This window comes from Flavonifractor porci (assembly GCF_037572415.1).
In the GTDB taxonomy this organism is placed as follows: Bacteria; Bacillota; Clostridia; order Oscillospirales; family Oscillospiraceae; genus Flavonifractor; species Flavonifractor porci.
Window position 1 is genome coordinate 1 of the sequence record NZ_JBBHLB010000016.1, and the last position, 55765, is coordinate 55765.

General features: G+C 57.8%; 60 protein-coding genes and 2 tRNA genes (1 of these 62 cut by a window edge). 28 read left to right on the forward strand and 34 right to left on the reverse strand.

The window, feature by feature from the left end:
- A partial coding sequence (locus WHJ28_RS12825; protein WP_340042469.1) for a radical SAM protein occupies positions 1-921 on the reverse strand: 921 nt, incomplete at its 3' end.
- 274 nt (positions 922-1195) lie between these two features.
- Between WHJ28_RS12825 and WHJ28_RS12830 the strand changes: the two genes are divergently transcribed.
- Positions 1196-3514 carry a polysaccharide pyruvyl transferase family protein gene (locus WHJ28_RS12830; RefSeq protein ID WP_340042470.1) on the forward strand — a complete coding sequence of 773 codons (2319 nt, stop codon included), beginning with the start codon at positions 1196-1198 and terminating at the stop codon, positions 3512-3514.
- Positions 3515-3626: 112 nt separating this feature from the next.
- Positions 3627-4502: a rhomboid family intramembrane serine protease gene (locus WHJ28_RS12835; protein WP_340042542.1), complete on the forward strand. Its 876-nt coding sequence runs from the start codon at positions 3627-3629 to the stop codon at positions 4500-4502.
- A 49-nt stretch (positions 4503-4551) separates the two neighbouring features.
- Here WHJ28_RS12835 and WHJ28_RS12840 read toward each other — a convergent pair whose 3' ends face one another.
- The gene (locus tag WHJ28_RS12840; RefSeq protein WP_340042471.1) at positions 4552-6897 is read right to left on the reverse strand and encodes a SpoIIE family protein phosphatase; all 2346 of its coding nucleotides are present in this window, start codon (positions 6895-6897) and stop codon (positions 4552-4554) included.
- A 186-nt stretch (positions 6898-7083) separates the two neighbouring features.
- On the opposite strand from WHJ28_RS12840, the gene WHJ28_RS12845 reads away from it, so the two are divergent.
- Positions 7084-7644 (forward strand): RNA polymerase sigma factor, encoded by a 561-nt coding sequence (locus WHJ28_RS12845; protein WP_340042472.1) that lies wholly within the window; start codon positions 7084-7086, stop codon positions 7642-7644.
- Positions 7625-8701 (forward strand): DUF4179 domain-containing protein, encoded by a 1077-nt coding sequence (locus tag WHJ28_RS12850; protein WP_340042473.1) that lies wholly within the window; start codon positions 7625-7627, stop codon positions 8699-8701. The genes WHJ28_RS12845 and WHJ28_RS12850 overlap by 20 nt, the downstream gene beginning before the upstream one ends.
- 40 nt (positions 8702-8741) lie before the next feature.
- Here the strand turns inward: WHJ28_RS12850 and WHJ28_RS12855 are convergent, their stop codons facing one another.
- Complete coding sequence (locus tag WHJ28_RS12855) at positions 8742-9812, reverse strand: alanine racemase (RefSeq protein ID WP_340042474.1); 1071 nt, start codon at positions 9810-9812, stop codon at positions 8742-8744.
- A 156-nt stretch (positions 9813-9968) separates the two neighbouring features.
- Here WHJ28_RS12855 and WHJ28_RS12860 point away from each other — a divergent pair, with 156 nt between their 5' ends.
- From WHJ28_RS12860 to WHJ28_RS12870, 3 genes are read left to right on the forward strand one after another with little or no spacing between them, the layout of a single operon-like run.
- Positions 9969-10349, forward strand: a complete 381-nt coding sequence (locus WHJ28_RS12860; protein ID WP_340042475.1) for a GntR family transcriptional regulator — start codon at positions 9969-9971, stop codon at positions 10347-10349.
- Positions 10346-11206 carry an ABC transporter ATP-binding protein gene (locus WHJ28_RS12865; protein ID WP_340042476.1) on the forward strand — a complete coding sequence of 287 codons (861 nt, stop codon included), beginning with the start codon at positions 10346-10348 and terminating at the stop codon, positions 11204-11206. Before WHJ28_RS12860 ends, WHJ28_RS12865 begins: the two co-directional genes overlap by 4 nt.
- Positions 11203-11847, forward strand: a complete 645-nt coding sequence (locus tag WHJ28_RS12870) for an ABC-2 transporter permease (RefSeq protein ID WP_340042477.1) — start codon at positions 11203-11205, stop codon at positions 11845-11847. Before WHJ28_RS12865 ends, WHJ28_RS12870 begins: the two co-directional genes overlap by 4 nt.
- A 63-nt stretch (positions 11848-11910) precedes the next feature.
- Here the strand turns inward: WHJ28_RS12870 and WHJ28_RS12875 are convergent, their stop codons facing one another.
- From WHJ28_RS12875 to mltG, 9 genes are all read right to left on the reverse strand, one after another.
- Positions 11911-12090 carry a DUF4250 domain-containing protein gene (locus WHJ28_RS12875; protein ID WP_340042478.1) on the reverse strand — a complete coding sequence of 60 codons (180 nt, stop codon included), beginning with the start codon at positions 12088-12090 and terminating at the stop codon, positions 11911-11913.
- A gap of 261 nt (positions 12091-12351) precedes the next feature.
- Positions 12352-15024: an alanine--tRNA ligase gene (alaS, locus tag WHJ28_RS12880; RefSeq protein ID WP_340042479.1), complete on the reverse strand. Its 2673-nt coding sequence runs from the start codon at positions 15022-15024 to the stop codon at positions 12352-12354.
- A gap of 316 nt (positions 15025-15340) precedes the next feature.
- Complete coding sequence (locus WHJ28_RS12885; protein WP_340042480.1) at positions 15341-15793, reverse strand: hypothetical protein; 453 nt, start codon at positions 15791-15793, stop codon at positions 15341-15343.
- 26 nt (positions 15794-15819) lie between these two features.
- On the reverse strand, positions 15820-16335 hold the full coding sequence (locus WHJ28_RS12890) for a hypothetical protein (RefSeq protein ID WP_340042481.1): 516 nt from the start codon (positions 16333-16335) through the stop codon (positions 15820-15822).
- Positions 16336-16463: 128 nt separating this feature from the next.
- Entirely contained in the window at positions 16464-17621 is a 1158-nt protein-coding gene (locus WHJ28_RS12895; protein WP_340042482.1) for an iron-containing alcohol dehydrogenase, read from the reverse strand.
- Positions 17622-17924: 303 nt separating this feature from the next.
- Positions 17925-19340 (reverse strand): hypothetical protein, encoded by a 1416-nt coding sequence (locus WHJ28_RS12900; protein WP_340042483.1) that lies wholly within the window; start codon positions 19338-19340, stop codon positions 17925-17927.
- Positions 19337-19828 (reverse strand): RNA polymerase sigma factor, encoded by a 492-nt coding sequence (locus WHJ28_RS12905; protein WP_340042484.1) that lies wholly within the window; start codon positions 19826-19828, stop codon positions 19337-19339. The genes WHJ28_RS12900 and WHJ28_RS12905 overlap by 4 nt, the downstream gene beginning before the upstream one ends.
- 86 nt (positions 19829-19914) lie before the next feature.
- Positions 19915-21129 (reverse strand): peptidase U32 family protein, encoded by a 1215-nt coding sequence (locus WHJ28_RS12910; RefSeq protein WP_340042485.1) that lies wholly within the window; start codon positions 21127-21129, stop codon positions 19915-19917.
- Complete coding sequence (gene mltG, locus WHJ28_RS12915; protein WP_340042486.1) at positions 21122-22345, reverse strand: endolytic transglycosylase MltG; 1224 nt, start codon at positions 22343-22345, stop codon at positions 21122-21124. Before mltG ends, WHJ28_RS12910 begins: the two co-directional genes overlap by 8 nt.
- A gap of 101 nt (positions 22346-22446) precedes the next feature.
- Between mltG and WHJ28_RS12920 the strand changes: the two genes are divergently transcribed.
- Positions 22447-22599, forward strand: a complete 153-nt coding sequence (locus tag WHJ28_RS12920; RefSeq protein WP_164475038.1) for a hypothetical protein — start codon at positions 22447-22449, stop codon at positions 22597-22599.
- 28 nt (positions 22600-22627) lie between these two features.
- On the opposite strand, the gene WHJ28_RS12925 is transcribed toward WHJ28_RS12920, so the two are convergent.
- The 11 genes from WHJ28_RS12925 to WHJ28_RS12975 all read right to left on the reverse strand — a co-directional run bounded on the left by WHJ28_RS12925 (position 22628) and on the right by WHJ28_RS12975 (position 31346).
- Positions 22628-23230 (reverse strand): 5-formyltetrahydrofolate cyclo-ligase, encoded by a 603-nt coding sequence (locus tag WHJ28_RS12925; RefSeq protein ID WP_340042487.1) that lies wholly within the window; start codon positions 23228-23230, stop codon positions 22628-22630.
- Entirely contained in the window at positions 23208-23753 is a 546-nt protein-coding gene (locus tag WHJ28_RS12930; protein ID WP_340042488.1) for a DJ-1 family glyoxalase III, read from the reverse strand. The genes WHJ28_RS12925 and WHJ28_RS12930 overlap by 23 nt, the downstream gene beginning before the upstream one ends.
- Before the next feature lie 11 nt (positions 23754-23764).
- Positions 23765-24436: a dTMP kinase gene (locus tag WHJ28_RS12935; protein ID WP_340042489.1), complete on the reverse strand. Its 672-nt coding sequence runs from the start codon at positions 24434-24436 to the stop codon at positions 23765-23767.
- A 1-nt stretch (position 24437) separates the two neighbouring features.
- Positions 24438-25160: a WecB/TagA/CpsF family glycosyltransferase gene (locus WHJ28_RS12940; protein ID WP_340042490.1), complete on the reverse strand. Its 723-nt coding sequence runs from the start codon at positions 25158-25160 to the stop codon at positions 24438-24440.
- A 578-nt stretch (positions 25161-25738) separates the two neighbouring features.
- Positions 25739-26323 (reverse strand): HdeD family acid-resistance protein, encoded by a 585-nt coding sequence (locus tag WHJ28_RS12945; RefSeq protein WP_340042491.1) that lies wholly within the window; start codon positions 26321-26323, stop codon positions 25739-25741.
- Positions 26324-26347: 24 nt separating this feature from the next.
- Entirely contained in the window at positions 26348-26833 is a 486-nt protein-coding gene (locus WHJ28_RS12950) for a YbaK/EbsC family protein (protein WP_340042492.1), read from the reverse strand.
- A 1-nt stretch (position 26834) separates the two neighbouring features.
- Entirely contained in the window at positions 26835-27230 is a 396-nt protein-coding gene (locus tag WHJ28_RS12955) for a thioesterase family protein (protein WP_340042493.1), read from the reverse strand.
- Between the two features lie 115 nt (positions 27231-27345).
- The gene (locus WHJ28_RS12960; protein ID WP_340042494.1) at positions 27346-28407 is read right to left on the reverse strand and encodes an ABC transporter substrate-binding protein; all 1062 of its coding nucleotides are present in this window, start codon (positions 28405-28407) and stop codon (positions 27346-27348) included.
- A gap of 74 nt (positions 28408-28481) precedes the next feature.
- Positions 28482-29342, reverse strand: coding sequence for an ABC transporter permease (locus WHJ28_RS12965; RefSeq protein ID WP_340042495.1), 861 nt, complete (start codon positions 29340-29342; stop codon positions 28482-28484).
- Entirely contained in the window at positions 29339-30187 is an 849-nt protein-coding gene (locus WHJ28_RS12970; protein WP_340042496.1) for an ABC transporter permease, read from the reverse strand. Before WHJ28_RS12970 ends, WHJ28_RS12965 begins: the two co-directional genes overlap by 4 nt.
- Complete coding sequence (locus WHJ28_RS12975) at positions 30177-31346, reverse strand: ABC transporter ATP-binding protein (protein WP_340042497.1); 1170 nt, start codon at positions 31344-31346, stop codon at positions 30177-30179. Before WHJ28_RS12975 ends, WHJ28_RS12970 begins: the two co-directional genes overlap by 11 nt.
- Between WHJ28_RS12975 and WHJ28_RS12980 the strand changes: the two genes are divergently transcribed.
- Both WHJ28_RS12980 and WHJ28_RS12985 read left to right on the forward strand, forming a co-directional pair.
- On the forward strand, positions 31339-31587 hold the full coding sequence (locus tag WHJ28_RS12980) for a hypothetical protein (RefSeq protein ID WP_340042498.1): 249 nt from the start codon (positions 31339-31341) through the stop codon (positions 31585-31587). The two genes, WHJ28_RS12975 and WHJ28_RS12980, sit on opposite strands and share 8 nt — an antisense overlap.
- A 90-nt stretch (positions 31588-31677) precedes the next feature.
- On the forward strand, positions 31678-32145 hold the full coding sequence (locus WHJ28_RS12985) for a hypothetical protein (protein ID WP_340042499.1): 468 nt from the start codon (positions 31678-31680) through the stop codon (positions 32143-32145).
- A gap of 60 nt (positions 32146-32205) precedes the next feature.
- Here WHJ28_RS12985 and WHJ28_RS12990 read toward each other — a convergent pair whose 3' ends face one another.
- Positions 32206-33165 carry an RluA family pseudouridine synthase gene (locus tag WHJ28_RS12990; protein WP_340042500.1) on the reverse strand — a complete coding sequence of 320 codons (960 nt, stop codon included), beginning with the start codon at positions 33163-33165 and terminating at the stop codon, positions 32206-32208.
- Positions 33166-33350: 185 nt separating this feature from the next.
- Between WHJ28_RS12990 and WHJ28_RS12995 the strand changes: the two genes are divergently transcribed.
- The 9 genes from WHJ28_RS12995 to WHJ28_RS13035 all read left to right on the forward strand — a co-directional run bounded on the left by WHJ28_RS12995 (position 33351) and on the right by WHJ28_RS13035 (position 39983).
- Entirely contained in the window at positions 33351-33851 is a 501-nt protein-coding gene (locus tag WHJ28_RS12995; protein WP_340042501.1) for a YceD family protein, read from the forward strand.
- A 41-nt stretch (positions 33852-33892) separates the two neighbouring features.
- On the forward strand, positions 33893-34087 hold the full coding sequence (gene rpmF, locus WHJ28_RS13000; RefSeq protein ID WP_087189152.1) for a 50S ribosomal protein L32: 195 nt from the start codon (positions 33893-33895) through the stop codon (positions 34085-34087).
- Positions 34088-34199: 112 nt separating this feature from the next.
- A complete protein-coding gene (locus WHJ28_RS13005) occupies positions 34200-35567 on the forward strand; it encodes a DUF512 domain-containing protein (RefSeq protein ID WP_340042502.1) in 1368 nt (455 codons plus the stop codon).
- A 16-nt stretch (positions 35568-35583) separates the two neighbouring features.
- On the forward strand, positions 35584-36909 hold the full coding sequence (gene der / locus WHJ28_RS13010; RefSeq protein ID WP_087189150.1) for a ribosome biogenesis GTPase Der: 1326 nt from the start codon (positions 35584-35586) through the stop codon (positions 36907-36909).
- A gap of 3 nt (positions 36910-36912) precedes the next feature.
- The gene (locus tag WHJ28_RS13015; protein ID WP_340042503.1) at positions 36913-37620 is read left to right on the forward strand and encodes a glycerol-3-phosphate acyltransferase; all 708 of its coding nucleotides are present in this window, start codon (positions 36913-36915) and stop codon (positions 37618-37620) included.
- Positions 37617-38618, forward strand: a complete 1002-nt coding sequence (locus WHJ28_RS13020) for an NAD(P)H-dependent glycerol-3-phosphate dehydrogenase (protein ID WP_340042504.1) — start codon at positions 37617-37619, stop codon at positions 38616-38618. The genes WHJ28_RS13015 and WHJ28_RS13020 overlap by 4 nt, the downstream gene beginning before the upstream one ends.
- Before the next feature lie 101 nt (positions 38619-38719).
- Positions 38720-38796 (forward strand) — tRNA-Pro (locus WHJ28_RS13025).
- Positions 38797-38922: 126 nt separating this feature from the next.
- Complete coding sequence (locus WHJ28_RS13030) at positions 38923-39855, forward strand: tyrosine-type recombinase/integrase (protein ID WP_340042505.1); 933 nt, start codon at positions 38923-38925, stop codon at positions 39853-39855.
- Positions 39856-39857: 2 nt separating this feature from the next.
- Positions 39858-39983, forward strand: a complete 126-nt coding sequence (locus WHJ28_RS13035) for a hypothetical protein (protein WP_340042506.1) — start codon at positions 39858-39860, stop codon at positions 39981-39983.
- A gap of 77 nt (positions 39984-40060) precedes the next feature.
- On the opposite strand, the gene WHJ28_RS13040 is transcribed toward WHJ28_RS13035, so the two are convergent.
- The 4 genes from WHJ28_RS13040 to WHJ28_RS13055 form a co-directional block, all read right to left on the reverse strand.
- Complete coding sequence (locus tag WHJ28_RS13040; RefSeq protein WP_340042507.1) at positions 40061-40306, reverse strand: hypothetical protein; 246 nt, start codon at positions 40304-40306, stop codon at positions 40061-40063.
- Positions 40307-40485: 179 nt separating this feature from the next.
- Entirely contained in the window at positions 40486-41313 is an 828-nt protein-coding gene (locus WHJ28_RS13045; protein ID WP_340042508.1) for a hypothetical protein, read from the reverse strand.
- A 305-nt stretch (positions 41314-41618) separates the two neighbouring features.
- Positions 41619-42845 carry a hypothetical protein gene (locus WHJ28_RS13050; RefSeq protein ID WP_340042509.1) on the reverse strand — a complete coding sequence of 409 codons (1227 nt, stop codon included), beginning with the start codon at positions 42843-42845 and terminating at the stop codon, positions 41619-41621.
- A gap of 113 nt (positions 42846-42958) precedes the next feature.
- Positions 42959-43543: a hypothetical protein gene (locus WHJ28_RS13055; RefSeq protein ID WP_340042510.1), complete on the reverse strand. Its 585-nt coding sequence runs from the start codon at positions 43541-43543 to the stop codon at positions 42959-42961.
- On the opposite strand from WHJ28_RS13055, the gene WHJ28_RS13060 reads away from it, so the two are divergent.
- The 8 genes from WHJ28_RS13060 (at position 43542) to WHJ28_RS13095 (ending at position 48417) form a co-directional block, all read left to right on the forward strand.
- Positions 43542-43739: a hypothetical protein gene (locus tag WHJ28_RS13060; RefSeq protein WP_340042511.1), complete on the forward strand. Its 198-nt coding sequence runs from the start codon at positions 43542-43544 to the stop codon at positions 43737-43739. The two genes, WHJ28_RS13055 and WHJ28_RS13060, sit on opposite strands and share 2 nt — an antisense overlap.
- A 196-nt stretch (positions 43740-43935) precedes the next feature.
- Complete coding sequence (locus WHJ28_RS13065; RefSeq protein ID WP_340042512.1) at positions 43936-44526, forward strand: SHOCT domain-containing protein; 591 nt, start codon at positions 43936-43938, stop codon at positions 44524-44526.
- Positions 44527-44741: 215 nt separating this feature from the next.
- Positions 44742-45302, forward strand: coding sequence for a recombinase family protein (locus WHJ28_RS13070; RefSeq protein ID WP_340042513.1), 561 nt, complete (start codon positions 44742-44744; stop codon positions 45300-45302).
- 145 nt (positions 45303-45447) lie between these two features.
- Positions 45448-45525, forward strand: a tRNA-Pro gene (locus tag WHJ28_RS13075).
- A gap of 141 nt (positions 45526-45666) precedes the next feature.
- Positions 45667-46212, forward strand: a complete 546-nt coding sequence (locus tag WHJ28_RS13080) for a DUF6883 domain-containing protein (RefSeq protein WP_340042514.1) — start codon at positions 45667-45669, stop codon at positions 46210-46212.
- A gap of 1 nt (position 46213) precedes the next feature.
- Complete coding sequence (locus tag WHJ28_RS13085; RefSeq protein ID WP_193537463.1) at positions 46214-46507, forward strand: hypothetical protein; 294 nt, start codon at positions 46214-46216, stop codon at positions 46505-46507.
- 257 nt (positions 46508-46764) lie between these two features.
- Positions 46765-47697, forward strand: coding sequence for a hypothetical protein (locus tag WHJ28_RS13090; RefSeq protein ID WP_340042515.1), 933 nt, complete (start codon positions 46765-46767; stop codon positions 47695-47697).
- A gap of 12 nt (positions 47698-47709) precedes the next feature.
- Positions 47710-48417: a DUF554 domain-containing protein gene (locus WHJ28_RS13095; RefSeq protein ID WP_340042516.1), complete on the forward strand. Its 708-nt coding sequence runs from the start codon at positions 47710-47712 to the stop codon at positions 48415-48417.
- 394 nt (positions 48418-48811) lie between these two features.
- On the opposite strand, the gene WHJ28_RS13100 is transcribed toward WHJ28_RS13095, so the two are convergent.
- From WHJ28_RS13100 to WHJ28_RS13120, 5 genes are all read right to left on the reverse strand, one after another.
- Positions 48812-50701: a S41 family peptidase gene (locus WHJ28_RS13100; protein WP_340042517.1), complete on the reverse strand. Its 1890-nt coding sequence runs from the start codon at positions 50699-50701 to the stop codon at positions 48812-48814.
- An 86-nt stretch (positions 50702-50787) separates the two neighbouring features.
- Positions 50788-52377, reverse strand: a complete 1590-nt coding sequence (locus WHJ28_RS13105; protein ID WP_340042518.1) for a hypothetical protein — start codon at positions 52375-52377, stop codon at positions 50788-50790.
- Positions 52370-53089 carry an ABC transporter ATP-binding protein gene (locus WHJ28_RS13110; protein WP_340042519.1) on the reverse strand — a complete coding sequence of 240 codons (720 nt, stop codon included), beginning with the start codon at positions 53087-53089 and terminating at the stop codon, positions 52370-52372. The genes WHJ28_RS13105 and WHJ28_RS13110 overlap by 8 nt, the downstream gene beginning before the upstream one ends.
- A 3-nt stretch (positions 53090-53092) precedes the next feature.
- Positions 53093-53410: a YbjQ family protein gene (locus WHJ28_RS13115; protein ID WP_340042520.1), complete on the reverse strand. Its 318-nt coding sequence runs from the start codon at positions 53408-53410 to the stop codon at positions 53093-53095.
- Positions 53391-54041, reverse strand: coding sequence for a MerR family transcriptional regulator (locus tag WHJ28_RS13120; protein ID WP_340042521.1), 651 nt, complete (start codon positions 54039-54041; stop codon positions 53391-53393). Before WHJ28_RS13120 ends, WHJ28_RS13115 begins: the two co-directional genes overlap by 20 nt.
- 122 nt (positions 54042-54163) lie before the next feature.
- Between WHJ28_RS13120 and spoVAC the strand changes: the two genes are divergently transcribed.
- Positions 54164-54607: a stage V sporulation protein AC gene (gene spoVAC / locus WHJ28_RS13125; protein WP_340042522.1), complete on the forward strand. Its 444-nt coding sequence runs from the start codon at positions 54164-54166 to the stop codon at positions 54605-54607.
- A 954-nt stretch (positions 54608-55561) separates the two neighbouring features.
- On the opposite strand, the gene pheT is transcribed toward spoVAC, so the two are convergent.
- Positions 55562-55765 carry the 3' portion of a phenylalanine--tRNA ligase subunit beta gene (gene pheT, locus WHJ28_RS13130; RefSeq protein ID WP_340042523.1) on the reverse strand. 2487 nt of this gene lie beyond the right edge of the window, so 204 of the gene's 2691 nt are visible here — the last part of the coding sequence; the start codon falls outside the window, past its right edge; the stop codon is at positions 55562-55564.

The window sequence follows — 55765 nt, forward strand, 5'->3', positions numbered from 1 at the left end:
CCCGTCCCAGAAATCAAGAGTAAGCAGGGGCTTGGTCTGGCGGAAAGCCTGGATCCGGCAGTGCAGATCCATCAGCTGTTCCTGAGAGGGGGAGCGCGGCCCACCGTAGGCGGGGCAGGTAAAGAACCAACAGAATTTGGCGCCGCTGTCAATGACGCGGTCGTAATAATCTGCGGTAGCCACCAGATCCGCGTTATCCGCCGTGCAACGACAGGCCACGCCGAAGGGCAATTTATATGCCTTCAGAAGCAGGGAGGCCCGCTGAGCGTCGGAAGGATCTACATCCACTTGAATGGCTGGGAAGAGGTTACGAACCCGCAGCAGATCCTCACACAGGGAGGAGGTAATGGAGACGGGCGGTGTAAACACGGCAAAAACGCAGTCGGTATGCTTGTTGCACAGGGCAATGATCTCCTCCTGGCGGACCAGAGGGTTGCCTCCGCTGAAAATAAACAGGTGGCAGCCTCTGGACTTGCGGGCCTCCAGCTCTTCGTCCAGACTGTCAAACTCCATGGAGGGGCGTACCCCGAAAATGGAGGCGCCGCAGCCGGTGCAGTCCATGGCGCAGGGGAAGGAGGGATCAATGATCACGGACCAGGGCGCCTCGTCCTGTCCCAGCTGTCCGGCCGCTTTTTTCGCCGGCCAATCCAGTAGATGGCCGTGAATGATGAAATTTTCAAAGATCTTCTTCAGAATGCGGTTGTCGATATCGGTATACATACTTCGGATCAACTGGTGCCAGTTGTTATCCGGATCGGTCATGACCTGGTGGAACAAGGCCTGATAGGGAGGAGGGAGCCGTTCCCCGGCATATTTGCCCAGCCACTCCATCAGCCTGGGAAGATTGGTATCAGGGTCACGATCCAGATAATCCAGGGCTTTGGAGATGCCAAATGCCTTGAGCCGGGCCGGAATGCTCATAGCTGTATACCCTCCTTTCGCCCGATAGCATGATGACGGCCGGCTTCCCCTAAAAAACGGAGGAGCGGCCTATCCACAATAATCTATAGGATATCATACAGGTTCACAGTCCGCAATACCATAGACAAAATAGAAATCCTGTCAATATTTCCGACAGAAGGAGCGGAATGTCTATGAAAATAGCGGATTTCCATTCTGACGATATACAACGGCCCATTCCTGTGGTATACTAAATAGAATCATTACGGATAGCCTGCAAACGAGGAGTGAGCCTATGCGCACCGGTCTCATCACATTCCATTTTGCTCATCACTATGGCGCACAGCTCCAGGCTCTGGCCACTATGAAGGCCATTCAGCGCCTGGGGCATGAGTGCCAGATCATTGATTACCGTCTGCCCCATACCACCCGCACCAACGGGCTGTTCAAAAAGAGCACCTCTGTGCGGGATATGGCGTCAGATGCCCATACCGCCCTCCATTACGCCGCCTTCCAGCGCCGGTTCCAGCGCTTTGAGGCCTTTGTGGCGGAGGAGATGGAGCTGTCTCCCCGGCGGTATACCGATTTCAGACAACTTCAGGACGCGCCTCCACCCTACGACGTCTATGTGTCGGGCAGCGATCAGATCTGGAATCCTTACATTTTTCAGGACAAGCAGTTTGATCCCGCTTTCCTGCTGGACTTCGTGAAGGAGGGCCGCCGCATTGCCTACGCCCCCAGCCTGGGCGTGCCTCAGCTGCCGGAGGACAAGTCAGCGGAGCTGAAGCGCTTTTTGGAGCCCTTCTCCGCACTGGCGGTCCGTGAGAAGCGGGGCCAGGTGCTGGTACGTCAGGTGGCCGGCCGGGAGGCCCGGGTGGTGCTGGACCCCACCCTGCTGCTCAACGGCGAGGACTGGGGCAAGCTGGCCGCGGCTCCCAGACACCAGGGTCCCTACATCCTGTGTTACTTTGTCTCCGATCCCGGAGAGGCGGCTCCCTATGCCCAGGCCCTGTCCAGGCAGACGGGATGGCCCATCGTCCAGCTGGCGGGAGCCCGCCGGAAAATCGACGGGGCCAAAGAGATCGTCTTTGACGCCGGCCCCCGGGAGTTCCTGGGCCTGTTCCAGCACGCCGCCGCGGTGGTGACCAACTCCTTCCACGGAGCGGCCTTCTCCCTCCAGTTCAAGAAGGATTTCTTCACCTCCATGTCCCCCAAGGAGCGGCGGGAGCCCACCTTCTCCCGCATCTACAGCCTGCTCTCCCGGCTGGGATGCGCCGACCGCATCATCGGTCTGGATACCACTGCGCCCATCGACGCCAAGATGGACTATGACAAGGTCTATGAGAAGCTGGAGGCCGCTCGGGCGGACTCCCTGGCCTATCTGAAAGCGGCGGTGGAGGGCACCGCCCTGCCGGAGGAAATGGGCGCGGCCCAGGAGCAGGCCAAGCCCAACCTTTGTAAGGCGGAGGATTGTACCGGCTGTACCGCCTGTGCCGCTGTCTGCCCGGTGGGAGCCATTGAGATGAAACCCGACCATGAGGGCTTCCTGCGGCCTGTGGTGGGGGAGAAGTGCATCCTCTGTCGCAGGTGCGAAAGCGCCTGCCCCGCCCTGACTGAGCCGGTGAAGGGCCCTGATCCCAACTGCGCCCACGGGGTTTGGAACAAAGACGACCAGGTGCGCTCGGGCAGCTCCTCCGGCGGTGTGTTCTCTCTGCTGGCCGGCCATGTGCTGGACCAGGGAGGCGTGGTATTCGGCGCCGCCTTTGACGGCTATATGACGGTGCGCCATGCCTGTGCCGCTTCCATGGAGGAAGTGGCCGCCATGCGGGGTTCCAAGTATGTTCAGAGCGATCTTGGGGAAACCTTCCATCAGGTGAAAGAACAGCTGGAGGCGGGTAAGCCGGTGCTCTTTACCGGCCTTGCCTGCCAGGTGGACGGCCTGAAGCACTACCTGGGCCGGGACTACGACAACCTGCTTACCTGTGATCTGGTGTGCAACGGTGTGCCCTCTCCGGCGGTGTTCCAGGCCTATCTGAAAAAGCTGGGCATGGAGCACGGCGCGCCGGTCACCGGGCTGCGGTTCCGGGATAAGGCCCACGGCTGGTCCCACTCCCATATGACGGTCCGTTTTGCCGACGGAGGCAGCACCACTACCCCGCTCCATCGTACCACCTTTGGCCGGGGCTTCGGGATGCAGCTCTTCCTGCGGCCGGTGTGCGCCAAGTGCCGGTATACCAGCGTCAGCCGCCCGGCGGATCTGACTCTGGGTGACTTCTGGGGCCTGGACCCCAAGCTGAAGCTGCCCACCGACCGGGAGAAGGGGGTCTCCCTGGTGCTGGTTAACAGTGCCAAAGGTCAGAAGGTCTTTGACGCACTGGCGGACAAGCTGGGCCAGGTGGAGCGGCCTCTGGCCGAGGCGGTGGCGGGCAATCCCCGTCTGGCCTATCCTCTGACTCACAATGCCAAACGCGGGGCCTTCTTCGCGGCCTTTGCCGCCATGCCCTTCGACCAGGTGGAGCAGAAGTACCTCACCCCGCCCCCGCTGCCTTACCGGGCGGCAGCCAAGGTGCTCACCCCCAAGATGAAGGAGAAAATCCGCAAGATCCTGAAATAACGGATACAATGTTTACAATTTGTTTGGGAATTTTCTCCCATGCCCTGATACACTGGGCACACATGGAAGCGGGGCGGCGGAGCCGCCCCTCGGGAGGTAATGATTTTTGAGTGTGATACAACGATGGCTGGACCGGTTCTGCTATAAGCATCCCCGGTTCGGCATCCCCAACCTGATGCTGGTGGTGGTCATCGGCAATGTTCTGGTGTGGCTGCTGGATCAGTTCAGTCAGGGCTTTTCCCTGTCCTCTGCCCTGTGTTTCGCCCCCTATTTTATTTTGCAGGGTGAGGTGTGGCGGCTGGTTACCTTTATCTTTGTGCCTACCACCAGTAACCTCTTTTTCCTGGCCATCTCCCTGTATTTCTACTACTGGATCGGCTCCATCCTGGAGCGGCAGTGGGGCGTGACCAAGTTTACGGTGTTTTATCTGCTGGGACTGGTGCTCAACATCATCGCCGGTTTCGTGCTATACGCCTTTTTCCCGGTGCCTGCGGTCACTGCCACCATGCACTACGTCAACCTGTCCATGTTCTTCTCCTTTGCCACCTTGTACGGGGAGATGCAGGTGCTGCTCTTTTTTGTGATCCCCATCAAAGTTAAGTGGCTGGCATGGCTGGACGCCGCTCTCTTTGCCTACGAGATCATTTACAATCTGGTGCAGATACCCAGGGTGGGAATGTATGCCTTGATCGGCGCCGTGATTCCTATCGTGGCCATCCTGAATTACCTGATCTTCTTCTGGGATGACCTGATGGCCAGCCTGGGCCGGGTAAAGCGGCAGACGGCCCACCGCCACTCCCGCCAGACCGTCAATTTCAAGCAGGCTGCCAAGCACGCCCAGCAAACCAAGGGTTATATCCACAAGTGTGCTGTCTGCGGCAAGACCGACACCGACTACCCCGACGAGGAGTTCCGGTACTGCTCCAAGTGCAACGGCTACTATTGCTACTGCTCGGAGCACATCCACAACCACGTCCACATCGAATAAAAAGCCCAAAGGCGGCCCCATCGGAAGTCCGATGGGGCCGCCTTTTATACTACCGCTTGTTGAGCCGGAGCACCAGGGCGGTGCGGTCGTCTGCTGTGCCAGCCTGCTGATCGCTCGCGTCGATGAGCTCCTGGGCCAGCTCCCGGGGGCTCTGACCGTCAAAGGCGGCCAGTTTGTCCCGCACCCACTGGTCCGGCTGTCCGCCGGTGACTCCGTCGCTGATGAGCAGCACGCAGTCTCCCGCCTCCAGCTTTAAGTGGGTCGCGTCGGGAGCGCCGCCTTCGCCCCCAGCCAACCCGGCAGGGAGGGCGCAGCCGGTGACCCGGCTGACGGCGGTTCCCTTTTTCACATAGCTGGGGGCCGCTCCGTATTTGTAGATGTCCCCCTCGCCGGTAAAAAGGTCCACCCGCAAAAGGTCGATGGTGGTGAAGCCGATCTCATCCTCCCCCCGGAGGGCCAGGGCGGAGCTGAGGGTCCGCAGGGCGTTTTCCGGCCGCACCCCGGCCCGCAGGAACTGCTCCAGCAGCCGCACCGCCAGAGTGCTCTCCCGCTGGGCCAGCCGTCCCGAGCCCATACCGTCGCACAGCAGTACATAAAGTGCGCCGTCATCGTGCTTGAACCAGGCTCCCGTATCTCCCGATACGATCTGTCCGTCCTTTTTCCGGGCGGCTACTCCGGCCACCGCCATCAGCGGCTCACTCTGCACCAGCACCAGCCTGTCCCGGCGGCCCTCCTCCACCAGACGGAGAGGGAAGTTCATCAGTTTGGCCAGCTTGTCTACCTGGCTGCTCTGCCGCAGGGGAGAGAGCCCAGCCCCCTCCAGCTCTACCCGTAAGTGGCCTGCTTCGTCGTAGTACACGGCCAACTCACATTCCAGGCCCTGAGCGGTGAGATATTGCCGCAGCCGCTTTTCCCGCACCGGGTCGGGAATCAGCTCGGCACTCAGCTCTGCCGCCGCCGCGCCCAGTACCTCGGCCAGCTCGCCGTACTGCCGGCAGACCGCCGCCCGGTTCTCCCGCAGACGGCTCTGGTATTGCCGCCGGTAGAGCAGACCCGCCAGCTCCTCGTTGACGGCGGTGAGGAAGTCGGCAAACTTCATGCAGCGGTTGGAGAAATAGGCGGGGAAGTCGCCACCATCGCCCCGGCCCCGCTCCAGCATGGCGGGCAGGGCGTCGTTGAGGGCATTGTAGGTGGACACATAGTCCCGCTGCCAGCAGGAGGTCTGGAGGGGACAGCGCTTGCACACCCGGTCTGCCGCCCGGTCAAAGATAGCGGCGGTATCATTGTCGTTGGGGCGGACTGTGTGGAGGGTACCCCGCATGGATTCGTACAGACTCTTGAAAGCGGCGGCGGTGTCCTCCATCCGAGCCTTTACATAGGCCATGGCCCGCTCCTGGGTGCCGTGCTTGGGCTCCCGGGCTACCAGGGCCCCAACCTGCCGCAGCAGCTTGTCCGGCAGCAGAAGAAAGACCACCGAGGCGGCAAACACCTCGTAGAGCAGGGGAATGTACAGCCCGTCTTTCCAGGTCCACAGCACCGCCAGCGCGTTGGACAGCACATAGGCCAGAGTGGCGGCCAGCTTACCCTGGCGGTGGAAGACGCCGGTCATCACCCCGGACAGAGCGTAGGCCATGGCGTAAAAGGGCATCCCGCCGGTGGACAGGTCCATGCCCAGACCTACTGCCACGCCGGCGGTGGCTCCGATGCTGACGCCCCCCTTGTAGGCCACAGCCATTACCGCTACCGCGGCGGCAAAGCGGCCCACCGACAGGTCTCCCAGCAGGGTCAGCTTGGACAGGGTGAGCAGCAGGGAACCCAACAGCAGCAGCAGGCTGATGGTCTGCCGGGCGGTCAGCCCCTCCTCCTCCCGCTTTTCGGTCCAGGGGGTGAAGGCAATGCGGTAGAAGTACACCGATGCCCCACACAGCAACAGTTCAGTGCCAAAGAAGATCAGACTCTCCGGTGTCCAGCCCTGGTCGGACAGATAGATGAAGCCGGTGACCCCGTCGATGGCGGCGGCCGCCAAAGGCATGAACCAGCTTTTCCGGTAGGCCCCCACATCAAAGAAGGCGAAGGCCACCGAAAAGACCAGCACACAGGCCGCCGCGTACCGCAGGCCCTCCACAAAGCCCTCCATGGTCAGGTAGCCAAAGCAGGCCCCCAGCAGAGCGCAGAAGCCGTCCAGGCCGGAGCCGGAGGCTCCCACCAGTCCCAGCCCAAAGGGGGCATAGCCCCCGAAGATCTCTGCCCCCGCCAGCAGGGCTCCCAGCAAAAAGCGGATGACGCACTCGGCAAAGCGCACCAGCGCCGGAGCACGGAATACCACCTTTCCCGTCTCCCGGGCCTCCTCCCGCAGCCGCGCCGCCTTGGTTTTCAGCTTCTCTTTTGTTGCCATGGTCCCTGTCTCCTTTGCTTTGGGGCGTATTTGCCCTTCCGGTATCAGAGACAGTGTAACCTATAAATTGGAAAAATATGGTCGGAACACGGCGCGGTTTTGGGTTTGGTCTGTGTTGGTTGAAACCAGATGCTCGTTTTTTGTGTTAAGATAGGTGAAAGCGCTTTCAAGTGTGGAGGTGAGCGGATGGAGGAAGGAGAAGTGATCCAGCGGATGAAGCGGGGGGACCCTGCCGCCCTGGAGGCTTTGATGGACCGGGACATGGCCTTTGCCTGCGGGGTGGCCTCCTCCATTCTGCGGGACGCCCCCAGGGATGTGGAGGAGGTGGTGTCCGATTCCTTCCTGGCCCTGTGGAATAACGCCCACAAGCTGGTGCCCGGCCGGGTGCGGGGCTATCTCAGTGCGATTGTCCGCAACAGAGCCAAAAACCGCCTGCGGGAACTGGGGAAGGAGCTGCCTCTGGAGGAGGATCTTCTAAACCTGGAGCCCTCCGGCGATCCGGGGCCTGCCGATTTTCTGGAGCAGGCGGAGCGGAAGGCCCTGGTGGCACAGCTGCTGGACTCCCTGTCCCTTCAGGACCGGGCCATCTTCCTGCGCCACTACTACTACGGCCAGACGGTGGCCGAGATCGGCGCTGCCCTGGCCGTCAACCCTTCCACCGTCAAGGTGCGCCTCCACCGGGGGCGTAAAAAGCTGAAGGAATTACTGTTGAAAAGGGGGTATCTCTGTGAAAATGCGGATCTCTGACCTGATGGATGGCTGGGAGGACCGCTCGGTGGAGCTTCCTCCCGGGCCGGAGGTGTCCCCGGAAAGGATACGGGAACGCACCATGAAGCTGCTGCATACCAAACCCAAACGCCGGCTGCTGCCCCGGCTGGCGGCCTGTGCCGCCGTGGCGGCGGCGCTTACCATTTCTGCTGTGGCCGCCTATCAAATCTGGGGCCCCGGCAATCTCTTTGATTCGTTCTTTACCCTTGAAAGCGCCCCCCTGGACGAGGGGCAGAAGGCTCTGCTGGACGAGATGGGTACTACCGATCTGTCCCCCTCCACCAGCAATGGCATTACCATTACCCCGCTGGCCTCGGTGTCTGATGCGTACAACTGCTATCTCCGCCTGCGGGTGGAGGCCCCGGAAGATACTGTCCTGCCCGATATGGGTACCCAGGAGGACCATGTGTTCCTGGATGTGGACCTGCGGGACACCGTCACCGGCCAGAGGCTGGATTGGGGGTTACAGAAGGCGCGGTTCCTGCCGGACAGCACCCCTGGGGACAATGTGTTGGAGCTGGTTTTTATCCTCTATGGCCGGCCGGGCGGTGTAGACTGGAACGACGGCGTATCCAAGACCCTGTATCTCACCGATCTGGCGCTCCGCCCCCGGAAAAGCACCTCCGGGGAGGAGCCTGTGGTTCTGGAGGGAACGTGGAGCTTCGCACTGGATCACCTCTACCAGAGCGAGATTGTGGAGGTGGACCCTGCCGGGGTCGCCCGCCTGGACACAGAGACCCGGGCGATGGTCACGCTGGAATCGCTGATCCTCTCCCCGCTGTCGGTCAGCTTCACCCTCTCCTATCCTTCGGACGCGGGTCCCTTTGTCCACTATGAATTGACACTGGTCTGCAAGGATGGCTCTGCCGTTACCATCAACGGGGCAAACGGATATGGCGATCCAGGCCCGGATGGACCAGGCGGCCTGGACTACTTTTACGGTGTCTCCGCCTTTGACATCCCCATTCCGTTGGAGAGGATCGACCATATCCAGTTCGGAGACTGCTCCATTTTCCTGCCGGACACAACTCAATAGGCAAAAAGGTCCCGGACCAGTGGTCCGGGATCTTTTATACTTATTTCACCACAATATCCACATAGGCGGAGGTGGTGGCGTCCAGCACCGCCATATAGCCGCACCGGAACTCCAGCCAGTCGCCCACCTGTACCCGTCCGCCGCAGTCCTCCACGTCCACGATCAAATGGTCGGAACTGGCCCCGATCATCTCCGCCCCCGGCAGGGTGGGGGTGAGGGCGGCCCAGGCCACGTCCTGTTTTCCGGCGGCGCAGATGGCCCGCAGTCGCACCCCACGGTCGGGGTATTCCGGGGTGTCTCCCTTGCCGTCCCGGCCCAGCTCACCGAGGGGCACCGAGGGCTTGCGCCGCAGCTCCACCACCTGGGCCTTGAACAAAAAGGCATCCTGATGATAGCCGTCCAGGAACCGGTTACCGGTGGTGTCCTCGCCGTAGAGCACCGCTTCGCCCACCCGCAGCTGGTTGATCCCGGCGGGCATGGCTCCGTCCTCCAGCAGCTTGAGGGCGCAGGTGCCTCCCGCTGACAGCACCGAGATGGAGCAGCCGAAGGCTCTGTTGAGGTAGTCCCGCAGTTCCACCAGGATAGCGGTATTGTCCACCGAGGGCAGCACGCTGCCGTAGCATCCCACGTTGGTGCCAAGGCCCACCAGCTTCACGCCGGGGCAGGCCAGGATCTGGGGGACGATCTCGTCCAGCTGCTCCCGGCCGAACACCCCCTCCCGCAGGTCCCCCACGTCGATCATCAGGATAATGGGGTGGACCTTGCCCTGCCGGAGGGCGGCCTCCGATACCGCCCGGATCACCTCGATCTGGCTCTGGAGGCTCCAGTCTGCCCAGCGTACCACATCATCCGCCTCCGGAATGGCGGGGATGCGGATGAGGAGGTACTTGAGGCCAGGGATGGCCTCCTTGGCGGCCAGGATATTCTTCATCCGGCTGTCGGCAAAGGAGGTGATGCCCCCTGCCATGGCCGCCCGGATCACCTCCGGGCGGGCGGAGAAGCCTTTGGTGGCAAAGACCAGCTCTACTCCCTTGGATACACAGAAATCATGGAGCTTTTTGGCGTTTTCGGCCACTTTTTTTGTGTTGATCTCCAGGATAGGCGCATACATGACACGTTCCTCCTTTGATGATCCTTTATCCTCATCATACCGGTTCCCGCTCTTCCTGGCAAGAAAATTTTTCCGGACCCTTGACAACTGTGTGTCTGTGTGTTATTACTGTATATGTCGAGTATATACAGTATAACAACGACGCGAGGTATACCTATGGATATCATCATCAGCAACTCCGGCGGCGTGCCCATTTATGACCAGATCACCCGGCAGATGAAGGGCCTCATCCTCCGGGGAGAACTGGCCGAGGGGGAGGCCCTTCCCTCCATGCGGCTGCTGGCCAGGGAACTGCGTATTTCTGTCATCACCACCAAACGAGCCTATGAAGAGCTGGAGCGGGACGGATTTATCACCACCGTGCCAGGGAAGGGGTGCTTTGTGGCCCCCCGGAACCTGGAGCTGGTCCGGGAGGAGACCCTCCGCCGGGCGGAGGAGCATCTTTCCCAGGCGGTGGACATCGCCAAGACCGGCGGCGTCACCCTGGCGGAGCTGACCGAGACCCTCAGCCTTCTGTATGGAGAGGAAATCGTATGAACAACGCATTGGAAGTATGCCATCTCACCAAGGACTACGGCGCCTTCAAACTGGACGACGTGTCCTTCACCGTGCCCGGCGGCACCATTATGGGCCTGATCGGGGAGAATGGGGCGGGGAAGTCCACCACCATCAAATGTATTCTGAATCTGATCCACCGGGACGGCGGGGAGATCTCCGTCTTTGGGCTGGATAACCTCCGGGACGAGCGGACGGTGAAATCCCAGGTGGGAGTGGTGCTGGATGAGTCCCTCTTCCACGACACCCTCAACCCGGTCCAGATCGGCAAGATCCTGTCCAAACTCTATCCCAACTGGGATGGAACGTGCTACGGGGACTATCTGCGGAAGTTTGAACTGCCGGAGAAAAAGACGGTGAAGACCTTTTCCCGGGGCATGAAAATGAAGCTGGCCATTGCCGCCGCTTTTGCCGCCAGCCCCAGGCTGCTCATTCTGGACGAGGCCACTTCCGGCCTGGACCCGGTGGTGCGGGATGAGATCCTGGATGAGTTTCTCAACTTCATTCAGGACGAGGAGCACTCTATCCTCATTTCCAGCCACATCACCAGCGACCTGGAGAAGGCGGCGGACTATATCACCTACCTCCATAAGGGCAAGGCGGTACTTACTGGCGCCAAGGATGAACTGCTGGACTCCTACGGCAAGCTGGTGTGCAGCCGCACCGATCTGGAGCGGGTAGACCGGTCCCTGCTGTCGGGCAGCCGGATGGGGCAGTTTGGGTGCGAAGCGCTGGTGAAGGACCGGCACGCCTTTACCCGGCGCTATCCGGGCCTGACGGTGGACCCCGTCACCCTGGAGGATATCATGGTCTTTACCGGAAAGGGGGATGCCCAATGACCGGGCTGATCTATAAGGACTTTGCGGCCTTGCGCAAGCAGCTTTCCACGCTGGTGATTTTTCTCTTCGTGTACGGCGGCTTCTGCATTACCGGAGTGTTTGACTTCTCCATCCTGGGCGTTCTTATCTCCGTGTTTGGACTCACCATTCCCATGTCCTCGGTGGCTCTGGACGATGCCGCCCACTGGGACCGCTATGTGATCGCTACCCCTGCCGGGCGGCGGGGCGTGGTGGCAGGGAAATATGTGTTCACCCTGTTGGTGATCGTGGTCAGTGTGGCGGTGGCGGCGGGCCTGATGGTATGCCTGTCCCTGGCAGGACTGACCGAGACAACGCTGGATGATCTGCTGCTCGTTACCTTGTCCTGCGGCGCGCTCACTCTGGTGCTGGACGCCATCATCCTGCCGTTTCTGCTTAAATATGGGGCGGAAAAGGCCAGAGTCATCAGTATGATCACGTTTGTAGCTATCTTTGGTGGGGTTATGCTGCTGGGCAGCTTATCCAAGAGCCAAATCGTTCTGCCGCCCCCGCCGGCATGGCTGCTGACCGCCCTGCCCATCCTCTGCGGGCTGCTGGCCATAGGCAGCTACCTGATCTCCTATTTCATCGCACAGGGGATCTACGCAAAAAAGGAATTTTGAGTATCGGGATAGAAAAATGGGCCCGCTGCGCTGTGCAGCGGGCCCATTTTGATTCTGTTGAAGTTACAGCCGTACAAACTGGTTCCGAGCAGGATCATACTGACAATCCAGGATGGATAGCTTCTTGGAGATTTCGTCCTTATCTGCCTGGAGATCGTCGCACAAGGCGTCCAGGGAGGGATAGAAGTCCCGCAGCTTGGTGTTAACGTAACTGAGCAGAATCATGGGATCTTGGGGAAACATAGAGAATATGCCTACTTTCTGTGTCTAAAATACTTCAAAATGGGGGCGGCTTACAGCCCCAGTTTCTCGGCCGCGAAGTCGTCCACCTTGGCGAGGGCGTCGCTCCCCACACGACTATGTCGTGCGGGGGCCCCATCTATTACATCTGCTCGGGCGGAATGAATCCGCCCGGCATCAAGGTTTTGCCTTTGGCAAAACGCTTGGGACGCCGCACTTGCGGCGGGGCTGGACGACGCCCGTGATGACAACTGGGATGGCGATTTACAGCCCCAGTTTCTCAGCCACGAAGTCGTCCACCTTGGCGAGGGCGTCGTCCAGCTTGAGGACGTCGGAGCCGCCGCCCATGGCGCTGTCGGGCTTGCCGCCGCCCTTGCCGCCGCAGCAGCAGCAAACCTGCTTCACCAGGTCGCCGGCTTTGATGCCCTTGGCCACGGCGTCCTTGCCGCACACTGCCAGGAAGGTGATTTTGTTGTCATTGACGGCGGAGAGCACAGCCACTACGTTGGGCTGCTTGTCCCGCAGCATATCGCCCATCTGGCGCAGCTTGGCGGCGTCGGCGTTGGGCAGGGTGGCGGTGAGTACCTTCAGTTCGCCCACGGTATGGCCGCCCATCAGGAAACGCTCGGTCTCACCGGCGGCCTCCTTGGCTTTGAACTTCTCCACCATATGGCGCAGCTCCCGAAGCTCGGCAATGGTCTGCTCGGCCTTTTCGCGCAGCTCGCTGGGCTTGGTCTTGAGGACCGCAGCGGCCTCAAAGATCTTCTGCTGGTTCTGGTTCATGATCTTCAGGGACTGAGCGCCGGTGGTGGCCTCAATACGGCGGACGCCGGAGGCTACGGAGAACTCGCTGGTAATGTGGAACACGCCCACCTTGGCGGTGTTGTCCAGGTGGGTGCCGCCGCAGAACTCCACGGAGTAGCCCTCGCCCATATCTACCACGCGGACGGTATCGCCGTACTTCTCACCGAACAGAGCAATGGCGCCCCGCTGCTTGGCCTCCTCAATGGGCAGCACGTCGGTGTGGATGTCGTAGCCCTCCAGCACGGCCTCGTTGACCATGGCGGATACCTGCCCCAGCTCCTCGGCAGTCATAGCGGAGAAGTGGGTGAAGTCAAAGCGCAGCCGGTCTTCCTCCACCAGGGAGCCGGCCTGATGAACGTGATCGCCCAGCACGGTGCGCAAGGCCTTGTCCAGTAGGTGGGTGGCGGAGTGGGCCCGCATAACAGCCTTGCGGCGGGACACATCGATGGAGGCGGTAACGGTATCGCCCAGCTTGAGGGTGCCCTCGGTCAGCTTGCCGGAGTGCATATACTTGCCGCCCTTGTTCTTCTGCACATCGGTGACCTGGAACTGAGCGCCGGCAGCGGTGGTGATGATGCCGTGGTCGGCCACCTGGCCGCCCATCTCGGCGTAGAAGGGAGTCTTGTCCAGCACCACAATGCCCTCCACGCCAGGCATCAGCTCCTCGGCCTGCTCGTTCTCCACCACCAGGGCCACCACCTTGGCGGCGTCAATGGAGGTGTTGGTGTAGCCCACAAACTCCGTCTCGGGCACGTCCTTGCCGAACTCCACGCCGGCCCAGCCCAGATCACCCAGAGCCTCGCGGGCCTTGCGGGCACGCTCCTTCTGCTCCTGCATCAGAGCCTTAAAGCCCTCCTGGTCCACGGTCATGCCCTGCTCCTCCACCATCTCGATGGTCAGGTCGATGGGGAAGCCATAGGTGTCGTACAGCTTGAAGGCGTCAGCGCCGGAGAACACGGTCTCGCCGCCGGCCTTGTGGCCCTCCAGCATCTCGTTGAAGATCTTCAGGCCGCCGTCGATGGTGCGGGCGAAGTTCTCCTCCTCGGTGCGGATGACCTTGGTGATATAGTCCTGTCGCTCCCGCAGTTCGGGATAGTGGCCCTCGTTCTCGTGGATAACAGTGTCGCACACTTCATACAGGAAGGGCTCGTTGACGCCCAGCAGCTTGCCGTGGCGGGCGGCCCGGCGGAGCAGGCGGCGGAGGACGTAGCCCCGGCCCTCGTTGGAGGGAAGCACGCCGTCGCAGATCATGAAGGTGGCGGAACGGATGTGGTCGGTGATGACGCGGAGAGACACGTCCTTGGCGGCGGTCTCGCCGTAGTGGGCGTGGGTGATCTCGCTCACCTTGTTGGTGATGTTCATGACGGTGTCCACGTCAAACAGGGAGGCCACGTCCTGGCACACGCAGGCCAGACGCTCCAGGCCCATGCCGGTGTCAATGTTCTTCTGCTTGAGCTCGGTGTAGTGGTTCTCGCCGTCGTTGTCGAACTGGGAGAACACCACGTTCCACACCTCAATATAGCGGTCGCAGTCGCAGCCCACGGTGCAGCCGGGCTTGCCGCAGCCCCACTGTTCGCCGCGGTCGTAGTAGATCTCGGAGCAGGGGCCGCAGGGCCCGGAGCCGTGCTCCCAGAAGTTGTCCTCCTTGCCGAACTTGAAGATGCGCTCGGCGGGGATGCCGATCTCCTCGTTCCAGATGCGGAAGGCTTCGTCGTCGGCGGGGGTGGTCTCATTGCCGGCGAACACGGAGGGATAGAGACGGTTGGGGTCCAGGCCCACCCACTCGGGGGAGGTCAGGAACTCCCAGGCCCAGTGAATAGCCTCCTTCTTGAAGTAATCGCCGAAGGAGAAGTTACCCAGCATCTCAAAGTAGGTGCCGTGGCGGGCGGTGTGACCGATGTTCTCGATGTCGCCGGTGCGGATGCACTTCTGGCAGGTGGTCACACGGTGGCGGGGGGGCTCCTGCTCGCCGGTAAAGAAGGGCTTCATGGGCGCCATGCCGCTGTTGATGAGCAGCAGGGAGGCGTCGTTCTGGGGAATGAGGGAAAAGCTGGGCAGGCGCAGGTGTCCCTTGGTCTCAAAGAAGGACAGGAACATCTCGCGCAGTTCGTTCAGACCGAACTTCTTGGGCATATGATTCAATCTCCTCTGCAAAAAAATAAGCCCCGCCCCCATGTCAGGGGCGGAGCAATGTTCACTCCACGGTACCACCCTGATCTGCGCCCAAAGGGCGCATCTCATTGCATCCGGTAACGGGGATGAATCGTCCCGGTCCTCCCGGGCCGCTCAGAAGTGGCGTGCAGGCTCGTGTCGCGGAGGGCTCTCACTCTCCCCTCTCGCTTGTCGCGGCGTGGTCTGCTTGGCTTCGTCATCGCGCTTCAACTGCCTTATTCTATCACATTTTTCGCCTTTGTCAACCGCCTTTTCGGAGAGAAACGGCGCCGAGCGGTCAGAGAAAGGATTCCAGGCAGTAGAGCCGGTTCCGTTCCGCGTCCCAGAAAAAGATGATTTCACTGTTGTCTGACTTGGCGCGATACCAGTTGGAACAGGCATCATAGTCGGGGCGGTACTCAGCCGGGACCTCAATCTCGTCCAGCCAGGTTTCGGCGGCCTGGGTGAGGCTGTCGCAGTAGATGGTTTCCCGGTCCACGCTGGCCCAGGCGAACATCTGGTCAATGAAATCCTCGTACTGATAGGAGAATACATGGTACCGGATACCGTCCCCAAGAAAACTGGGGCCGGAATCCTTTTCATAGCATGGAACGGGCCGGGCCAGAAAGGGAATGGAGATTCCCCAGTTCAGGCGAAGTATCAGGGAATAGCTGGAGAGGATCCTCCAGCCGATGGACCCGGCCACAAGGAGGAGACAGGCAACGGTCAATAGAATGTGCTTTCTTTTCATCGCGGACCTCTTTTTCGGGGGACGTATCAGTTGCGGACCGTGCGGACAGGGCGGGGCAGCAGAGAACCCAGAAAGAAGAGCAGCGGCGGCAGCAGACCGGCCAGAAACATGGAGAGGTACCAGCTGAAGCCGAAGGTGCTCCAGGCGGTAAGATCTGTGCTCTGCCCCAGAGTTGCCAGCATGAACACAAAGGAGGGGCACGCCAAAAAGTAGGTGCTTGTCAGCATCCAGAAGCCTATGCCGGAGAGAAGGGAAGGACAGACAAGCAGAAGCCACCCTCCAAAGGCCCAGCCCCAGGCCAACAGGGCGGGCCAAAGAACAGCCTTTATGCCCGCCTCCGGCGTGGGCCGGTTCCAGCCGCGGAGGGCAGCCATGATCCACCCGGCGGGAAGATAGAGGACCATCATCCACAGTGCCTGAAGCGGTGAGGAAACGGATGCAAACACTTGGGGCAACACCAACAACAGGGGAGCGCAGAGGGCGGTGATCACAAAGTGTCCCGCTGCAAATCCCCCAAACCGGGAGGCTGGTGACGGAGTCATAAGAATCGCTCCTTTCGAGGCCATCCTACCATGTGGAAAACTGAAAGTCAATATAAATTTATTGAAAAACAATAAAAGCAAGGAGCGACAAAGCCGGGCGTACCTTAAGGCACGCCCGGCGGAGATTCTTATTTGCCCTCGTAGGCCCGGCGGTAGATCTCAATAATCTGGGCCTTGGTGGCCTTGCGGGGGTTGGTGAGGCAGCAGACGTCCTTCATGGCGTTTTCCGCCATGACCTCGAAGTCCTCCGGCTTGACTCCCAGCTGCTTCAGGTCGGAGGGGATACCTACCTGGCGGCTGATGGTGCGGATGGCCTGGATGGCCTTGGCCGCGGCGTCTCCGGTGGACAGGCCGTCGATCTGTTCGCCCATGGCCTGGGCCAGATCCCGGAAGCGGTTCAGGTTGCCGATAAGGTTGAACTCCTCCACATAGGGCAGCAGGATGGCGTTGCATACGCCGTGGGGCAGGTTGTAGTAGCCGCCCAGCTGGTGGGCCATGGCGTGGACGTAGCCCAGAGAGGCGTTGTTGAAGGCAATGCCCGCCAGGTACTGGGCGTAGGCCATCTTGTCCCGGGCCTTCATGTAGTCGCCGTTGGCTACCGCCTTGGGCAGGTACTGGTAGATCATCTTGACCGCCATCAGAGCGGCGGAGTCGGTGAGTACGTTGGCGGCGGTGGACACATAGGCCTCAATGGCGTGGGTCATGGCGTCCATACCGGTGGCGGCGGTAAGGGAGGCGGGCATCCCCTTCATGAGCACCGGGTCGTTGACGGCGATCTTGGGGGTGACCCGCCAGTCCACAATGGCCATCTTCACCTTACGGGTGGTGTCGGTAATGATGCAGAAGCGGGTAATCTCAGAGGCGGTGCCGGCGGTGGTGTTGATAGCCATCAGGGGGACCACATCCTTGGTGGCCTTGTCAACGCCCTCGTAGTCGTGGATGGTGCCGCCGTTGCTGGCCACCAGGCCGATGCCCTTGGCACAGTCGTGGGAGGAGCCGCCGCCCAGGGAAATGATGGAGTCGCAGCCGTTCTGCTGGAAGAAGGCCACGCCTGCCTCCACGTTTTTGTCGGTGGGGTTGGGCTCAGCCCCGTCAAAGACCACCGACCGGATACCGGAGCCGGACAGGATCTCCTGGATGGAGGCGGCCATGCCGGACTGGGCCAGGAACTTGTCGGTGACGATCATAGCGTGGCTGACGTTCAGGCTGCTCATCAGTGCGCCGATCTCATTGACGGCTCCTTCACCGAACACATTGCGGGTGGGCAGGAAGTAGTAAGTGGACATAGCAGATTTCCTCCTTGTGCCGGGCGCCTGCGCCCAAATGATTGACGCAAGTATAATCTGCCAAACTAAAAGTGTCAATATGTTTTGGAAAGTTTATTTTCTAACAAAATATCGTTATATTTATAACGAATAAGTTAAAAATATAACGACAACATTTTGAAATGAAACTAAAAAGTTTAAAATTGAAAATGCTGGAATTTGGGAACGATTTCCGCTTTGTTGTGACAATAACAACAATCTGTTTCCGACACGAAACAGTGTAAGAAACAGGCGGCCCGCGCAGATGCGCGGGCCGCCTGCCGGTCAGAACCGGTAGAGGTAGAGATAGGTTTCGTTGTAGTCCTCCTTGCCGTGGGAGGTGATGGCTACCCGGTCCTCGTCGAACCAGCTCAGGGAGCCCTCCTGCAGGGCACCATAATTTTCCCGGTCCAACAGGGTAAATACACCTTTTTCCAGGTCCATCACGCCCAGGCTGGAGATCCCCAGTCCGTCGGCCTGGCCCTCGTAGCTGGCAAACAGAACCTTGCTGCCGGAGGTGTTGGGGATCAAGGTGACGTTCTCCTGTTGGGGCAGCGAGAAATCCTCCACAATGGCGGTCTCGCCGGTAGTCAGGTCCAGTATCGACACCGTTCCGTCCTCCGCCACATAGATTCCTTGTCTGCCGCCGAAGAAGAACTGAAAGCCGTGGGGGTTCTCCTCCCGGGACTGGTAGACCGGCAGCTGGGAGAAGGTGCGCTTCAGCTGACCGTTCTCAGGCTGCCAGGTCCAGACATCATAACATTCGCCGTCGGGGCCCGAGCAGGTCAGCAGGATCAGGGCGCCGTCCTGACCAAACCAGGCGCTGAATACCTCCAGGCCGGTGAGCTCGTCCAGGGCGGTGGTGGTTTGGGTCGTGCGGTCACAGTAGAACCAGCCCGTGCGGTCGCTGGACAGGATGGCGGCGGACAGATCGTTCGTCCACCGTATGTCAGTCAGAGGCGCGGCCTTTTCCCAGCCGGTGCCGTCCAGCAGGTCGGTGACTTCACCGGTTTCCAGGTTCAGCAGCACTGGGTACTGCCGGTAGTCCATTTGGCTGCCCTGGCTGAGACGGAGGATGACGCTGTCGGTAGAGCCGGGGATGGCGATGGCATTACAGTCGTAGTCCAGGGCATAGCCGGCGGTGCCGTCACAATGGCAGGAGATCGCCCCCTCATACTCGCACCAGTAGACGGTGTCGGTATAGGTCACGCCGTCCCAGGTGGTGGAAAATTCGGTGGTACGGGTCTCCAGGGGAACCAGCTGATCCCCTTCCGCCGCCCAGTAGTGGAGGTCCAGAAGGGTGCCGTCGTTGGCCCGTTCCGCCTGGAACAGGGTGCCGACGCCGTAGTCATAGCCCGCTCCGGCGTTGGGGAGGCGGATATACTGGGCCTCCACCAGACCGTCAATGGTGGTCTGGGTCATTTCCGGTTCCTCCGGCGCCTCGCCCACAGGGCCGGGCACCTGCTCGGTTTCCTCCAGGTGGAAGAAGGTGAGCACCGCCGCTCGCAGCTGGGGGCTCACCGCCATGGCAACCATAAATGTACAGGCGATGGCGGCCGCCGCCACAAGAACCTTGCCTGCCAGCCTGCGGGGGTGTGCCTGCCGCTTGGGGGGCAGATTCAGCTGCTCTTTGATGCGCCCCTCCAGATCGGGGGCGGGGTTCAGCTGGTCCATTGCGTTGCGATAATCCCGGGTGTTCATACGCTTCCCTCCCATCCGGTGTCCAGTTCCAGTTTCAGCAGCTCCCGGCCCCGTTTCAGCCGCATTTTGACCGCCGACTGGCTCAGCTTCAGGATCTCTGCCACCTCTGCCACCGAGTAGCCCTCATAGTAGTGGAGGTGAATAGGGCCTTTGTAGGTCTCGGGCAGAGCCAGAATGCTCTCCAGCACTGCCCGATCCGGGCCTGACTGTACAGGGCAGCTCTCGTCCAGGGCCACCGTCTGCCGTCGCCAGAAGTTTTTCAGTTGATCCCGGCACAGATTGGCGGTCACCCGCAGCAGCCAGCACTTCTCGTGCGCCCCGTCGGCAAAAGCGGGGGCCTTGTACAGCAGCTTGAGAAAGACCTCCTGAGTGACATCCTCGGCGTCCGCCGGGCGGCCCAGATAGACCATGGCCAGCCGGTAAACCGAAGTACCGTGGGCGGAATAGGCGGCTTCAAACCGGCGGATCAAAGGGTCGTTTTCTTTCATCGTACCGCCTCCTTTCACCCATATAACGACTGGGAGGGCCTTCAGGTCACAAAAAAGTCCAGGCGAATTTGCCTGGACTTTGTATATCAGGAATTTTCCCGGCAGGCCCGGAGAATGGACAGCGGGGGCACCGGACGGGGCAGCTTCATGCGGAATACCATCTGGGGGGTGCGGGGTTCGGTGAGTGAAAAGCCGTCAGCATCGGTCATTTGACCGGCGGTAAAGGGGGTAGCGGCCACATCGGGGCCCACCAGCTCCAGCTCGTCTCCCACGGCAAACTTGTTGCGCAGGGACAGAGTGGCGTTGCCCTCAGGATCGCAGGCGGTGACGATGGCCACCACCTGCCATTCCCGGACATACCGGGCGTCGCCGGTATACTGGCCCGGCTGGCCGAAGTAGAAGCCGGTGGAGTAGGGACGGTGGCTCACCTTGTCCACCTCTTCCCCCCACACCGGGTCCATGGGCTGACCGGCGGTCGCCGCGTCGATAGCGTGACGATAGGCGGCGGTGACCACGGCGGCATAGTAGGCGCTCTTGGCGCGGCCCTCGATTTTGAGAGAGTTCAGGCCCGCCTCCATCAGCTCCGGAATGTGGTCAATCATGCACATATCCCGGGAGTTCATAATAAAGGCGCCGCCCTCGTCCTCGCCGATGGGGAAGTATTCCCCGGGGCGCTTTTCCTCCATCAGAGCATACTTATAGCGGCAGGGCTGGGCGCAGGCGCCCCGGTTGGCGTCCCGGCCGGTCATATAGTTGCTCAGCAGGCAGCGGCCGGAGTAGCTGACGCACATGGCGCCGTGGACAAAGGCCTCGATCTCCAGCTCCTTGGGGGCCTTGGCCCGGATCTCCCGGATCTCATCCAGGGACAGCTCCCGGGCCAGGATCACCCGGCTGGCGCCCAGGTCGTACCAGGCCCGGGCGGCCTGATAGTTGGAGATGCTGGCCTGGGTGGAGATGTGGGCCTTGACTTTGGGGGCGTGTTTTTTCAGCAGGGAGAGCACGCCCACGTCGGCCACGATGGCGGCGTCCACCCCCAGAGACTGGAGGTACTCCAGCCACTGGGGCAGCCGGGCCACCTCGTCATTGCGGGGCATGGTGTTGCAGGTAACGTGGATGGACACGCCCTTGCTGTGGCACAGTTCCACCGCCTGGCGCATTGCTTCCTCGGTAAAATTGCCCGCGAAGGCCCGCATACCGAAATCATTGCCCGCCAGGTAGACCGCGTCCGCCCCGTAGGCCAGGGACATTTTCAGCCGTTCCATGTCCCCGGCGGGGGAGAGCAGTTCGATTTGTTTAGTCATTCTTGTACAGCTCCTGGCTTCTGAGGAAAGATTGATGCTCGCTGCTGGTGCGGAAGAAGTGGTGTACCCCATCATCGCCCAGCGCATAGTAGTAGTAATTGGTAGAGTCGGGATTGACCGCCGCCTTCAGGGCGTCCACACCGGGACAGGAGATGGCGGTGGGAGGAAGCCCCTTGTGGATATAGGTGTTATAAGGGGTATCCGCCTGGGTGTTTACTTTGGTGCCGCCGGTGGCGTACAGGATAGTGGCGTCGATGTTCAGATAGCCTGCCGTCTCGCTGGTGGGCTTGTTGAGCCGGTTGTAGATAACCGAGGAGATCTTACCCTGATCGCTGCCGTCGGTCTCCTTTTCAATCATGGAGGCAATGATGACGGCGTCGTTTACGCTCATGCCCTTGTCGGTCATGGTCTTGCGCATCTCATCGGTAAAGATCTGGTCAAAACGAAGGATCATCTTGTTGAGCACGCTCACCGGGTCCTCACCCATATAGAACTCGTAGGTGTCGGGGAAGAGGTAGCCCTCCAGCCGCTTGGGGTCGCCCAGAGGCAGCACGCCCTGGAGGAAGGAGAACTTGAAGTCATAGTTGGCCGCCGTCTCATTCAGATCCTTCACCGTGGCCACACCGGCTTTCTCCAGCATCTCAAAGATCTGAGCCTGGGTGGTGCCCTCCGGAATGGTCACCGTGGTGGTAAGCCGGTTGGCGGAACTGGAGCCCATGCTGCTGATGAGTGCCCGGTAGTCCATGTCGGTGTTCAGCTCATAGCTGCCAGGGGTGATCTTGGCACCGTCCTCTCCGGCCTTGCCCGAGACATGGGTGAAGCTGCAGAAGAGTTTGAAAACAAACTTGTATTCGATCAGGCCGCTTTCTTCCAATTTGTCGGCCACCTGACTGACGGTGTCGCCCTCTTTGATCTCTACCACAGCGGTATGGGGGGCTTTATTCAGAGCAAGGATGTCGTTGGCCCACATCCAGCTTACCCCTGCCAGCAGGACGGAAGCGCCCAGTACGCATACCACATAAATGAGAACGCCCCATGAGCCCAGACGCTTATGCTTCTTGCGAGGCCGGGGGCGGGGCTGCCCTTCCGGGGCGGAGGAGGAGCGGCCGGCCGAACGGCTGGAGGAGCGGCCGGAAGATGCCAGGCGCTTCCCGCCGTGGTTGGCATGGGAAGGGGACTCCCGGCGGCCCTCGTTGTGATAATCTTCCTGAGACATAGGTTCAACTCCTAACCAAATGAAAAACGGTGGATTGCCGGAACCAGGAGCGCCGCCCTCGCATAGAATAGGTCAGTTAAAGCAAGTGAGGTGAGACGATAATGTGTTTCGGCAATAACGGTTTTGGCGGCAACAGCTGCCTGTGGATCATCCTGATCATCATCCTGCTGTGCTGCTGCTGCGGCGGCGGGAACAGCTGCGGCAACAGCTGCGGCTGCAACAACAACTGCGGTTGCAACGACGGCTGCTGCTGAGCCGTACGTACCGCGGGGAAGCGGGGCCTCAGGCCCCGCTTTTCTCCTGCCCCGGCGCGGACGGGCCGTACAGGCCGGTTTCGGTGACCACAAGATCCACGCCCAGATCGTGGGGCAGGCGGGGAATGTCCTCCATCAACAGCCCATCCCGGCACAGCGCGGCGGTGACGCCGGAAAACCCGGCCAGCCAGCGGTCATAATACCCGCCGCCACGGCCAAGCCGACCGCCGGAGCGGTCAAAGGCCAGTCCGGGTACCAGGACCAGGTCGATCTGGTCCGGCGGGATGAGGGAACAGTCTATATCCGGCTCCAGCATCCCATAAGGATGGCGGATCAGGGTGCTGTCTGGTTGGACGAGCCGGGCCTCCATTTGGTTCCCCGGCAGGCACCTGGGCAGGCATACCCGCTTGCCCAGGCCCCACAGAGGCGGCAGCAGCCGGACGGTGTCCGGCTCGGCATCCATGCCATGGTAGAGCAGGATGGTCCGGGCGGACTCCGCCTGAGGCAGAGTCAGAAAGCGGTGAAACAGCGCTTCATCTCCGGCAGTTCGGGCCTGAGGAGACAGATTCGCCAGCCAGTCCAGCGCTTGGCGGCGCAGGCGGGCCTTCTCAGCCGTGATAGTGGACGGCATTCTTTACCTGCGTGGCGGCGGCAGAGCCCTTCAGGATCTCCACCAGCTTCAGGCCGAAGGGGAAGGCGGAACCGGCAGCCTCGCCGGTGACAATGTGGCCATCTACCACGACGGAGGAACCCTTCTGTACCACAGCAGAGCCCATCAGATCCTCCATACCGGGGTAACACACCGCGTTGCGGCGGTCCAGCATCCCCAGGTTGGCCAGAATGGTGGGCGCGGCACAGATGGCGGCAAGCCAGCAGCCGTGGTCATAGCAGCGCTGGATGAGGGCCTGGGCCCGCATATCGCCGCTGATGGCCTCCACGCCGCCCAGTCCGCCGGGGAGCATGAGCATCCGCAGCTGATCGGCCTCCAGCTGATCCAGCGTGGTGTCCGCCGTGACAGTGATCCCGTGGCTGCCGGTGACCTGGAGTCCGTCCAGGCCCACCAGGGCCACCTTGATGCCGGCCCGGCGCAGCAGGTCGGCGGGGACCAGAGCCTCGCTCTCTTCAAACCCGTTACCCAGTAAAATCGCTACCATTCAACAGCACCTCATTTTATGATTTGGGCCACCATGGCCCAGATGTCCCGGTGGATTTCTTCCGTGGAGCGCAGGCGGCCTGTCTGGTCCACGCAGGGGACCTTGTGCCAGCCCAGGCAGTCTGCCGCCCGCAGGGCGGTACGGCGGCACAGAGCCAGATAATCGGTATCTACCTCGTGAATATCGCCTTTGGTATGGGTAGCCTCTTCCCGGCTGCGCAGCAGCTCCACGGCGCGCTCCGTGGGCATATCCAGATAGATCACCTGGTCGGGGAAGGGCAGGCCCAGCTTGCTGCACTCAAAGTCGAAGAGCCAGTGGAAGAACGCCTCCCACTGATCCTCGGGCAGCTTGCTGGCCTGGTGGACGGCGTTGGAGGTGGTGTACCGGTCGGAGAGCACCAGTCCGCCGTCCCGGTAATAGTCTCCCCACACCTTCTTCCAGGATGCGTACCGATCCACCGCGTAGAAGGTGGAGGCGGCATAGGGATTCACGTCGGAGGGGTGGGAGCCAAACTCGCCGCCCAGATACATCCGCAGCAGAGCGGAAGAGGGCTCCTGATACTGGGGAAAAACCAGACGGCGGAAAGAGATATCCTCCTGCTCCAGCCGCTGACACAGCAGCTTGAACTGAGTGGACTTGCCGGAGCCGTCGGTTCCTTCAAATACGATCAGCTTTCCTGCCATATCAGCGCCTCCTGATCCGGGCTCCCATGGCATACCACAGTACCAGGGGCAGCTTGGCCATACGCCCGATGCGCTTGGGCTCTTTGATGAGCCGGTGGAGCCACTCCAGCCCCAGCTTTTGAAAGGCCTTGGGGGCCCGTTCCACCACGCCGGCAAAGACGTCCAGGGAACCGCCCAGGCCAATCATCAGGTGCGCACCGGTGGCGGGGCCGTTCTGTACCATCCAGAACTCCTGCTTGGGGGCGCCCAGGCAGACAAAGACCACGTCGGCGGCGGCGGCGCGAATCTCCTCCACCACCGGGCCATCCTCCTTGAAGTAGCCGTCGTGAGTGCCGCAGACAATGAGTCCGGGATAAGTGCTCTTCAGGTTGGCGGCGGCAAGCTCAGCCACGCCGGGCTTGGCCCCCAGCAGAAAGAGCCGCTTTCCGTTTTCCGCCATCCATGCCACCAGCCGCTGGGCAAAATCAATGCCCGGCACTTTGCTTTTCAGGGGGCGACCCAGGATCTTGGCGGAGTAGATCACGCCGATGCCGTCGGCCAGCACCAGATCGGCCCCCAGCAGGGCCTGTTTGAATTCGGGGTTTTTCCGGGCGGCCAGGAGAAATTCCGGGTTGGGAGTCACGGCATAGTGAAAGCCTTCCGCCCCCACCAGCCCGGAGCCAGTCTGTACCGCCTCATCCAACGTCAGGTCGTCGAAGCCGACGCCCAAAACATCTGTCCTCAAAATGAATTGCCTCCGATTGGATCAAGTCCATAATTTCACACCATTCTACCATAGCGGAAGAGAAAAGTCCATGCGGAAACAGGGAGAAAGGTGAGCGGAAATGATAAAGTTTCTGTGAAGAAAGCCGGAAAGACATTGCGTCAGCCGCGCTTTTTCGGCCTTTAGCTGGATGCGTTTGTGGTGACAAAAGTGGATGTATCGGCCTAGCATCCCATTGGTTTTCGAGAAGACAGCCTCCAAACGCCGGATTCCATATGCCTGCCCGGACAGCACACCTGCCGGTATGATTTTCTCGCTCTGCCCTTGGGCTGCGGGAGGATTTCGGCTTCCGCTGTCTTCTGCGCTTATGGAGAAGAAGCCCTTTTACTACATCCTTAAAACCAAAAGCATTCTGCCGATTCCTGCTGGTCTTTTCCCTCTGATAACATGACCTTGATTTCTGGCAGCAGCATTTGAACGTGCGTATAATTTTGTTTCTCCATAACAACACCCCCTGATGTAGGCTGCTTTCTACATCAGGGGGTATTTTGCTGCTGCCTGTTTTGCTGGACCCGTTCACAAACGCAGCAGGTCCTTTTTCACAGGTCGATAGGGTCCACATCCACAGGATGGGTCTTTCGATACTCCTTGGTCCACTGGGACAGCTGGAAGATGGTCCACAGATCAGAGACACCGGCGTACAGCAGTACAATGCCGATGACACGGAAGAGGGCGGCCTCGGTGAGCAGGGGGTGGAACACCACGAAGATGCCCAGACCGGCGGCCACCAGGGAGAGGATCAGGTTAATGTTCCAATGGGAGTAGTCCATCCGCTGCAGCTCCAGGGTACGCTTGACACTGAGCAGGGCGTCAATGGCGATATACAGCCCAAGGATCACTGGGATGACCCCCTGGATCAGAGGGGGATAGATGACCATGACGGCGCCCACAGCGGCGGCCACGATGCCCAGAAACAGCCCCAGAAAGGCGCCCCCCTTGCGGTCCTCGCTGCGGTAGAAGCCCACAATGGCAAAGATGCCGTAGAGCAGCAGGATGGCGCCGAAAGCATAGCAGATGATATCCATGACGATGGTGGGCCACAGGATAAGCACTACGCCCAGGATCAGATAGAGGATGGAGAGAAAGACAAAGCTGACCGTCATATTTTTCAGACGTTCTTTCATAATTAAGACCACCTTTCTCCAATGTTACAGGCCAGGGCCCTGCCAGCCCTTGCATACGTCGATCCAGCCGGCGCTGTTGGACAGCTGGGCCAGTTCATCGCAGTTGAGTTTGACCGCAGAGGCCGCGTTGCCGGCGGCGGGGTAGATGGTGTCGAACCGCTGAAGGGAGATGTCCAGATAGGTAACGGTGTTGGAATGGGGAATGGCAAAGGGACACACGCCGCCGATCTGGTGGCCGGTAAAAGTCTCCACCTGTTCCGGCGTCAGCATGGTGGCCTTGTGGTGGAACTGGGCCTTGAATTTGGCGTTGTCGATCTTGGCGTCACCGGCGCAGACAATGAGTACCGCTCCGTCCTCATGGACAAAGGAGAGGGTCTTGGCAATGCGCGCGGGTTCACAGCCTACGGCTTGGGCGGCCAGTTCCACGGTGGCGCTGGACACCTCAAATTCCCGGATACGGTCCTCATAGCCACGCTGACGCAGGTAGGCGCGGCATACTTCGATGGACATTTTACTTGCCTTCTTTCTTGGCCTGGGCCTTGGCCAGGAAGCGGTCGGCCTGGATGATGAAGCGCTGATGCTCTCCCTTGCCGATGGGGCCGGCCTCGTCAAAGGCGGCCACAGTGTAGGTGAGCTTACGGCCCTCCACAGCGGCGACCTCCGCCTCAGCCCACACTTTCATACCCACAGGAGTGGCAGCGTCGTGGCTGACGTTGAGCAGGGTGCCTACAGTGCCCTGGCCCTCCTCCAGCGCATCCTGCACCGCGTTGACGGCGGCGTTCTCCATTAGAGCGATCATAGCGGGGGTAGCGAACACGGGAACCAGGCCGCTGCCCACGGCGGCGGCTGTATTTTCAGGGGTGACCACGGTTTCGGCCCGGCCCTTCATACCTGCAGTAATAGACATAAGAGAGACTCCTTTTTTTCTGAAATCAGTTCGTGCGGGTATTATTTTACATCAATCCCCACCATAAGGCAAGCAGAAAGCCGCACATTACTGTGCGGCTTTCCGGATAAGCGATTTAGTTGGAGGAGAGCATGAGCCGGGTCCACTGGTCGTCATAGAGAGCCAGGATATCAGCGGGCAGGTTCTTGAAGCTCTCGCAGTTGGCCAGGATGGACTCGTCGGGATAGGCATAGGGATCGCCGGACACCTCGGGGTCCAGTTCCTCCCGGACGGAGAGCAGGGGAGAGGAGTACCAGATCTCCTCGCAGTTCTTCAGACCAGCCTGGGTGGAGCACATATAGTTGATGAAGAGCTCGGCGTTTTCCTTGTTCTCGGCGTTCTTGGGGATGCACATGGCGTCCACATACAGGTTGGTGCCCTCCTCAGGCAGGCAGAAGGCCAGGTCGGGGTTGATCTCCTGCATGGTCAGGAAGTCGCCGTAGTAGTAGGCGCCGATGGCGGCGGAGCCGCCCTGCATCTTCTCAAAGATCTCGTCCATGACGTAGGACTGGACCAGGGGCTTCTGCTGGATGAGCAGGTCCACGGCCTCCTTGATCTGGTCAGGGTCGGTGGTATTGTAGGAGTAGCCCAGGTACTTCAGAGCCACACCGATGGCGTCGCGGGAGTTGTTGAACATCAGGATCTGGCCGGCATAGTTCTCATCGAACATGGTGGCCCAGCTGGTGGGGGTCTCCTTTACCATGGTGGTGTTGTAAATGATGCCCAGCAGGCCCCACATATAGGGTACGCTGTACAGATTCTCCGGGTCGTAGTCCGGGTTCTTCAGGGCAGGGTCCACATCGGCAAAATTGGGAATGTTGTTGAAGTTCAAAGGCTCAAGCATATCCTCTTCGATCATACGGGAGATCATATAGTCGGAAGGGATGACCACGTCGTAGCTGGCACCGTCGTTCTTCAGCACGCCGTACATGGACTCGTTACTCTCATAGATGTCATAGTTCACCTTGATGCCGGTCTCGGCGGTGAAGTCTTCCAGAACAGACTCGTCAATATAGACGCCCCAGTTATAGACGTTGACGACGCCCTTGTCGGCGGAGCTGGAATCGCCGCCGCAACCGGCCAGCACCAGGCTGAGAGAGAGTGCGGAGGTGGTCAGAAGTGCGAGAGACTTTTTCAATTTCTTTCTTTATCCCCTTTCGGAAATCAATTTTATAACAGCCCGTTAGGGCGTGTTACCGCGGAGCGCGGACCTTACCGGCCCGGATTGAGCTTGGCTTTCCGCCGCAGGGAGGCAGTTTCCTGCCGGGCCTGCCGGATGTTGACGGTCAGCAGCAATGCAAACACACAGATAAACATAAGGGTGGACAAGGCGTTGATCTCGGGGGTCACGGGCTTTTTCACCATGGTATAGATCTCCACCGCCAGGGTGGTGACGCCGGAGCCCTTGGTAAAGTAGCTGATGACGAAATCATCGATGGACATGGTAAAGGCAATGATGAGGCCGTTGAGCACGCCGGGCATGATCTCGGGCAGGATGACCTTCCGGAAGGCGTACCATCCGGAGGCGCCCAGGTCCTGAGCCGCCTCATATACGTTGGGGTCCAGCTGCCGCAGCCGGGGCAGCACCGACAAAATCACATAAGGGGCGTTGAAGGTGATGTGGGCGATGAGCAGGGTGCCAAAGCCCATCTTCCAGCGGATTCCCAACGCCTCGCTGATGAAGCTGCTGTTAAAAACGCCGATGGCGAACACGAAGAGCAGCATCATGGACACACCGGTGATGATGTCTGCGTTGGTCAGGGGGATGTTGTTGATGGACATACACACGCTGCGGGAGCGGCGGCGCATACTGTAGAAGCCGATGGCAGCGGCGGTGCCCAAAATAGTGGCGATGAAGGCGGCCAGCACCGACAGGATAATAGTGGTTCGCAGGGCCCCCAACAGGCGGGTGTTATGGAAAAGTTCCACATACCAGTCAAGAGAGAAACCGCCCCAAACCCGGTTGCTCTTGGTGGCGTTGAAGGAAAAGACGATGAGCAGAATGATAGGGGCGTACAGGAAAACATACACCAGCAGGGTAAACACCCGGGAGGGGATCCGATGCTTTCTCACAGCACAGCCACCCCCTCTTCACCTTCGCCGAAGCGGTTCATAATAGCCATCAGTACCAGTACGATCACCATCATCACCAGAGCGATGGCAGAGCCCAGGTGAGGATTGTAGGCGTTGCCTAAAAACTGCATCTCAATGAGATCGCCCAGCAGCAGGGTCTTGCCGCCGCCCAGCAGGCGGGACAGGGCAAAGGTGGACACAGAGGGGATAAACACCATGGTCACGCCGGAGAGCACGCCGGGGAGGGACAGGGGGAAGATCACCTTCCGGAACACCATGGAGCTGCTGGCGCCCAGGTCCTGGGCCGCCTCGATAACCTTGGGGTCGATCTTCTCAATGACCGAGAAGATCGGCAGCACCATAAAGGGCAGGAAGTTGTACACCATACCCAGCACAATAGCGCCCTGGGTGTTGATCATGTGGAAGTAACTCAGGTTGGTGCCGAAAACAGCGTTCCACAGGTCGAAAAAGCCGATGGCGGACAGGAACTGATTGATCAGGCCGTTGTCGTCCAGAATAGACATCCAGGCGTAAGTCCGCAGCAGGAAGTTCATCCACATGGGCAGCATGATGAGCATCATGGCCACCTTGCGCACCATCAGCTTTTCCCGGGACAGGAAGTAGGCCAGGGGATAGCCGATGAGGATGCAGATGGCGGTAGCCACAAAAGCCAGAACAAAGGAATTGCGGAAGGCGGGGACATAGGTCCCCATGTTGCTGAAGTTATCCAGGGTGACGCTGCCGTCCTGACCGGTAAAGGCAAACACCACTACCAGGATAAGAGGTGCCACCACGAAGATGGCCATCCATACCACATAGGGCGTGGCCAGCCACTTATTCTTCATCGTCGCTGTCCTCCTCCAGCCGGTCCTCGTTGAGCTCATCGTACTCGGAGGAGTAGGAGCTATAGTCGCCGAAGGTGCCGGAGTATTGGCTCTTCTTCATGATATGGAAGCCGTCGGGGTCGATCTTCACCCCAATCTTTGCCCCCACGGGGGAGTAGTCGGTGGTCTGGATGAGCCACTTGAAGCCCCGGAAATCCACGATGATATCGTAATGGAGGCCCTTGAAGGTGACCTCGGTAACGGTGCCGGTAAGCTGGCCCTCGGATTCAGGCACAATGTCAATGTCCTCGGGGCGGATGACCACGTCCACCGCCTCGCCGGGGGCAAAGCCCTTGTCCAGGCACTTGAACTTCCGGCCGTACATCCCCACCACATAATCCTCGTGCATGATGCCGTCGATGATGTTGGACTCGCCGATGAAGTCGGCTACAAAGGCGTTCTTTGGCTCGTTGTAGATGTCCTCGGGGGTGCCGATCTGCTGGATCTTGCCCTCGTTCATTACCACGATGGTATCACTCATGGAGAGGGCCTCTTCCTGGTCGTGGGTGACGTAGACGAAGGTGATGCCCACCTGCTGCTGGATGCGCTTCAGCTCGATCTGCATATCCTTGCGCAGCTTCAGGTCCAGGGCGCCCAGAGGCTCGTCCAGCAGCAGGACCTGGGGACGGTTGACGATGGCACGGGCAATGGCTACACGCTGCTGCTGGCCGCCGGAGAGGGAGTTCACCGACCGCTTGCCGTAGCCGGCCAGGTTGACCAGGGCCAGGGCCTCCTCCACCCGCTCCTTGATCTCGGATTCCGGCACCTTGATCATCTTTTTGGGGTCCTTGGGATCGGGGACCTTATTTACCCGCAGGCCGAAGGCTACGTTCTCAAAGATGTTCATGTGGGTGAACAGGGCGTATTTCTGAAAGACGGTGTTGACCTTCCGCTTATGAGGGGGAACGTCATTAATCCTCACGCCGTCAAAATACACGTCGCCAGAGGTAGGCTTCTGAAAGCCGCCGATGATACGAAGCGTCGTGGTTTTGCCGCACCCGGAAGGACCGAGCAGCGTGAGGAACTCCTTGTCATTGATATAAAGGTTGATGTGGTCCAGAATGACGTCATCGTCAAATTTCATGAAGCAATCCGACAGGCGGATCAGTTCCTTGGACATGTATCCTCCCCCATTTCTAAACGGTAGTAAAGGGCGTACCCAAACCGGCGGTTGGGTACGCCCTTATGACGAAACAAATATATATGGAATTGCGAAAAATGTCAATAATAAAACCGCTTTTTTTTCAGGGATTTTACGGCGGAGTGCTTTGATTCAGAATGCAGCAGCGGCAAAGCCATCAGAGGGCCGTTTTACACTGCGGATGGAAGGGGCGGAGAGTTATTTTTTTGCCTTAAAATAGATTGAACGGTCTGGGGCAAACAAGTATAATAAAAGCGAAAAAACGCTTTCTCCTCTGGCTGGAGTGGCGAAGATCCGGGGGATGGTAACTATGAAAGAAGGCTATCGTGATAAAAAACGGATTATTGCCTGTTTTGCCAGTGTGATGTGCGGAATACTCATCCTGGCCGGCGTATGGTGGGGGAGTTACGCCCGGGCATTCCGGGTCTTGCTGGAGCAGCTGCCGACGGCCGACGGCTGCGAAATGCAGTTTTATGTGAGCGATGAGGATGGACACCGGGATCGGAGGACCATTGACGATCCGCAGGACCGCGCGGCGGTACTGGCCGAGGTGGAACGGTTGGACTTTTCCAGGCCCAGGCTGTCAGACGATCTGTGGGACGCGGCGGAATATTATAGCTGCTTCTGGATAGAGATCTATAGGACGTCGTACCTTCTGGAGCTTCAGATCCCATTGGACGATCCGCAGCAGGCCCTTATCCGGGCCGACGGCAAGGCGTTCCATGTGGAGGGCGGAGAGGCGTTTTTGACGGCTCTGGAAGGCTGGTTGTACGAGTAGAGAGCTGGAAACAAACAGTCTGCGGCGCCCTGACCGGGCGCCGCAGACGATTTTCTATTCTTATTTCCCAAAATATTCCGCCACAAAGTCCACGTTGTCCACCGTGAACACCTTACCTCTTAAATACTCCAGAAGTCCCGCGTCGGTGGGGAAGGTAAACTCCAGCTTGTAGGAGTACAGGGCCTGGAAGGAGCGGCCGTACTGCTTGTTGTCCCGCTCCCGGCCGTACTTGCCGTCCCCCAGCAGAGGATGACCGGCGGCGGCGAACTGGGCGCGGATCTGGTGGGTGCGTCCGGTGAGCAGTTCGCATTCCACCAGAGACAGGCTTCGGTTGACCTTTAATGTCTTATATAAGGTAGCGGCGCTCTTGCCTCCGGGCACCGGCTTGTGGAATACCTTCACCTGGGCCTTACTCTCATCCTTCAGCAGAAAGCCCTCCAGCTTGCCCTGAGGCGGGGTCATGCGCCCGTGGATGATAGCCAGGTAAAACTTGGCGATCTCCCGATCCTTGATCTTCTGGTTGAGGATACGCAGGGTCTCGGCGTTCTTGGCCGCCATGACGATGCCGCCGGTGTTCCGGTCAATGCGGTTGCACAGGGCGGGGGTGAAGGAGTGCTCATCCCTGGGGTTCCACTCCTTCTTTTGATAAAGGTAGGCCTGGATGTGGGTAATGAGGGTGTTGACCTTCTCATGCTCGTCGGCGTGGCACAGCAGGCCGGGCCGCTTGTTGAGGAGCATCAGGTTCTCATCCTCATACACGATGTCCAGCTTTGGCTTGAACACCGCCAGGAAGGCGTTGTCCTCCCGGGGCTGGTCAAAGAACTCGTCGTTGATATATAATTGCAGTAGGTCCCCCACCTGGAGCCGCACATCCCGGGCGGAGCCTTTGCCGTTGACCTTTACTCTCTTGAGGCGGATGTATTTCTGAGCCAGGGGAGCGGGGAGGAGAGGCAAGGTCTTGCCCAGCCACCGGTCCAGCCGCTGTCCGGCGTCATTTTTTCCAATGGTAAATTCCCTCATATTGACCTCCAGTACGTCAGAGACGTATCTTTTCAGCAGTCCTTATTATACTGAACAGACCGGCCCGGCGCAAGTGGGGCGGGGATTTGACCCCAAAAAAGTGGCAGAAAAAAGTTGAAAAAAAGATTTGACAACCAGGAGTATTTTCGCTATAATATTCCGCGTACCGTTATGAGGAGGGTATTATGCGCTTCAATCTGAAGGAGATACTTCACGTACCGGGCGCGTCTCTGCCCTTTGAGTCCCAGTTGGACCTGTCCGACCTGGATTTTTATGGGGAGCGGCCCTTTGCCCATCCCATTGTGATCCATGGGACGGTACGCAATATGGCGGGTGCGCTTGTGCTGGAAGGAAGCGCGGACACCACCCTGGAACTGGTGTGTGACCGCTGCCTGAAGCCCTTCCGTCAGGAGCTGCGTCTGCCCGTCAGCACGCTGCTGGCAGAGACCCTGGAGGATGAGGAGAACGACGAGATCGCGCTTCTGGAAGACGGCGCCGTGGATCTGGACGAGGTGTTCACCACGGCTTTGGTGCTGTCTATGGATTCCAAGCACGTCTGCTCGGAGGACTGCAAAGGTCTGTGCGCCACCTGCGGCGCCAACCTGAACGAGGGTCCCTGCGGATGCAGAAAAGAGATCGATCCACGTTTGGCTGCACTTGCGCAGCTGTTGGATAAAGATGAGTAAGATTTGCCCGGCCAGGGCATGAACCTAAGGAGGTGTCATAGATGGCAGTCCCTAAGAGTAAAGTGTCCAAGCAGCGCCGGAATAAGCGCCGCAGCTCCGTGTGGAAGCTGGAGACTCCCGGCGTCACCACCTGCCCCAAGTGCGGTGCGTTCCGTCTGCCCCACCGGATGTGCAAGAGCTGCATGAGCTACAATGGCCATGAGCTGGGCAAGGTGGAAACCGCTGAGGCGAAGTAAATAGCCGAAAAAGAACGAGGGGAGACAAGCCCCTCTTTCTTTTTGCCCGGAAATCGGGTAAAATGAAGTGAAATGCCCTATATATTATAGGATCTCGGGAAGGAGCGTGCCCATGAGCCTGACCAAAATCGCATCGGTGGACCCCCACAGTCCGGCCCGAAAGGCAGGGGTGCGCCCGGGGGAGACCCTGACCCACATCAACGGCCACCCCATTGTGGATGTGCTGGATTATAAGTTCTATGCCTACGATCCCAAGCTGGAGCTGACCCTGACAGAGCCGGAGGGAGGCACCCGCACGCTCCGCATCCGCAAGGCGGAGGGGGAGGATTTGGGGCTGAATTTTGAGACCTACCTCATGGACCGGGCCCGTTCCTGCGCCAATAAGTGCATCTTCTGTTTTGTGGATCAGATGCCCCCCGGAATGCGGGATACTCTCTATTTCAAGGACGACGATGCCCGGCTGTCCTTTCTGATGGGCAACTATATGACCCTCACCAACCTGTCCAAGCGGGAGATCCAGCGGATCATCGATCTGCGGATCAGCCCCATCAATATCTCAGTCCACGCCACGGACCCTGAGCTGCGCACCGCCATGCTGAAAAATCCCCGGGCGGGGGAGTGCCTGGACATCATGTCCCGGTTTGCCCAGGCGGGGATCGAGATGAACTGCCAGGTGGTGGCCTGCCCCGGCGTCAACGATGGGCCTGCGCTGGCCCGTACCATGGAGGACCTGGGCCAGCTCTATCCCGCGGTGACCAGCGTGGCGGTGGTGCCGGTAGGTGTGACCAAGTTCCGGGAGGGACTGTGCCATATTGATCCCTACACCAGGGAACAGGCTGCTGCCCTCATCGACCAGGTGGAGAGCTTCGCAGCCCGCTTTATGGAGAAAAAGGGCACCAATCTGGTGTGGTGCTCCGACGAGCTTTACCTTATTGCCGGACGGGCGCTGCCGGAGAAGGCCTATTATGAGGATATGGACCAGCTGGAAAACGGTGTGGGAATGCTGCGGCTGCTCCTCCATCAGGCCACCATAGCCCTGGAGGAGGAAGAGCCGGAACAGACGGAGCCCTTTTCCGTTGCCACCGGCCTGTCCGCCGCACCCTTTGTGCAGGAAATTGTTGACAACGCCCGGAATCAGTGTGGTAATATAAAAGGAACGGTCTATCCTATTATCAATCGTTTCTTTGGGGAGACCATCACGGTCTCCGGGCTGATCACCGGAACCGACCTGATCGAGCAGCTCAGCGGCAAGGATTTGGGCAAGCGGCTGCTCATTCCGGACAATATGCTCCGGGCAGGAGAGCGCGTGTTCCTGGATGACATGACCGTGGAGCAGGTGGAGGAGGCTCTGGGGGTAACTGTGGTCCCGGTGCCCGCCGACAGCGGCTTTGACCTGGCAGACGCCATCCTGGGCCGGGAAGTAACAGCCCAATGCCCCGTCCTCCCGCCGGAGGCGGAATACTACCGCTACAACCCGTAAAAAGGAGGGAGTTACCATGAAACCCTTAATTGCCATTGTGGGACGGCCTAACGTGGGCAAGTCCATGCTCTTTAATAAGCTGGTGGGCCAGCGGCTATCCATCGTGGAGGATACCCCCGGTGTCACCCGTGACCGGCTGTATGCCGAGGCTGAGTGGCTCAACCGGAAGTTTGACCTGGTGGATACCGGCGGTATCGAGCCGGGCACCGACAGCGAGATTTTGGCCTTCATGCGCCAGCAGGCGGAAATCGCCATTCAGAACGCTACCGTCATTATCTTCCTGTGCGACGTCAAGACCGGCCTTACCGCCTCCGACCAGGAAGTGGCCAATATGCTGCTGCGCTCCGGCAAGCCGGTGGTGCTGGCGGTAAACAAGATGGACCAGGTGGGCCACACCAACCCGGACATCTACGAATTTTATAACCTGGGCCTGGGTGATCCCATTGCCGTGTCTGCCGTTCACGGCCATGGTACCGGCGATCTGCTGGACGAGTGCTTCAAGTACTTCCCCCCGGAGGACGAGGAGGAAGAGGACGACGACGTTATTAAGGTGGCCATCATCGGCAAGCCCAACGTGGGTAAGTCCTCCCTGGTCAACCGGATTCTGGGGGAGAAGCGGGTCATCGTCAGCGACATGGCAGGCACCACCCGGGACGCGGTGGACAGCTACTTTGAGAACCAGAAGGGCAAGTACCTGCTCATCGACACAGCTGGAATGCGGAAGAAGTCCAAGGTGGACGACCCCATCGAAAAGTTCTCTGTGCTCCGGGCCACCATGGCCATTGAGCGGGCCGACGTGTGCCTGATCCTGATCGACGCCAATGAGGGCGTGACGGAGCAGGATACCAAGGTGGCTGGTCTGGCCCATGAGGCAGGGAAGGCCTGCATCATCGTGGTCAACAAGTGGGACTCCATCGAGAAGGACGACAAGACCATGGACCGGATGCGCCAGGATGTGCGCCGGGACCTGTCCTATATGACCTACGCTCCCATTGTCTTTATCTCTGCCCTGACGGGTCAGCGGGTGGACCGGCTTTTTGACCTCATCAACTATGTCAATGACCAAGCCTCCCTGCGGATTACCACCGGCATGCTCAACTCGGTGCTGGCCGACGCCACTGCCCGCGTGCAGCCCCCCACGGACAAGGGTCGCCGGCTGAAGATCTACTATATGACCCAGATCGGTATCAAGCCCCCCCATTTTGTCTGCTTCTGCAACGACGCCAAGCTGTTCCATTTCTCCTATCAGCGCTATCTGGAAAATCAGATCCGCTCTACCTTTGGCCTGGAGGGCACGCCGGTGCGGCTCACCATCCGTCAGAAGAGCGACAAGGAGGGATAAGGTATGCCCGGTATGACATGGACGGAGCTCTCTCCCTTCATGCTGTCCAACATCTGTCTGCCGCTGCTGATTTTGGCAGTGATCGCCTACTTTTGCGGCTGCTTTAACGGAGCGGTCATTGTCTCCAAGTATATCCTCCGGGATGATGTGCGCACCCACGGCAGCGGCAATGCCGGCCTGACCAACTTCTACCGCACCTTCGGCGGACCGCTGACCCTTGTGGTGATCCTCACCGATGTGATCAAGGCGATCGTTGCCATCTGGGTGGGTATCTTGATGGTCCGATGCTGGGATAACGGCTTCTGGAGTCAGGAGGCCATTGTCACAGCTTATGCCAAATACTGGTCTGCACTCTTCTGCCTGCTGGGTCATATGTTCCCTTGTATGTTCCATTTTAAGGGCGGAAAAGGCATCCTCTCCGGCGGTACCATTGCCATCATGATCGATTGGCGGATCGCACTGGTGGTATGGGGCGGGTTCATCATCCTGGCTGCCATCACCAAGTGGGTCTCTCTGGGCTCTATCTGGGCAGGAGCATCCTTCCCCTTTGCTACCCTATTCGTATATCAGGACATGGTGCTTTTTGTGATGGCTATTATCATCGGTGGCCTCATTGTATGGAAGCATCGGAGCAATCTGGGACGCATTTTGAAGGGCACCGAGTCCAAATTCAGTCTGCATCATAAATTGAACGGGGGTACTTCAAAGTGAAGATCGCGGTACTGGGAAGCGGCGGCTGGGGCACGGCCCTGGCGCTGGTTCTGCTGGAAAATGGTCATGATGTGACACTGTGGTCCTACACGGAGGAGGAATCCGCCGTACTGCGTCAGACAGGGGAGAACCCCATGCTGAAGGGTGTGGCGCTGCCCAAGGAGATGAAGCTGACCTCTGACTTGGCCTGTGTAAAGGGCAGCGGCGCGGTGGTGCTGGCCACCCCGTCCTTTGCCGTACGCACCACAGCCCGGGCCGCGGCGCCTCTGCTGGAGCCCGGTGCGGTGCTCGTATCGGTATCCAAGGGTATCGAGAAAGATACCTCTCTCACCCTCACCGACGCCATTGAGCAGGAGGTGGGCGGCGCCAATCCAATCGTGGCCCTCTCCGGCCCCTCCCACGCGGAGGAAGTGGGACGGCATATCCCTACTGTAGTGGTGTCCGCCTCCAAGGACCGCTCCGCCGCAGAGCAGGTCCAGGACCTGTTTATGAATGAACGGTTCCGTGTGTATGCCTCCGACGATGTGGTAGGCGTGGAGTTGGGCGCCGCTCTGAAGAACGTGATCGCCCTGTGCGCCGGTATCAGCGACGGTATGGGCTACGGTGACAATACCAAGGCGGCCCTAATGACCCGGGGCCTCACCGAGATCGCCCGGCTGGGGGTGGCCATGGGCGGCCGCCGGGAGACCTTTGCCGGTCTGTCCGGCGTGGGCGATTTGATCGTGACCTGTACCTCCATGCACTCCCGTAATCGCCGCTGCGGCATCCTGATCGGTAAGGGGATGCCGGCGGAGCAGGCCGTGAAGGAGATCGGAGCCGTGGTGGAGGGTTACTATGCTGCTGCCAATGCCCGTACCCTGGCCCAAAAGGTGGGTGTGGAGATGCCCATTACCGAGGCGGCCTATCAGGTGCTCTACGAGGACAAGGACCCTCGTCAGGTGATTATGGACCTGATGACCCGGGAACGGAAGCATGAACTGGAGGATAGCTGGGTGTAAAGTGCCTTTTTCAAAAAACTCAAAAAATTTGAAAAAAAGGCTTGCATTCCTCTGCGAGTTGTGGTAATATAATCAAGCCGTCTGAAACACGGCGGCGATTTCCGGGTGTGGCGAAGTTTGGTATCGCGCTTGAATGGGGTTCAAGAGGCCGCTGGTTCGAATCCAGTCACTCGGACCAAAAAACCCGCAATCCATTGAAAATCAATGGGTTGCGGGTTTTCTGTTATCTTTTTCCACACTCTTGATTGGCAGGATAACACGCTTGATTTTTCAAAGAAATTTGATGAATCAGGAGTGTTGAATCATGGCAAAAATCAAGATGAAAAACAGCGTAACTGTGGCGGACACCTTCCACGACTTTCTCATGGCAAAGAAAGCCGGGGGCCTGAGCGAAAAGACCATCGCCACCTATGGGCAGCATTTTTCTGCAATCGGCAAGCACCTTCCTACGGACACCCCAATCGACAAGCTGAAAAAGACAGACCTGGAGGCCATGATTGCCTCCATGCGGGACGCGGGCCTTGCGGCCAACTCCATCAAGAGCTACACCCGGACGCTGAAATCCTTCTTTTCCTGGTGCAACACGGAGGGAATTACCCGGCTCAACCTGCCGCTCTACAAGGCGGAGGAAACGGTGAAGGAAACCTATACCGACGAGGAATTAAAGGCCCTGCTCCGCAAGCCCAATACCAGGAAATGCGATTTCCCCGAATACCGGAATTGGGTAACGGTCAATCTCCTGCTGAATAACGGGTGCCGAGCGGCTACCATCCGCAACATCAAACTCCGTGATGTGGACTTGGAAAATCAGGTCATTTATCTGCGGCATACCAAAAACAAAAAGGCCCAGGTCATTCCCCTCTGTGAAGCCCTGTGCGGCGTTCTGCGGGAGTATTTGAAGGTTCGGGGCGGTGAGATGGATGATTACCTGTTCCCCAATGAAAACGGCACACAACTGACGGAGAACGGCTTGCGGTGCAGTATTGCCAGCTACAACAGACGGCGGGGCGTACAAAAGACCAGCATACACCTGTTCCGCCACACCTTTGCAAAGAAATACCTGGTGGACTGTGGGGGCAACGCGTTCACCCTCCAGCGGCTCCTGGGCCACTCCACCCTGGATATGACGAAACATTACTGTGCTATCTTTGACGCGGACATTACCAAAAACTTTGAAAACTTCTCTCCCCTGGCCCAGCTCAAAGGGCAGGAGGGAAAAATCAAAATGGGGGCCTGAATATGTGGGACACGGATTTACCCCTTGCCCTGATCATGGAGGAAATCCTGGAATGGGAGAAGAAGCCCGGCCAGGAGAAGGACGAGGACGAGACAGACAATACCAGCGGCAAGACCAGCGACAAGTGAAGGAGGGCGGCGGGTACTCAACCCGCCGCCCTCCTTCTGTTCCGGTATCGAGCGGGAGCGGGACATGGGGCCGCGCCTTATCTGTTCAGGCCGCGTTCTATTGCGTCTGCCGCCTCCTGGAGCGCCCGTTCAGCGGCGGGGCGTATCCGCTGGGCAAGCTGGGTATCGGACGGAAGAAAGCGGCGCAGCACCCGGCGCAGGGCCTCCTGCTGCCCCTCATACTCTGGCCCCCGGCGCTTTTGCCTGTTGTATGCGTCAGCGGCGCTGGGCGGGTTTTCTCCTGCAATAGCCGCAAGTATTTCCACCCGCTCGGCGGCGGTCATTTCCTAATCGTAGGCCGCGACAATGCGGTCAATCAGTTTTTCCGTTTCTGACATTGGGGTTCTCCTTTCGTTTCTTGTATTGGTTTCCCTTTGCGGTCTGGCACTTTGGCAACGCGCCCGGATGTTCTAAATTTACTTTACTTTTATAAACTTCCGGGCGCGTTTTCAAAGTTGCGGAATCACTTGGAAACCCTCGCATAGTGACCTTGATAGAGGCGCTTTATCAGGCCGTTCTTTACAAATGACGAGATATTCCTTTGTGTGAATCCCTGGGCCAGCAATTCCGCTGTTGTCCACTTGTCGCCCTGCAAGTCTGCAAAACGCTTTTCTGTGCGGGCCTTGCCTTTCTCCGCGTTGGCCTCCCGGTTATATGCGGCCATATCCTCCTTCAAGACACGGTTGGGGACGATTTCCACATCTCTCTCAAAGTCGATGGTAAAGGTGTATTCCTCGCTTCCCATATCTCCTGTGAAGGGGAAGGGCGTTGTCCCGTCTCTCAGGTATTGATACATCCACTTGACAATTTCCAGCCGTACCGCCTTGGGGACGGTCAGATAAAAACCGTTCTGATAGTACAGGCGGAGCATAGCTCCCTGCATGGCCTCCTTTGTGTTGAGAAAGACCGCGCTCCGCCATGCGTTGAGATAGTCAATGATGGGCGCGGCCCAGATCTCCCAATCCATCCTGATACCGGAATAGGTAGCCTGGGTTTCCTCCAGATTGGCAGAGTAACACCAGAGGCCGCGCACCCGCCCCTTGGCCTGTTTGTCCTCCACCTCCAGGGCCGCGCCGAAGGTCACCAGCTTTTCATGGCCTTGGGGCCATTTCATGCGGTTCAGCCACCGCTGGGCGGCTTCACTTTCAGAGGCGGCAACAAATGCCTCCAACTCTCGCTTGTCCTGGTCGCTCAACTCCACCAGGGGAAACCGCTGGGCCAGGATGTGGTATTGCAGCTTGGCGCGCTGATTGCCGCCCAGCCTGTAAATATCATCGGTGAGAAAATGCACCTTGTACGGGTATTTCTTGTACTCCTAAAACGCCATTTTGTAAAATGCCTCCTTTTGGTACGGCGTGCCGCCGTACCAAATCAAATTTAATTTGCGCCCTGGGCGCTCCGCTATTTCGTCCGCTCCAAAGGCGTTTTTCTCCACCATGGAGCGGGTCTGCCGGGAAACGGTCCAGGAAATCGCTATTCCCCGGAACAGGAGCGGGACGGCGGGCCTCTCACCCCCGGCCCACGGCGGAGCCTCCTGCCCCGCTCCTACGAGCGGGAGCGGGACACAGGCTGTTTTCTCCTTTTCATCCTTCACGCTTACCCTCTCCCAGTCAAAACTTCCCGCTGGAAAAAGAGGGAATCAAAGACCTCCTTGCCCTGGTCGATGGGTGCGTCCTTGTAGCCCAGGCAAGCGCCGTCCTTGTCACAAATGCGGCTGACGGTTACACAAGCACCCACCCGTTTTGCAAGGCCAATGGTTTTGTGCTGGTATGTGTCCCATTCTTCTCCCTGCTGCTCCTGGTATTGCTTGTCAAAGGCAAGGACGATTTCCTTTGCGCCCGCCTGAATCAGCATAGCGATATGGGTATCGCTTGCCCCGAAGGTGTGAGAGGCCACGGCGTAGGGATAGCCGTAGGCGTGGGCCAGCATGACGCTTTTGGCCCCTTCAAAGATGATTGCCTTGCCGCTCTCCCGGATGGCCTCCTTTGCCCGGTGCAGCCCGTAGAGGTTGCGGCTGTTGGAAAAGCTCCAGCACCGCTTTTTCTCGTCCTGGTATTTGCCCTCCTTCCAGAGCGGCATATACTTGGACTTGGGCGCGCTGTAAATGGCTGTCCGCGCGTCCTTATCGTCAATCCATTCCCGCCGCCCATAGCCAAGAAGTTTCCGCACATCTTCCCGAAGCGGTCGGAAACTCCGCTCATACAGGCCCACAATTTCCCCGTTGGTGTTGTGGTGGGGCAGAATGATTGTCCCCCGCTTGGGATAATAGGCCACCTGGAAATCAATCAACTGTTGGAGCGGAATCCCGTCCCCGCCTTGCTCTTTCGGCTTGCACCAGCACAAGCGGGACAGGGTTTCAGGCCGTGTATCAAATTGGGAATAGAGGTCGGCCAGGATCGCCGGGTCAATACCTGGAACCATGTCCACTTGCATATCAGGATCAAAGGCGTGATAGGTGTTCATGACGCTGCCTGTCTCTGGCGCAGCGTCTGACAGGTCGATTTCAGCCTCGTCAATCCACCGCTCAATAAACCGCTTGCCCTCGTCCGGGTTGTCTGTCCCCAACACCTTGCTCACCCATGTGTGCAGGCAAATGGTTCCGCACCCGCTGAAACAGGTGATTTTGTGGGTTTCCGGGTCAAAGGCGGTGTTGTGATGTGTCCCGCCGTGGCAGAGGGTCAGCACCTTGATACACCGCTTGCCGCCGCTTATACCCCAACGGGGCGAGGCGTTCATGGCCGCGAAGAAGGAAAAGAAATCGTCCTCTGTCAGACAGTTTAACTTGTCCTCGTACTCCGGTTCATCGGCCAGGATGAAGGGCAACTCCTAATTGTTACTCACCATAGGTATTTCTCCTTATACTCATAATTTAGAAAGGTTTTGAGAGTTTTTACCTCTCTCTCACTTTCTATAATAATTATACCATAAAAATATTTTTATGTAAATTTAACGGAATATCGAAAATTTTTTAGCATTTCTGAAACATTTTTACGCCAATCGAACAACGCTGATACAAGGCGGACGGAGCAGGAAGAAAGGAACTCCCACGCAAAATTTTTTCTTGTGGAATCCTGTGCGCCGCTTGCCACATCCTGCTGAAATCCCGGAGAACTGCCGCCGCGCCCCGTGGCCCAGGCCACCGGGGGGATAGTTTTGGGATTTTTACCGATAGATTGTCCCCGCCCTGTTTTTTCAGAGGATTTTCCCTCCCGCTGCCGGAACACGGAAAACACGGACGGGGACGATGGAAACGGAAAAATGTAGGTAGATCGCACGAAATTCCAGTTTACTATGCAGCTGGGATATTGTTTTTCTCTAAGAAAAGCATAGAATACAGGGTGTAACGGCAGAAAATAGAAAAAATTCAAAGAACGATGCGGTATTTCAAGAAAATTTGCCTGTTTCTTTTGAAAATTCGAGAAAATTTCTTGGAAATTTAAAAATTCTCTTTGAATTTGAACTATTTTATGCGTTTGCACGAGATTTTTCTGAAATTCTTGATGAAACGGAGGAGTTTTCATGCGTATCATTCTGGACACTGAAAAAGGCCGTATTATCTTGCCGAAATCTTTCTTTACCCAGCTTGACAAGATGAACAAAATCCTTGCTGACGGCGGTGTAACGGAGAAGTGGACGGCGGAAAAGTATGTCCGTGATCAGTTTGAAAAGGCCATGAAGGAAACCATGCTCCGGGCAGAAGATAAGGTCGTGAAGTAATGGCCGGGTCAAGAGTGACCCCGGAGGAAATCGTGGAAATGCACCGCCTGTATGCAAAGCTGGGAAACTATGCAGCGGTAGGCCGTGAAGTAGGGCGCAGCGGCTCCACGGTTGCAAGATACATCAAAATGAAGGGAACACCACAAATTGTCAAGCACACCTTTGCGGAGGTTGTGCGGAAAGGAAGATGACAGATATGGCAAAAGTCACTTGCTGCCTTTGCGAAAATGTGGCGACCAGTTTCAGTATGTTTCGTATTGCGGATGGGTACATATGTTTTAATTGCGTGACAAAAAGATTGGGCGCTGACACAAAAATACTGGAAAAATATTTCGGAAAACCACAAAAAATGTGGACATCAGAAATGCTCAAGGATTTGGAAAAAGAAAAACGAAAAAAGTGTAATGTATGCGGTCAAGTCTTTTGTTATAGGGAAGGGGACATTGTCCGGGCAATGCGCCAAGAAGATCTTGCGAGGTCATCTCTTATGGCGGGAGTGGCGCATGCGATTAGCGGGTCTGCCGCAGCTGCGGCCACTTATCAAGGTACCGCAATCACGCAGTTAAATGCTACGGATGATGTGAATAAATGTCCTAAATGTCATTCAACGGATTGCCATATCCTTACTGACGAGGAGTGGGCAGAGGAACAGAAGAAAGCCTCAGCTCCTGCAAGCGCCCCGGTTTCCGCCGCTGATGAACTGAAAAAGTTTAAGGAACTGCTGGACATGGGCGTTATCACCCAAGAAGAATTTGACGCAAAGAAAAAGCAACTGTTGGGGTTGTAACTTCTGCATAATCAGAGAGGGCGGGAGCAATCCCGCCCTCTCCTTTTCAATGTCAATAGGCTATACCCCAATGACATATTGAAACGCCCGCATTTTCTGTGTCACACAAGTTGTTTTCTAATATTTGAAATATTTCAAAATAATAATATACCCTATTGACATGCTTTCGGTTTTGTGGTACTATGATACCAGACAGAACGAAAGGGCGTGACACCATGCGGGTAGGATATGTGCGCTGCTCCACCATCGAACAGAACGAGGCGCGGCAGCTTAAAATGATGGAGGAACAGAAGGCCGAAAAGCTGTTCATTGACAAGGCCAGCGGCAAGAATACAGACCGCCGCGCGTTCAAGGAAATGATGGCCTTTGTCCGGGCGGGCGACATGGTTATCGTGGAGAGCATTTCCCGTATCGCCCGCAACACCCGCGACCTGCTTTCCATCGTGTCGGAGCTGACGGAGAAACAGGTGGAGTTTATCAGCCTGAAAGAGAACATCGACACCACCACCCCACAGGGCCGTTTCATGCTGACAGTGTTCGGCGCTCTGGCGGAGCTGGAGCGGGAGAACATCCTGGAGCGGCAGCGTGAGGGCATAGAGATAGCCAAGAGCGAGGGCAAGTACAAGGGGCGGAAACCCCTGGAGGTGGACGAGGCCCAATTCAAAGACGCTTGCAGGCGCTGGAGGGCCGGGGAGATAACGGCCACCGCTGCCATGCAGGAGGTGGGCTTGAAGCCCAATACCTTCTATCGCAGGGTAAAAGAAATGGGCCTGTAAAGGCCCTGGAGAGCGGCGAAAAGCGGCGCGGAAACCGTTGCTTTTCCCGCCTCCGATTAGTACAATGATTTTGAGAATCAAGCGCGTTACACTTGAAAAAATCAAGAGTGTACCGCGAAAAAACCTAGTGTTTTCAATGGGTTGGGCGGGCGCAGCCAAAGTTTGGTATCGCGCTTGAATGGGGTTCAAGAGGCCGCTGGTTCGAATCCAGTCACTCGGACCATCGGAGTATCCATCTGGGTACTCCGATTTTTTATTTTCCAAATTGTTCTGTGATAGTTGTACGGAAACGTGCAACTTTTTGCTTATTTCCCCCTATTTGTAAAGAATGATTTTCTTATACTTTCAAAAGGGGGAATAACTGTTGTACTATAAGCAATGTTTCGGTACAATACAAAAGGGTGCCGGACTACCAAGTTGGGTCAAATGGACACATCATTCAGAAGGCAAAACTCACTGTGAAGAATGTCTGAAATTAGATGGTTGTTGGTTTCAAAAAGAAAAAGCCCCACCTTGTCCACATCATCCTTATTGTCACTGCACATTAGACCCGATTCCTTATGCTGTGGTTTTGATGAATGCAACATCATATAGCGATTACAGCAAATTTGATCCCTATCTATTTGACCCAGAAAATACATATAGACATGGAAAAAATCGAGCATTTGAAAGTTGGGGCTATTCTGTTTCCGATTCCATGTGGCTTAAGAATGAAATTGAGAAACAGGCACTTGAAAAATACCTATCCGGTAACTATACGTTAGGAAAGTTGGATAAACGAGGCCAGCGAATTAATATCAGAGTTACGATTCCCAGAAAAGGCGAATCAGGTAGCGTGTCATTTATTACTGGATGGATGATTATGCCGAACGGAAAACTCAAATTGAATACGCCGTATGGGGGAAAATAAAATGAAGATGATGGACTGTGTAGAAGTGATTGTAGAAAAAGATAGCTATGCAAAAGAAGGCGTTCACAAGGGAATGCAAGGGGTCGTCTGGGAAGAGGAGCCAAAAGACGGTTGCTGGGTCGTTCTCTTTCCTCAATGTGGAGATAAGGAAGATATTGCAGATCTCTACATGAAAGAAGAGGATCTGAAATTAATCCCTGTTATGTCCCCAGATGTGAATGAGCAAATCAAGGCGCAGTTTGATGCACTAGAAAAAGAGAAAAAGGCAGAGGGTATTTCCAATTATATGATTTGATTGGATAAAGCTCTTGCTTGCTGCTTGCAAACCATTGATATGACTGGATTTTTCCAAGTCATATAATTACACTCGGACCATCGGAGTATTCTTCGGGATACTCCGATTTTTTGTAGTCCACCTCTGGTTATGTTGGGAACCTGTTGAGCACCGACACAGCTGATACCATTTTTATATTGATTTTTTATTGACGAAACAGATTTCTCATGTTAAAATGCCACGTCTTTTTGGTCAACAAAATATGGGAGAGGGTCACAATGAAAAGAAGAAGTTTTTTTGCTGTATTCACTGTGCTTTTATCAGTAAGTATCCTGGCTGCGTGTGAACCTGTAAATGAGGGTTCTGCAACACAGTCGAATCCCCCATATTCAAGTTTGCCAGCCAGACAGGAGACGACCGCAAGCTCCAACACATATGCTGTGCTTTCCAATGTATCCCTAAACACTATAACAAACTTATCTGTTTTGGCGGATGTAGGAAGTATACAGGTTAGACGTGGCAATGAATATTCCATTACCGGAGAAAATCTTGTTCAGGATTGGATTTCTATTGAAACGCAGAGTGGAGAATTGACCATACGCTATCAACCGCCTACGCCGGATGATGCAAAAAAAGTTGACACATCAACTCATTTATTTACCATAACGCTTCCGTCTGAACATTCATTGGAGGAAGCCAACTTCAACACGGGGACCGGGGCTCTGACAATTGAAGACTTTTCAACGGAAAAGCTGATTGTCTCTCAAGGTACCGGGAATATGACACTTCGTAACATTTCCGTCCGGTGTTTTGTTGCAGAATGTGGTACAGGAAGCTTCACTGGTGACAATGTGGTATCGAAACGGGACAGCGAACTGTGCGTGGGGATGGGAGAGTTTGTACTTTCAGGGGATCTGTCCGGATTGATCGTGCTGGAAGGCGGGACGGGCGCTGCTACATTAAATTTGGTTCAGCCAAGGGAGAACTATATTGTGCAAGGTGAGTCCTTTGTGAGAAAAATTCTGCTGGACGGTGAGCCTCTGGAAAATTACGGTGATGAATGGGAATTTGACGAGAGTGCAGCTTGGGAAAAGGAATCCTCTGAAAGCCACTCCAAGCCTGCGCAGCAATCCAATGTCAGCGGCCGGAATACCATACAAATCGACGGCGGAGTTGGAAGCGTATCTATCCATTTTGCAGTGACTTATTGAAGGAGAAGAGAAATGCTGATTCCAAAAGGTATTTTGATCGATTGTTTTTGTGTTCTGTTAGGGACCAATATCGGCAGCATGATCAAAAATCATGTTCCAGATCGTATTAAGCAGCCTATGAATGTGATTTTTGGAATTGCAGCCATCGCGATTGGTATGGTATCTCTGATAAAACTCCAGACTTTGCCGGCTGTGCTTTTGGCCCTCATTTTGGGGGCGCTGATAGGTGAAATGATAAGTCTGGATGGTAGAGTAAAGCACCTGTTTCAGACCGTTCTGGATAAGTTGCGTTTCAAGATAACCGGAGACAGAGAGGAATATATGAGGTTTTACCTCATTGTCGCAGTGACCTTTTGCGCCAGTGGGACCAATATTTTCGGCGCAATCAATGAAGGTATTTCCGGTGATTTCACAATCTTGCTTTCCAAAGCGGTGATGGATATTTTTGCCGCCACTATTTTTGCCGCCACCCTCGGCAGAGCTATGAACCTGATTGTTTTACCACAGTTTCTTATTTTGTGTACCTGTTTTTATTGCGCGCAGTTCATTATCCCCTATACAACGCAGGCAATGCTCAATGACTTTATAGCGGTGGGAGGTTTGCTTACCTTTGTTCTTGGCCTGAGCATTGCACAAATCAAGCATATCAGTGCAGTAAATCTTTTGCCTGCGCTGTTTTTGATTTGGCCGTGCTCATGGCTTTTTGGCTTGCTAGCCTAAACAAAGATGTCCGGTGCATACAAAGTGGTACATACTTTGCGGGAAAAAGATACCTGGAGGTTGGGCAGGGACACCAACTCATTGACAGAGTCGGGTGTTAAAATAGAAGGGTAAATTTCCCAACGTATCGCTTTTTTCTGGATCTGTTTATAAAATTGGGCGTAAACAGATGGGTGGCCGCCGAAGATGCGTGCCATATGGAATGCGCTTTGAGCAGAGATGGTTTTGATGAGTTAAGACATTTTGTATCCTGCAAAGAACTGCAAAGTCCAGCCTTGCCAGCGGGCCTCAGAGCGAATGTAGTATGTCTGTTGTCCACGGTATGATCTCAAGTTCCCTATAGATCGACAAGGGTAACAACATGAGATAAAGCCGCTCTTCATGAGAAGTGTACTCAGATCAGGGCGGGGAGCAGATTCAGTTTGCACAGCAGGGTGCAGGTCAGGGCGGCGGCTTCCTCGCGGGTGGTGGCTCCGGCGGGATCGATCTCACCGGGGGCGGCCCAAAGCAGGCCGTCCTCATCCTGTGCCAGCAGCCATACCGATTCCCAGGACCAGGAGGAATAGTTCTGATAATCAGCAGATGCCGCTGTTGGCCTGTCCTGCCAGTTCTGGATCAGATCCAGATCCAGCCTCCTGCCTAGGCGGGACAGGATGGTGATGAACTGCTCGTGGCTCACCGGATCGTTGGGGGCGAAGCGGCCTCCCCCTATACCGTTTACCAGCCCCATGGCGGCCAGAGCATTGACAGCGGGGCCGTACCAATCGTCCATGGACACGTCGGTAAAGGCGCTTTCCCCTTTCGGTACCTTGCAGTTCAGGGCCTGTGCCAGCAGGGTGCAGAGCTGTCCGCGGGTCAGAGATTCCGTGGGACGATAGGTGCCGTCTCCCGCGCCCAGTACCACGCCGTAGGTGGCCAGCAGGCCGATCTCGTCGGCGTAGGGGGACTGGGCGGTATCGGAGAACCCCCGGTGGTCATAGTCGCTGAGGCCGCAGGCGGCTGCCAGATGAGTGGCGCTGGTGGCCTCCCAGCCGTCGCCGGTACCTGTCCGCAGCAGGATTCCGTCGGGCAGAGCCTCCAGCAGCGCGGTAAAGGCAGCGCGGTAGGGGGCGGAGCAGGCCTGCTCCAGATCGATGTACCAGGCGCCGTTCAGATCAATGCGTGCTGTACCGGAGGTGTCCCCCTGAGGCTCTGGACTGGAGAGAAGCACGGCAGCTTCGTCTGCCAGAGACGGGTCCAGCAGCAGGTGCGGCATCACGCCGATGGTGTCGTTGCTGGTACCTGCGGGGCCGAAAAAGCGATAGGCGGTCATTTTCAGAGCGTCGCCCTCGGAGAAAAAGGCAGGAAAGAGGGTGCTGTCCAACAGGATCTGAGCGACTCCTTTTCCGTAGGTGCGATCCCCCACCAGAAGGCCGGAACCGGTATCACGGATGGCGGAGGCAAACAGCTCGGAGGCGCTGGCCGAATAGAAGTTGGTCAGGACGATGAGCGGTTCATCGGTGATCTGGGCGCTCTGACTGCCCTGAGCACTGATGGAGCCGTCTCCTGCCAACATATAGACCAGTTGATCATTGGGGCCGGCAAAATAGCTGATGGTGTTGAGGGCGGCGGTCACTTCTCCGCCTCCATTGTTGCGCAGATCCATGATCCAGTGGTCGGCCTGCCTGCCATAGGTCTCCAAACCCTCCTGCACATGACCGGCGGTTTCAGGACCAAAGGCATCACAGGCCACATAGCCAATGTGGTCCTCCCACAGCTGGGTATAGGCGGTGGGAACCACAAAGGCGCAGCGGGTCAGAGTGACGGTGTGGGCCTGGCCGTCCCGCAGGTAGGTCAGCTGGAAGGAGGTCCCCACCTCGCCGCCCAGCAGAGCGGAGGCCTGGTCCAGACCGATTCCTGCCAAAGACTGGCCGTCTATAGCGGTGATCACGTCTCCCGCCAGCAGACCGCCCGCCTCTGCGGCGGAGCCGGGGATCACACGGACCACCAGCAGACCGGTGTCAGCCAGCTGGATGGAGACGCCGGCGCCCACCAGCTCAGAGTCGGAGAGAGAGGCTTGAAAGGCGGCATAGTCTTCGGCGGTCAAATATTCGGTGTAGGGATCTCCGAGGGCCCGGATGAGTCCGGGCATATCCGTTTGTTCAAATACCTGGTCGGGAAGAGGGTCCAGGTAGTACCAGTTCAGCAGCGTCAGAGCCTGAGAGGGATTGAGGGCCTGAGCGGCGGTTGTCAGCAAAAGGGTTGCGGCCAGTCCGACGGCCGGCAGGCGAAAACGAAGTTTCATAGTACGCCTCCCATAATATTATGTAACCCTATTTTAGTGCAAAGTGGGGACGGGTGCAAGGCCCGTCCCCACTTTGTAGCAATTTGTCATTTTTCCTCCAGATTGCGGAACAATACCGGTCCCTGACGCATGAGCGCCAGAAAGGAGAGGACCGCCGCTGCGGCCAGGATAACGGCGTATACCAGCAGCAGACCAATGCTGCCCAGCGGTTCCAGGAAAAAGAACCACAGCAGGAAAAACAGCAGAACCAGAACCATGGGCAGGAAAGTGGACAGCATGGCGGCGGCCGACTGCTTGACCACCACGGCATCGTTGACGGCGTCCAGCTTGGGGAAGTGGAGGTTGATCCACAGCCCGAAGGGGGCGCACATCAGGGCGAAGAGTAATCCGTCAACCAGCAGGAGTAGCCACTCCGCCGGGGTCAGTACAAAGGCCAGACAGAGCATGAACCACCCCACTGCCAGGCAGGGCAGGATGACCAGCAGCTGGAAAGCTGCCTTCATGCCCAGAATGGTGGTCACCGGCACGGGGGCGCACTGAAGCAGCCAGAGCTGCTTGCCCTCCAGGCTGATGGAGGAGCCGGTGATGGCAACGGTGGACAGACAGAACGCGATGCCTGCCAGCAGCAGGGGGGCCAGAGCCAGACCGTCAGCCATCTCCAAAAATTGTGCGATGGATTCCCGGTAGATCAGAGCGGCTACCCCGGCGCCAGGCAGCAGGAGCAGACCGATGCCGGTGTTGAATACGTAACTGGGAGTGCCGAACCACCGGCGGGCCTCTTTCCGCAGCAGGGCGCCCCGCTGGCTGGAGGAGGACAGCTTGCCCAGCTTATAATCCGAGCGGGTCCGGTGGGTGGACAGCCGGGTGATGATGGCCTTATACTGCCAGGCCAACAGCCACACTACTGCCAGGAAGGGGATCAGGCACAGGGCCCACAGCGCCGCCAGCTGGAGCGGATTTCCGCCGCTCACCCCCTCTGCCAGCAGCAGGAAGGGGCGGCCCCAGCCCTGGAAGAAGGACTGGATGGCGGGAGCGGCATTTTCCATGTTGTTGGCAGCGGCGCTCAGCCAGAAGGAACCCACCAGAATCAGGGCCAGCAGGAGCAGCTGGAGCAGGGTGGAGGCCAGGGCCTTCCGGGAAAACCGGCCGGACAGCCAGGCCAGCACAAAGCCTATAATGAGGGTGAGCAGGGTGGGCAGCAGGTTGAGAAAGAGGGCGGAAACCAGCAGCAGCGGGAGCACTACCCAGCCACCCGGCCCGCCGTACCACAGATAGATCACCCCGGCGGGGAGGAGCACAAAGAGTGTGGACACCAGGTTCTCCAGATAGAGTGCCAGGGTACGGGAGAGCATGAGGATAAAGGGAGAGATGGGCAGGGAGAGCATCAGATCATTGTCCTTGGCTCCATATACCACGCCCTGGGCTGCGAAGAGGGAGAAAAAGAAACCCAGTAGGACCGCCACCAGGGACATGAGCACCAGCAGCAGGGGCAGGGCACCCACCGCCGCCAGCTGTCCGGCCAGCAGGGAACTGTACACCCCGGAGATATAGAGCGACAACCCGGCCAGAAGGGCCAGGGCGCCTATGCCAGAGAAGGAGCGCTTCTTTCGGCCCACCCGCATGGCGGAGAGCAGGGCCCGGAAATTCAGCTTCAGCAGGGCGAGAAATTTAGCCATGCCCGTCTCCCTCCAGTTCCAGGAACACGTCCTCCAGGGTGGAGTCTCCCACCAGTTCAGCAGTATTGCCCATACGGATCAGCTTGCCCTGTTTGATGATAGCCACCCGATGGCACAGCTTTTCAGCCACCTCCAGCACGTGGGTGGAGAAGAATACCGCGCTGCCGGCGGCGCACAGCTCCGCCCAGAACAGTTTGAGCAGGTGGGCCGCCGACGGGTCCAGGCCCACGAAGGGCTCGTCCAAAATGAGCAGCTTGGGCTGGCGGATGAGGGCGGAGATGAGGGCCAGCTTCTGCTTCATGCCGTGGGAGTAGCTGCCGATGGGGCTGCCCAGATTGCCGGTGAGCTGAAAAGCATCGCCGTACCTGGCGATGAGATTCTGACGGGTATCCCCGGAGATCTCGTATAGATCGGCGATGAAATTGAGAAACTGGATGCCGGTGAGAAATTCATAGAGGTCGGGGTTGTCGGGCAGGAAGGCGGTGACCTTCTTGGCGGCCAGGGCGTCGGTGCGGACGTTGTGCCCGTCAATGGTGATGGTGCCCTCTGTAAAGTCCATGACGCCGGCCACCGCCCGAAGGGTGGTAGTCTTACCCGCGCCGTTGTGGCCGATGAACCCGAAGATCTCACCGGGAGAAACATGGAGGCTCAGGTCGTCCACCGCCCGCTTGCCACCGGGATAGGTCTTGGAAAAGCGTTCGATGTGCAGCATGGCTTATCCCTCCAGAATTTTGACGGCGGTGCCGTAGGCGGTGATCTCCGCCGCCCCCTGCATGATAGAGGCGGAAGTATAGCGTACGCCCACCACAGCGTCGGCCCCCATGGCCTCGGCGTCATCCACCATGCGCTTGGTGGCGATCTGGCGGGCCTCGGTGAGCATTTTGGTGTAGCTCTCGATCTCTCCGCCAACCAAGGTCTTCATACCAGCCATAAAGTCCTTGCCGAAATGCTTGGACTGGACCACGCTGCCCTTGACGATACCAAGGGCCTGGATCTCTTTGCCGGGGATGTACTCAATATTTAGAAGCAGCATTTTCTTCTCCTCCTTGAATTTGTTTGATGCGCTGGATCAGAGCCAGCAGAACCCCGATGATGAACACAGCCGGGATGAGGGTGAGCGCCACCACCACCGGCAGCGGGGGCGCTTCGGTGGGGAAGGCCACGGCGGCCCACACCAGCAGAGCCATGACGCCGCCCATCAGAACCACGAACAGCAGGGCGCATACCACCGGGGGGATGTAGTGGGTGACGGTATCTTTTTTATGGATGTTCACAAAGCGAGTCCCCTCTCCTTCCATACGCTCCATTTCCGACAGCCACCGGTCCGCGTCCAGATCGGCCAGCTGCTGGCCGGCGTCGGCCAATGTCTGGCACAGGGTCCGGATGGTGGCCAGGTTGGCCTGCTCCCGCTCCAGCTGGATGATGTGCCGCAGCAGACCATCGTCCAGGGTCAGGATGCCCTGCTGCATTTTTCGGATCTCCTCCATGGGTACGTCCAGTTTGCGCAGCAGCTTGATCTTGCGCAGGGCCTCCACATCGGCTTCGGTGTAGTCCCGGTAGCCGTTGTCCGCATTTCGTCCGGGGTTCAGCAGCCCCTCTTTTTCATAAAAGCGGATGTTGCGCTTGGTGACGCCCACCAGCTGCTCCACCTCGTTTATTTTCACACCCCTCACCTCCAACGTTAACAGGGTATACCCTCTACCAGGTGCAAAGTCAAGAAAAAAATACGATGTTGTACATATTCCCACGGCTGACGGACATAATGGAGGGAAAGGAGGCGCGTACCATGGACATGACCAATGAGGAGTACAGCCGCTATGTGGCCGGGATGGCAAAGCCCTCTCCCCTGTGGAAGGATCTGATCTGGGCCTTTCTGGTGGGCGGTTTGATCTGTACCCTGGGACAGGGTTTGAGCGACCTGTACCAGAGCTGGGGGGTCGATAAGACCGACGCGGGGACGGCGGTGTCCGTCACGCTGATTTTCCTTTCCGCCTTTTTCACCGCCCTGGGGTGGTTTGACAAGCTGGCCCAGCACGCCGGAGCAGGTACCCTGGTGCCCATCACCGGCTTTGCCAACGCGGTAGCCTCTCCCGCTCTGGAATTCAAAAATGAGGGATTGGTGCTGGGGGTAGGCGCCCGGATGTTTATCATTGCCGGGCCGGTTATCGTCTACGGCCTGGTGGCCAGCGTGATCTACGGGATGATCCTGGTGCTTCTGGGTTATGGCTAATCTGCTACAAGGCGGCAAAAGGGAGAAATAAAAAATAGTATAAAACAAACAAAAAAGACTTGACAAACGGCATACCGAATAGTATACTAAAGCCAGAAAGAAAGAGGTGAACCCAATGGGCTAGTAAAGTCCAAATCATCAAAGCCTCAACGCAAAAGGAAAAGGAACGGTTCGTTTTAGGCAACACGTGTTCCCAACAAACTCATTGAAGCGAGGAGACCCGGAAACCTCAGATGCGAAGTTCGCTGAAGACGGAAATCAGGGTAGTACGTTGCAGGAGACAGTGATCCAGGCGAATCCCAAAACCGAGTCCTTCCCAATGCGTGGCAAATCTATAGAAAGTAGAGGTAGACCAAGTGATTGAACCCCAGATCGAAAAGTAGCCCCCCGGTCACGATGGATGGCCGGGGGGTTGTGCTGTTTCTGGGTAAAATGTGGTAAACCTCTCAATATAAATTGTCCCCCCGGCATTACCGGGGGGACAATTTATATTTCTGGGAATTTAGCGCAGCACGGCACCCAGTTCCTTCTCCAGGGCGGTCAAGATGCTCTTCACGTCCTCATCGGCCATTCCCTCAAACGCTTTGCGTTTGAGGGGCCCATGGGCAGATTAAATTTGCGCGGCGGAAGTAAATTCCGCCTTGCGCCAAGGTCCCGGCCGTAGCCGGGACACTTGTACATGCTGCCGCGCGGACCCCGCTGTGCGGGGACGAGGAGGCCGAATAACCTCAGCGCAGCACAGCACCCAGTTCCTTCTCCAGGGTGGTCAAGATGCTCTTCACGTCCTCATCGGCCATTCCCTCAAACGCTTTGCGTTTGAGGGGCCCATGGGCAGATTAAATTTGCGCGGCGGAAGTAAATTCCGCCTTGCGCCAAGGTCCCGGCCGTAGCCGGGACACTTGTACGTGCTGCCGCGCGGACCCCGCTGTGCGGGGACGAGGAGGCCGAATAACCTCAGCGCAGTACAGCACCCAGTTCCTTCTCCAGGGTGGTCAAGATGCTCTTCACGTCCTCATCGGCCTCCTCGCTGGTGAGGGAGCGGTCGTCGGCCCGGAGGACCAGGTTGAAGGCCACGGACTTCTTGCCTTCGTCCACGCCCTTGCCGCGGTAGATGTCGAAGAGCTTGCACTCCTTCAGCAGGCCCTTGGCTCCCTTGCG

Bases quoted from the DNA above. Each gene is read 5' to 3' on its own strand.
- WHJ28_RS12995 (WP_340042501.1), top strand. From the start codon at position 33,351: ATGCGCTTCAATCTGAAGGAGATACTTCACGTACCGGGCGCGTCTCTG.
- WHJ28_RS12860 (WP_340042475.1), top strand. From the start codon at position 9,969: ATGGATATCATCATCAGCAACTCCGGCGGCGTGCCCATTTATGACCAG.
- WHJ28_RS12990 (WP_340042500.1), bottom strand. From the start codon at position 33,165: ATGAGGGAATTTACCATTGGAAAAAATGACGCCGGACAGCGGCTGGAC.
- WHJ28_RS13040 (WP_340042507.1), bottom strand. From the start codon at position 40,306: ATGACCGCCGCCGAGCGGGTGGAAATACTTGCGGCTATTGCAGGAGAA.
- WHJ28_RS13105 (WP_340042518.1), bottom strand. From the start codon at position 52,377: ATGGCTAAATTTCTCGCCCTGCTGAAGCTGAATTTCCGGGCCCTGCTC.
- WHJ28_RS12830 (WP_340042470.1), top strand. From the start codon at position 1,196: ATGCGCACCGGTCTCATCACATTCCATTTTGCTCATCACTATGGCGCA.
- WHJ28_RS12975 (WP_340042497.1), bottom strand. From the start codon at position 31,346: ATGTCCAAGGAACTGATCCGCCTGTCGGATTGCTTCATGAAATTTGAC.
- WHJ28_RS12950 (WP_340042492.1), bottom strand. From the start codon at position 26,833: ATGTCCATCGAAGTATGCCGCGCCTACCTGCGTCAGCGTGGCTATGAG.
- WHJ28_RS12920 (WP_164475038.1), top strand. From the start codon at position 22,447: ATGTGTTTCGGCAATAACGGTTTTGGCGGCAACAGCTGCCTGTGGATC.
- WHJ28_RS12985 (WP_340042499.1), top strand. From the start codon at position 31,678: ATGAAAGAAGGCTATCGTGATAAAAAACGGATTATTGCCTGTTTTGCC.
- WHJ28_RS13055 (WP_340042510.1), bottom strand. From the start codon at position 43,543: ATGAAAACTCCTCCGTTTCATCAAGAATTTCAGAAAAATCTCGTGCAA.
- WHJ28_RS12945 (WP_340042491.1), bottom strand. From the start codon at position 26,323: ATGAAAGAACGTCTGAAAAATATGACGGTCAGCTTTGTCTTTCTCTCC.
- WHJ28_RS13100 (WP_340042517.1), bottom strand. From the start codon at position 50,701: ATGAAACTTCGTTTTCGCCTGCCGGCCGTCGGACTGGCCGCAACCCTT.
- WHJ28_RS12930 (WP_340042488.1), bottom strand. From the start codon at position 23,753: ATGGTAGCGATTTTACTGGGTAACGGGTTTGAAGAGAGCGAGGCTCTG.
- WHJ28_RS12895 (WP_340042482.1), bottom strand. From the start codon at position 17,621: ATGTCCACTTACTACTTCCTGCCCACCCGCAATGTGTTCGGTGAAGGA.
- WHJ28_RS12970 (WP_340042496.1), bottom strand. From the start codon at position 30,187: ATGAAGAATAAGTGGCTGGCCACGCCCTATGTGGTATGGATGGCCATC.
- WHJ28_RS12910 (WP_340042485.1), bottom strand. From the start codon at position 21,129: ATGACTAAACAAATCGAACTGCTCTCCCCCGCCGGGGACATGGAACGG.
- WHJ28_RS12905 (WP_340042484.1), bottom strand. From the start codon at position 19,828: ATGAAAGAAAACGACCCTTTGATCCGCCGGTTTGAAGCCGCCTATTCC.
- WHJ28_RS12865 (WP_340042476.1), top strand. From the start codon at position 10,346: ATGAACAACGCATTGGAAGTATGCCATCTCACCAAGGACTACGGCGCC.
- WHJ28_RS13065 (WP_340042512.1), top strand. From the start codon at position 43,936: ATGGCAAAAGTCACTTGCTGCCTTTGCGAAAATGTGGCGACCAGTTTC.
- WHJ28_RS12885 (WP_340042480.1), bottom strand. From the start codon at position 15,793: ATGAAAAGAAAGCACATTCTATTGACCGTTGCCTGTCTCCTCCTTGTG.
- WHJ28_RS13090 (WP_340042515.1), top strand. From the start codon at position 46,765: ATGAAAAGAAGAAGTTTTTTTGCTGTATTCACTGTGCTTTTATCAGTA.
- spoVAC (WP_340042522.1), top strand. From the start codon at position 54,164: ATGGACATGACCAATGAGGAGTACAGCCGCTATGTGGCCGGGATGGCA.
- WHJ28_RS13035 (WP_340042506.1), top strand. From the start codon at position 39,858: ATGTGGGACACGGATTTACCCCTTGCCCTGATCATGGAGGAAATCCTG.
- WHJ28_RS13070 (WP_340042513.1), top strand. From the start codon at position 44,742: ATGCGGGTAGGATATGTGCGCTGCTCCACCATCGAACAGAACGAGGCG.
- rpmF (WP_087189152.1), top strand. From the start codon at position 33,893: ATGGCAGTCCCTAAGAGTAAAGTGTCCAAGCAGCGCCGGAATAAGCGC.
- der (WP_087189150.1), top strand. From the start codon at position 35,584: ATGAAACCCTTAATTGCCATTGTGGGACGGCCTAACGTGGGCAAGTCC.
- WHJ28_RS12855 (WP_340042474.1), bottom strand. From the start codon at position 9,812: ATGTATGCGCCTATCCTGGAGATCAACACAAAAAAAGTGGCCGAAAAC.
- WHJ28_RS12875 (WP_340042478.1), bottom strand. From the start codon at position 12,090: ATGTTTCCCCAAGATCCCATGATTCTGCTCAGTTACGTTAACACCAAG.
- WHJ28_RS12845 (WP_340042472.1), top strand. From the start codon at position 7,084: ATGGAGGAAGGAGAAGTGATCCAGCGGATGAAGCGGGGGGACCCTGCC.
- WHJ28_RS12935 (WP_340042489.1), bottom strand. From the start codon at position 24,436: ATGGCAGGAAAGCTGATCGTATTTGAAGGAACCGACGGCTCCGGCAAG.
- WHJ28_RS13015 (WP_340042503.1), top strand. From the start codon at position 36,913: ATGCCCGGTATGACATGGACGGAGCTCTCTCCCTTCATGCTGTCCAAC.
- WHJ28_RS13110 (WP_340042519.1), bottom strand. From the start codon at position 53,089: ATGCTGCACATCGAACGCTTTTCCAAGACCTATCCCGGTGGCAAGCGG.
- mltG (WP_340042486.1), bottom strand. From the start codon at position 22,345: ATGTCTCAGGAAGATTATCACAACGAGGGCCGCCGGGAGTCCCCTTCC.
- WHJ28_RS12890 (WP_340042481.1), bottom strand. From the start codon at position 16,335: ATGACTCCGTCACCAGCCTCCCGGTTTGGGGGATTTGCAGCGGGACAC.
- WHJ28_RS12955 (WP_340042493.1), bottom strand. From the start codon at position 27,230: ATGTCTATTACTGCAGGTATGAAGGGCCGGGCCGAAACCGTGGTCACC.
- WHJ28_RS13115 (WP_340042520.1), bottom strand. From the start codon at position 53,410: ATGCTGCTTCTAAATATTGAGTACATCCCCGGCAAAGAGATCCAGGCC.
- alaS (WP_340042479.1), bottom strand. From the start codon at position 15,024: ATGCCCAAGAAGTTCGGTCTGAACGAACTGCGCGAGATGTTCCTGTCC.
- WHJ28_RS12840 (WP_340042471.1), bottom strand. From the start codon at position 6,897: ATGGCAACAAAAGAGAAGCTGAAAACCAAGGCGGCGCGGCTGCGGGAG.
- WHJ28_RS13095 (WP_340042516.1), top strand. From the start codon at position 47,710: ATGCTGATTCCAAAAGGTATTTTGATCGATTGTTTTTGTGTTCTGTTA.
- WHJ28_RS13030 (WP_340042505.1), top strand. From the start codon at position 38,923: ATGGCAAAAATCAAGATGAAAAACAGCGTAACTGTGGCGGACACCTTC.
- WHJ28_RS12870 (WP_340042477.1), top strand. From the start codon at position 11,203: ATGACCGGGCTGATCTATAAGGACTTTGCGGCCTTGCGCAAGCAGCTT.
- WHJ28_RS12900 (WP_340042483.1), bottom strand. From the start codon at position 19,340: ATGAACACCCGGGATTATCGCAACGCAATGGACCAGCTGAACCCCGCC.
- WHJ28_RS13085 (WP_193537463.1), top strand. From the start codon at position 46,214: ATGAAGATGATGGACTGTGTAGAAGTGATTGTAGAAAAAGATAGCTAT.
- WHJ28_RS13005 (WP_340042502.1), top strand. From the start codon at position 34,200: ATGAGCCTGACCAAAATCGCATCGGTGGACCCCCACAGTCCGGCCCGA.
- WHJ28_RS13060 (WP_340042511.1), top strand. From the start codon at position 43,542: ATGCGTATCATTCTGGACACTGAAAAAGGCCGTATTATCTTGCCGAAA.
- WHJ28_RS12925 (WP_340042487.1), bottom strand. From the start codon at position 23,230: ATGCCGTCCACTATCACGGCTGAGAAGGCCCGCCTGCGCCGCCAAGCG.